The organism is Pseudoxanthomonas sp. LjRoot206 (genome assembly GCF_056175725.1).
Genome location: NZ_JBGFFI010000001.1, coordinates 334,911 through 390,505, shown reverse-complemented (window position 1 = coordinate 390,505; position 55,595 = coordinate 334,911). Strand labels below are relative to the sequence as shown.

Annotated in this window: 58 protein-coding genes (2 of these 58 cut by a window edge); 39 read left to right on the top strand and 19 right to left on the bottom strand. The window is 67.6% G+C overall.

The window, feature by feature from the left end; all coding sequences use genetic code 11:
* From phoR to AC04MD_RS01840, 24 genes are all read left to right on the top strand, one after another.
* A protein-coding gene (gene phoR, locus AC04MD_RS01955; protein WP_475495656.1) for a phosphate regulon sensor histidine kinase PhoR crosses the window boundary here: on the top strand, window positions 1-1,069 show its 3' portion. The gene continues 272 nt to the left of window position 1, outside the view; the window shows 1,069 of its 1,341 coding nt (coding positions 273-1,341); its start codon lies beyond the left edge, outside the window; its stop codon occupies window positions 1,067-1,069.
* On the top strand, window positions 1,066-3,153 hold the full coding sequence (gene ppk1, locus AC04MD_RS01950; RefSeq protein WP_475495655.1) for a polyphosphate kinase 1: 2,088 nt from the start codon (window positions 1,066-1,068) through the stop codon (window positions 3,151-3,153). The genes phoR and ppk1 overlap by 4 nt, the downstream gene beginning before the upstream one ends.
* A gap of 92 nt (window positions 3,154-3,245) precedes the next feature.
* Window positions 3,246-4,766 (top strand): exopolyphosphatase, encoded by a 1,521-nt coding sequence (ppx, locus tag AC04MD_RS01945; RefSeq protein ID WP_475496152.1) that lies wholly within the window; start codon window positions 3,246-3,248, stop codon window positions 4,764-4,766.
* 31 nt (window positions 4,767-4,797) lie between these two features.
* Complete coding sequence (locus tag AC04MD_RS01940; RefSeq protein ID WP_475495654.1) at window positions 4,798-5,979, top strand: erythromycin esterase family protein; 1,182 nt, start codon at window positions 4,798-4,800, stop codon at window positions 5,977-5,979.
* Between the two features lie 142 nt (window positions 5,980-6,121).
* The gene (locus AC04MD_RS01935) at window positions 6,122-7,375 is read left to right on the top strand and encodes a sensor domain-containing phosphodiesterase (RefSeq protein WP_475495653.1); all 1,254 of its coding nucleotides are present in this window, start codon (window positions 6,122-6,124) and stop codon (window positions 7,373-7,375) included.
* A gap of 51 nt (window positions 7,376-7,426) precedes the next feature.
* A complete protein-coding gene (locus tag AC04MD_RS01930; RefSeq protein WP_475495652.1) occupies window positions 7,427-8,395 on the top strand; it encodes an aldo/keto reductase in 969 nt (322 codons plus the stop codon).
* The gene (locus AC04MD_RS01925) at window positions 8,392-8,724 is read left to right on the top strand and encodes a hypothetical protein (RefSeq protein ID WP_475495651.1); all 333 of its coding nucleotides are present in this window, start codon (window positions 8,392-8,394) and stop codon (window positions 8,722-8,724) included. The genes AC04MD_RS01930 and AC04MD_RS01925 overlap by 4 nt, the downstream gene beginning before the upstream one ends.
* A gap of 14 nt (window positions 8,725-8,738) precedes the next feature.
* On the top strand, window positions 8,739-9,416 hold the full coding sequence (locus AC04MD_RS01920) for a hypothetical protein (RefSeq protein ID WP_475495650.1): 678 nt from the start codon (window positions 8,739-8,741) through the stop codon (window positions 9,414-9,416).
* Window positions 9,413-10,006: a hypothetical protein gene (locus tag AC04MD_RS01915; RefSeq protein ID WP_475495649.1), complete on the top strand. Its 594-nt coding sequence runs from the start codon at window positions 9,413-9,415 to the stop codon at window positions 10,004-10,006. The genes AC04MD_RS01920 and AC04MD_RS01915 overlap by 4 nt, the downstream gene beginning before the upstream one ends.
* A gap of 54 nt (window positions 10,007-10,060) precedes the next feature.
* On the top strand, window positions 10,061-10,414 hold the full coding sequence (locus AC04MD_RS01910; RefSeq protein ID WP_475495648.1) for a hypothetical protein: 354 nt from the start codon (window positions 10,061-10,063) through the stop codon (window positions 10,412-10,414).
* Window positions 10,415-10,429: 15 nt separating this feature from the next.
* The gene (locus AC04MD_RS01905) at window positions 10,430-10,513 is read left to right on the top strand and encodes a DUF4259 domain-containing protein (protein ID WP_475496151.1); all 84 of its coding nucleotides are present in this window, start codon (window positions 10,430-10,432) and stop codon (window positions 10,511-10,513) included.
* Window positions 10,510-10,998 carry a YbbD-related protein gene (locus tag AC04MD_RS01900; protein WP_475495647.1) on the top strand — a complete coding sequence of 163 codons (489 nt, stop codon included), beginning with the start codon at window positions 10,510-10,512 and terminating at the stop codon, window positions 10,996-10,998. Before AC04MD_RS01905 ends, AC04MD_RS01900 begins: the two co-directional genes overlap by 4 nt.
* A 30-nt stretch (window positions 10,999-11,028) precedes the next feature.
* Complete coding sequence (locus AC04MD_RS01895) at window positions 11,029-11,448, top strand: DUF4259 domain-containing protein (RefSeq protein WP_475495646.1); 420 nt, start codon at window positions 11,029-11,031, stop codon at window positions 11,446-11,448.
* 100 nt (window positions 11,449-11,548) lie between these two features.
* On the top strand, window positions 11,549-11,914 hold the full coding sequence (locus AC04MD_RS01890; protein WP_475495645.1) for a cupin domain-containing protein: 366 nt from the start codon (window positions 11,549-11,551) through the stop codon (window positions 11,912-11,914).
* Between the two features lie 31 nt (window positions 11,915-11,945).
* Window positions 11,946-12,335 carry a hypothetical protein gene (locus AC04MD_RS01885; protein WP_475495644.1) on the top strand — a complete coding sequence of 130 codons (390 nt, stop codon included), beginning with the start codon at window positions 11,946-11,948 and terminating at the stop codon, window positions 12,333-12,335.
* Window positions 12,336-12,380: 45 nt separating this feature from the next.
* Window positions 12,381-12,788: a YbjQ family protein gene (locus tag AC04MD_RS01880; RefSeq protein WP_475495643.1), complete on the top strand. Its 408-nt coding sequence runs from the start codon at window positions 12,381-12,383 to the stop codon at window positions 12,786-12,788.
* Between the two features lie 48 nt (window positions 12,789-12,836).
* Window positions 12,837-13,217 carry a hypothetical protein gene (locus tag AC04MD_RS01875; protein ID WP_475495642.1) on the top strand — a complete coding sequence of 127 codons (381 nt, stop codon included), beginning with the start codon at window positions 12,837-12,839 and terminating at the stop codon, window positions 13,215-13,217.
* An 11-nt stretch (window positions 13,218-13,228) separates the two neighbouring features.
* A complete protein-coding gene (locus AC04MD_RS01870; protein ID WP_475495641.1) occupies window positions 13,229-13,477 on the top strand; it encodes a hypothetical protein in 249 nt (82 codons plus the stop codon).
* A 641-nt stretch (window positions 13,478-14,118) separates the two neighbouring features.
* Window positions 14,119-14,541 (top strand): hypothetical protein, encoded by a 423-nt coding sequence (locus AC04MD_RS01865; protein WP_475495640.1) that lies wholly within the window; start codon window positions 14,119-14,121, stop codon window positions 14,539-14,541.
* Window positions 14,538-14,825 (top strand): hypothetical protein, encoded by a 288-nt coding sequence (locus tag AC04MD_RS01860; protein ID WP_475495639.1) that lies wholly within the window; start codon window positions 14,538-14,540, stop codon window positions 14,823-14,825. The genes AC04MD_RS01865 and AC04MD_RS01860 overlap by 4 nt, the downstream gene beginning before the upstream one ends.
* A gap of 13 nt (window positions 14,826-14,838) precedes the next feature.
* Entirely contained in the window at window positions 14,839-15,180 is a 342-nt protein-coding gene (locus AC04MD_RS01855; protein ID WP_475495638.1) for an MmcQ/YjbR family DNA-binding protein, read from the top strand.
* Between the two features lie 42 nt (window positions 15,181-15,222).
* Window positions 15,223-15,435 carry a DUF4287 domain-containing protein gene (locus AC04MD_RS01850; RefSeq protein ID WP_475495637.1) on the top strand — a complete coding sequence of 71 codons (213 nt, stop codon included), beginning with the start codon at window positions 15,223-15,225 and terminating at the stop codon, window positions 15,433-15,435.
* A gap of 140 nt (window positions 15,436-15,575) precedes the next feature.
* A complete protein-coding gene (locus AC04MD_RS01845) occupies window positions 15,576-16,721 on the top strand; it encodes a glycosyltransferase family 4 protein (RefSeq protein WP_475495636.1) in 1,146 nt (381 codons plus the stop codon).
* Window positions 16,699-17,250 carry a phosphatase PAP2 family protein gene (locus AC04MD_RS01840; RefSeq protein ID WP_475495635.1) on the top strand — a complete coding sequence of 184 codons (552 nt, stop codon included), beginning with the start codon at window positions 16,699-16,701 and terminating at the stop codon, window positions 17,248-17,250. Before AC04MD_RS01845 ends, AC04MD_RS01840 begins: the two co-directional genes overlap by 23 nt.
* Before the next feature lie 130 nt (window positions 17,251-17,380).
* On the opposite strand, the gene AC04MD_RS01835 is transcribed toward AC04MD_RS01840, so the two are convergent.
* The 6 genes from AC04MD_RS01835 to creB form a co-directional block, all read right to left on the bottom strand.
* On the bottom strand, window positions 17,381-18,262 hold the full coding sequence (locus AC04MD_RS01835) for a carbon-nitrogen hydrolase family protein (RefSeq protein ID WP_475495634.1): 882 nt from the start codon (window positions 18,260-18,262) through the stop codon (window positions 17,381-17,383).
* Window positions 18,259-18,864, bottom strand: coding sequence for a GNAT family N-acetyltransferase (locus tag AC04MD_RS01830; RefSeq protein WP_475495633.1), 606 nt, complete (start codon window positions 18,862-18,864; stop codon window positions 18,259-18,261). Before AC04MD_RS01830 ends, AC04MD_RS01835 begins: the two co-directional genes overlap by 4 nt.
* Before the next feature lie 50 nt (window positions 18,865-18,914).
* Window positions 18,915-19,334, bottom strand: coding sequence for a hypothetical protein (locus AC04MD_RS01825; protein WP_475495632.1), 420 nt, complete (start codon window positions 19,332-19,334; stop codon window positions 18,915-18,917).
* A gap of 8 nt (window positions 19,335-19,342) precedes the next feature.
* Window positions 19,343-20,716: a cell envelope integrity protein CreD gene (creD, locus tag AC04MD_RS01820; RefSeq protein WP_475496150.1), complete on the bottom strand. Its 1,374-nt coding sequence runs from the start codon at window positions 20,714-20,716 to the stop codon at window positions 19,343-19,345.
* A 350-nt stretch (window positions 20,717-21,066) separates the two neighbouring features.
* Window positions 21,067-22,506: a two-component system sensor histidine kinase CreC gene (gene creC, locus AC04MD_RS01815; protein WP_475495631.1), complete on the bottom strand. Its 1,440-nt coding sequence runs from the start codon at window positions 22,504-22,506 to the stop codon at window positions 21,067-21,069.
* 1 nt (window position 22,507) lies between these two features.
* A complete protein-coding gene (gene creB, locus AC04MD_RS01810; protein WP_475495630.1) occupies window positions 22,508-23,194 on the bottom strand; it encodes a two-component system response regulator CreB in 687 nt (228 codons plus the stop codon).
* A gap of 25 nt (window positions 23,195-23,219) precedes the next feature.
* On the opposite strand from creB, the gene AC04MD_RS01805 reads away from it, so the two are divergent.
* The 5 genes from AC04MD_RS01805 (at window position 23,220) to mfd (ending at window position 29,770) form a co-directional block, all read left to right on the top strand.
* On the top strand, window positions 23,220-24,077 hold the full coding sequence (locus AC04MD_RS01805) for a 23S rRNA (adenine(2030)-N(6))-methyltransferase RlmJ (RefSeq protein WP_475496149.1): 858 nt from the start codon (window positions 23,220-23,222) through the stop codon (window positions 24,075-24,077).
* Window positions 24,078-24,155: 78 nt separating this feature from the next.
* Window positions 24,156-25,106 carry a DUF808 domain-containing protein gene (locus tag AC04MD_RS01800; protein ID WP_475495629.1) on the top strand — a complete coding sequence of 317 codons (951 nt, stop codon included), beginning with the start codon at window positions 24,156-24,158 and terminating at the stop codon, window positions 25,104-25,106.
* Window positions 25,107-25,161: 55 nt separating this feature from the next.
* Window positions 25,162-25,710 carry a GNAT family N-acetyltransferase gene (locus AC04MD_RS01795; RefSeq protein ID WP_313927562.1) on the top strand — a complete coding sequence of 183 codons (549 nt, stop codon included), beginning with the start codon at window positions 25,162-25,164 and terminating at the stop codon, window positions 25,708-25,710.
* 90 nt (window positions 25,711-25,800) lie between these two features.
* Window positions 25,801-26,073: a DUF4242 domain-containing protein gene (locus AC04MD_RS01790; RefSeq protein WP_162336333.1), complete on the top strand. Its 273-nt coding sequence runs from the start codon at window positions 25,801-25,803 to the stop codon at window positions 26,071-26,073.
* A 106-nt stretch (window positions 26,074-26,179) separates the two neighbouring features.
* On the top strand, window positions 26,180-29,770 hold the full coding sequence (mfd, locus tag AC04MD_RS01785) for a transcription-repair coupling factor (protein ID WP_475495628.1): 3,591 nt from the start codon (window positions 26,180-26,182) through the stop codon (window positions 29,768-29,770).
* Between the two features lie 24 nt (window positions 29,771-29,794).
* Here mfd and AC04MD_RS01780 read toward each other — a convergent pair whose 3' ends face one another.
* Complete coding sequence (locus tag AC04MD_RS01780; RefSeq protein WP_475495627.1) at window positions 29,795-31,345, bottom strand: phospholipase D family protein; 1,551 nt, start codon at window positions 31,343-31,345, stop codon at window positions 29,795-29,797.
* A gap of 118 nt (window positions 31,346-31,463) precedes the next feature.
* Between AC04MD_RS01780 and AC04MD_RS01775 the strand changes: the two genes are divergently transcribed.
* From AC04MD_RS01775 to AC04MD_RS01755, 5 genes are all read left to right on the top strand, one after another.
* On the top strand, window positions 31,464-32,009 hold the full coding sequence (locus AC04MD_RS01775) for a histidine phosphatase family protein (protein ID WP_475495626.1): 546 nt from the start codon (window positions 31,464-31,466) through the stop codon (window positions 32,007-32,009).
* The gene (nfi, locus tag AC04MD_RS01770; protein WP_475496148.1) at window positions 32,000-32,671 is read left to right on the top strand and encodes a deoxyribonuclease V; all 672 of its coding nucleotides are present in this window, start codon (window positions 32,000-32,002) and stop codon (window positions 32,669-32,671) included. The genes AC04MD_RS01775 and nfi overlap by 10 nt, the downstream gene beginning before the upstream one ends.
* A gap of 85 nt (window positions 32,672-32,756) precedes the next feature.
* Entirely contained in the window at window positions 32,757-33,620 is an 864-nt protein-coding gene (locus AC04MD_RS01765; protein ID WP_475495625.1) for a pirin family protein, read from the top strand.
* A gap of 152 nt (window positions 33,621-33,772) precedes the next feature.
* Window positions 33,773-34,495, top strand: a complete 723-nt coding sequence (aqpZ, locus tag AC04MD_RS01760; RefSeq protein WP_475495624.1) for an aquaporin Z — start codon at window positions 33,773-33,775, stop codon at window positions 34,493-34,495.
* A 240-nt stretch (window positions 34,496-34,735) separates the two neighbouring features.
* Entirely contained in the window at window positions 34,736-35,197 is a 462-nt protein-coding gene (locus tag AC04MD_RS01755) for a hypothetical protein (RefSeq protein ID WP_475495623.1), read from the top strand.
* A 42-nt stretch (window positions 35,198-35,239) separates the two neighbouring features.
* Here the strand turns inward: AC04MD_RS01755 and AC04MD_RS01750 are convergent, their stop codons facing one another.
* From AC04MD_RS01750 to AC04MD_RS01705, 10 genes are all read right to left on the bottom strand, one after another.
* Window positions 35,240-36,100: a pirin family protein gene (locus tag AC04MD_RS01750; RefSeq protein WP_475495622.1), complete on the bottom strand. Its 861-nt coding sequence runs from the start codon at window positions 36,098-36,100 to the stop codon at window positions 35,240-35,242.
* 183 nt (window positions 36,101-36,283) lie between these two features.
* Complete coding sequence (locus AC04MD_RS01745) at window positions 36,284-37,645, bottom strand: NAD-dependent succinate-semialdehyde dehydrogenase (protein ID WP_475495621.1); 1,362 nt, start codon at window positions 37,643-37,645, stop codon at window positions 36,284-36,286.
* Between the two features lie 256 nt (window positions 37,646-37,901).
* The gene (locus AC04MD_RS01740) at window positions 37,902-38,744 is read right to left on the bottom strand and encodes an ABC transporter permease subunit (protein ID WP_475495620.1); all 843 of its coding nucleotides are present in this window, start codon (window positions 38,742-38,744) and stop codon (window positions 37,902-37,904) included.
* The gene (locus AC04MD_RS01735) at window positions 38,741-39,655 is read right to left on the bottom strand and encodes an ABC transporter permease subunit (RefSeq protein ID WP_475495619.1); all 915 of its coding nucleotides are present in this window, start codon (window positions 39,653-39,655) and stop codon (window positions 38,741-38,743) included. Before AC04MD_RS01735 ends, AC04MD_RS01740 begins: the two co-directional genes overlap by 4 nt.
* Entirely contained in the window at window positions 39,652-40,788 is a 1,137-nt protein-coding gene (locus AC04MD_RS01730; RefSeq protein WP_475495618.1) for an ABC transporter ATP-binding protein, read from the bottom strand. The genes AC04MD_RS01735 and AC04MD_RS01730 overlap by 4 nt, the downstream gene beginning before the upstream one ends.
* A gap of 100 nt (window positions 40,789-40,888) precedes the next feature.
* The gene (locus tag AC04MD_RS01725; protein WP_475495617.1) at window positions 40,889-42,010 is read right to left on the bottom strand and encodes a polyamine ABC transporter substrate-binding protein; all 1,122 of its coding nucleotides are present in this window, start codon (window positions 42,008-42,010) and stop codon (window positions 40,889-40,891) included.
* Between the two features lie 198 nt (window positions 42,011-42,208).
* Window positions 42,209-43,324 carry a polyamine ABC transporter substrate-binding protein gene (locus AC04MD_RS01720; protein WP_475495616.1) on the bottom strand — a complete coding sequence of 372 codons (1,116 nt, stop codon included), beginning with the start codon at window positions 43,322-43,324 and terminating at the stop codon, window positions 42,209-42,211.
* A 90-nt stretch (window positions 43,325-43,414) separates the two neighbouring features.
* Window positions 43,415-44,779 (bottom strand): aspartate aminotransferase family protein, encoded by a 1,365-nt coding sequence (locus AC04MD_RS01715; protein ID WP_475495615.1) that lies wholly within the window; start codon window positions 44,777-44,779, stop codon window positions 43,415-43,417.
* Between the two features lie 150 nt (window positions 44,780-44,929).
* Entirely contained in the window at window positions 44,930-46,327 is a 1,398-nt protein-coding gene (locus AC04MD_RS01710) for a glutamine synthetase family protein (protein ID WP_475495614.1), read from the bottom strand.
* A gap of 97 nt (window positions 46,328-46,424) precedes the next feature.
* Window positions 46,425-47,186: a gamma-glutamyl-gamma-aminobutyrate hydrolase family protein gene (locus AC04MD_RS01705; protein ID WP_475495613.1), complete on the bottom strand. Its 762-nt coding sequence runs from the start codon at window positions 47,184-47,186 to the stop codon at window positions 46,425-46,427.
* 209 nt (window positions 47,187-47,395) lie between these two features.
* On the opposite strand from AC04MD_RS01705, the gene AC04MD_RS01700 reads away from it, so the two are divergent.
* From AC04MD_RS01700 to AC04MD_RS01680, 5 genes are all read left to right on the top strand, one after another.
* On the top strand, window positions 47,396-48,775 hold the full coding sequence (locus AC04MD_RS01700; protein ID WP_475495612.1) for a glutamine synthetase family protein: 1,380 nt from the start codon (window positions 47,396-47,398) through the stop codon (window positions 48,773-48,775).
* 103 nt (window positions 48,776-48,878) lie between these two features.
* Window positions 48,879-49,340: a hypothetical protein gene (locus AC04MD_RS01695; RefSeq protein ID WP_475495611.1), complete on the top strand. Its 462-nt coding sequence runs from the start codon at window positions 48,879-48,881 to the stop codon at window positions 49,338-49,340.
* Between the two features lie 225 nt (window positions 49,341-49,565).
* Window positions 49,566-50,855 carry an NAD(P)/FAD-dependent oxidoreductase gene (locus tag AC04MD_RS01690; RefSeq protein WP_475495610.1) on the top strand — a complete coding sequence of 430 codons (1,290 nt, stop codon included), beginning with the start codon at window positions 49,566-49,568 and terminating at the stop codon, window positions 50,853-50,855.
* 97 nt (window positions 50,856-50,952) lie between these two features.
* Window positions 50,953-52,257 (top strand): diguanylate cyclase, encoded by a 1,305-nt coding sequence (locus tag AC04MD_RS01685; protein WP_475495609.1) that lies wholly within the window; start codon window positions 50,953-50,955, stop codon window positions 52,255-52,257.
* A 276-nt stretch (window positions 52,258-52,533) separates the two neighbouring features.
* Window positions 52,534-52,995: a bacteriohemerythrin gene (locus tag AC04MD_RS01680; protein WP_475495608.1), complete on the top strand. Its 462-nt coding sequence runs from the start codon at window positions 52,534-52,536 to the stop codon at window positions 52,993-52,995.
* 52 nt (window positions 52,996-53,047) lie between these two features.
* Here AC04MD_RS01680 and AC04MD_RS01675 read toward each other — a convergent pair whose 3' ends face one another.
* Together AC04MD_RS01675 and AC04MD_RS01670 are read right to left on the bottom strand one after the other, a co-directional pair.
* Window positions 53,048-54,325, bottom strand: coding sequence for an MFS transporter (locus tag AC04MD_RS01675; protein ID WP_475495607.1), 1,278 nt, complete (start codon window positions 54,323-54,325; stop codon window positions 53,048-53,050).
* A gap of 161 nt (window positions 54,326-54,486) precedes the next feature.
* On the bottom strand, window positions 54,487-55,595 hold the 3' portion of the coding sequence (locus tag AC04MD_RS01670; RefSeq protein ID WP_475495606.1) for an aldehyde dehydrogenase. Its footprint extends 394 nt past the window's final position; the window shows 1,109 of its 1,503 coding nt (coding positions 395-1,503); its start codon lies off the right edge, out of view; its stop codon occupies window positions 54,487-54,489.

Below are 55,595 nucleotides of genomic sequence, written 5' to 3'. Positions count from 1 at the left end.
CAAGCGTCGCCTGCTCGACATGCTGCGCGCCTACCGTGCTGCCGCCGCCGCCCTGCCCGATGCCGTGGTGGTGGTGGAACGCAACAGCCAGCGCGTGCAGTGGTTCAACAAGGCCGCCACCAGCCTGCTCGGCCTGCAGTACCCGACCGACATCGGCACGCCCGTCGGCGACCGCCTGCAGCCGCTGCCGATGTCGCACTGGCTGGCCGCCGGCCGCAACGCGGAGCCCATGCTGGACGCCGCCTCGCCGGTGGACCCGAACCTGCGCCTCAACCTGCGGCTGATCCCCTATTCCGACGAATACTGGCTGCTGGTCGCGCGCGACGTCAGCAAGATGCTGCGGCTGGAACAGATGCGCCGCGACTTCGTCGCCAACGTCTCGCACGAACTGCGCACGCCGCTGACTGTCGTGCACGGCTACCTCGACATGCTGGAACCCACCGAGTATCCGGACTGGGCGCCGATGCTCGCCGAAATGCAGAAGCAGTCGCAGCGCATGACCCAGCTGGTCGAAGACCTGCTGACGCTGTCGCGCCTCGAAGCGCAGGACAGCCTGCCCGACGAGAACGTGGCGATGGCGCCGATGCTGGCCACGCTGCGGCGCGAAGCCGAAGCGCTCAGCCAGCGCCGCCACACCATCGTGGTGCAGGACGAAACCACCCTGGACCTGTCCGGCTCCAACAAGGAACTGCACAGCGCGTTCTCCAACCTGGTCAGCAATGCGGTGCGCTACACCCCGGTCGGCGGCACCATCACCGTACGCTTCGCACGCGAGGGCGACGGCGCGGTGCTCAGCGTGCGCGATACCGGCTACGGCATTCCGACCTCGCACCTGCCGCGCATCACCGAGCGCTTCTACCGCGTGTCCACCAGCCGCTCGCGCGAGAGCGGTGGCACCGGCCTGGGCCTGTCGATCGTCAAGCACGTACTGAACCTGCACCAGGCCCGCCTCGAGATCGAGAGCGAGGTCGGCCAGGGCAGCGTGTTCTCCATCCATTTCGGTGCCGAGCGCGTGGAACCGCGCCTCGACGCGACCCTTCCTCTTGCCACGGACAGCCAGACCGCATGAACGCCGCACCGGACACCACGCCCGCTCCTGCCACCGGCGAAGACGCGCTGCGCGACCCGGCGCTCTACCTCAACCGCGAGCTGTCCCAGCTGGACTTCAACTTCCGCGTGCTGGCCCAGGCACAGGACCCGACGGTGCCGCTGCTGGAGCGCCTGCGCTTCCTCTGCATCTCGTGCACCAACCTCGACGAGTTCTTCGAGATCCGCGCGGCGACCGTGCGCCATGCGCTCGACTTCGGCCTGCCGCCGGGCGCGGACGGCATGAGCCCGGCCACCGTGCTCAACAAGATCCACGACCGCGCCGCCGAACTGGTCGACGCGCAGTACAAGTGCTGGAACGACGTGCTGCGCCCCGGCCTGGCCGAGGCCGGCGTGCGCGTGTTCGGCCGCGACAGCTGGAATGCGCGGCAGACGCGCTGGCTGCGCGCCTACTTCCGCAACGAGATCATGCCGGTGCTGTCGCCGCTGGGCCTGGACCCGGCGCATCCGTTCCCCAAGATCCTCAACAAGTCGCTCAACATCGTGGTGGTGCTGAAGGGCAAGGACGCGTTCGGCCGCGCCGGCCACCTGGCCATCGTGCGCGCACCGCGCTCGCTGCCGCGCATCATCCACCTGCCGCAGCGCGTGTCGGGCGGCGAGAACGACTTCGTGCTGCTGTCCTCGGTGCTGTCGGTGTTCGTCGACGAACTGTTCCCCGGCATGGAAGTGAAGGGTTCCTACCAGTTCCGCGTCACCCGCAACTCGGAAGTGGTCGTGGACGAGGAGGAAGTCGAGAACCTGGCGCTGGCCCTGCGCGACGAACTGGTCGGCCGTGGCTACCGTCCGGCGGTGCGGCTCGAGATCGCGCACGACTGCCCCAAGCCGATCGTGCGGCAGCTGCTGCAGAATTTCGCGTTGCCAGACAACGCGGTCTATCCGATCAACGGCCCGGTCAACCTCAACCGCGTGATCCAGGTCTACGACCTGGTGCAGCGCCCGGAACTGAAGTACCCCGCCTTCACCCCGCGCCCGTTGCGCGACAGCGAAGCGATCTTCGAAAAGGTCGCCGACGACGACGTGCTGCTGCACCACCCCTTCGATTCTTTCGCTGCGGTACACGAGCTGATCAAGCAGGCGGCCGTCGATCCCGACGTGCTGGCCATCAAGCAGACGCTGTACCGCACCGGCAAGGACTCGGCCATCGTCGAGGCGCTGGTGCAGGCCGCGCGCAACGGCAAGGACGTCACCGTGGTGGTGGAACTGCGTGCGCGCTTCGACGAGGATGCCAATCTCGGCGTCGCCGACCGCCTGCAGGAAGCCGGCGCGCAGGTCGTGTACGGCGTGGTGGGCTACAAGACCCACGCCAAGATGCTGCTGATCGTGCGCCGCGAGGGCCGCAAGCTGCGTCGCTACGTGCACCTGGGCACCGGCAACTACCACAGCGGCACGGCTCGCGCCTACACCGACATCGGTCTGATCACCGCCGATCCCGACATCGGCAGCGACGTGCACCTGCTGTTCCAGCAGCTGTCGGGCCTGGCACCGACGACCAAGCTCAAGCGCCTGTTGCAGTCGCCGTTCACCCTGCACCCGGGGCTGATCAAGAAGATCGAACGGGAAGCCAAACTCGCCAGGGCCGGCAAGCCCGCTCGTATCATCGTCAAGGTCAATGCGATCAACGAGGCGCGCATCATCCGTGCGCTGTACGCCGCCTCGCAGGCCGGCGTGAAGATCGACCTGATCGTGCGCGGCGCCTGCGCCGTCCGCCCGGGCGTACCGGGCATTTCTGACAACATCCGCGTGCGCTCCATCGTCGGGCGCTTCCTCGAACACAGTCGCCTGTACTGGTTCGGCAACGACGGCGCGCCGGAACTGTACTGCGCCAGCGCCGACTGGCTGGAGCGCAACCTGCTGCACCGCGTGGAGACCTGCTTCCCGATCCTCGACAAGGACCTCGCCGCGCGCGTGTTCAAGGACGGCCTGCAGAACTACCTCGACGACAACTGCAATGCCTGGGAACTGCAGGCCGACGGCAGCTACATCAAGCTGACGCCCGGCGACGGGACGCCGCATTCCGCGCAGGGCACGTTGCTGGCGAAGGTGTGATGCGACCCATGGACGCACGGCGCGATGACGCAGCGTGTCATCGCGGTGAAGCAATGCGCGGCGCCATTGGCTAAACTGCCGGCATGGCGCCCCTGACCTCCCCCACCTCCCCGCCGCTCCAGGACGGGGAACTGTTGGCCGCGATCGACCTGGGCTCCAACAGTTTCCACATGATCGTCGCGCGCTCGCTGCTCGGCCAGCTGCGCGTGGTCGACCGTCTGCGCGAAACCGTGCGCATGGCCGATGGCCTGGACGGCAAGGGCGGCCTGTCCGCCGCGGCGCGGCAACGCGCGCTCGACTGCCTGTCGCGCTTCGGCCAGCGCATCCGCGACATTCCCGCAACACGCGTGCGTGCGCTCGCCACCAACACCGTGCGCCAGCTGCGCGACCCGCAGGATTTCCTGTCGGCCGCGGAAGCCGCGCTCGGCAAGCCGATCGAAGTGGTGTCCGGCCGCGAAGAGGCCCGCCTGATCTACCTGGGCGTGGCGCATGCGCAGCCGCCGAAAACCCACCAGCGCCGCCTGGTCATCGACATCGGCGGCGGCTCCACGGAGTTCATCATCGGCCGCGGCTTCGAGACGCTGGAACGCGAAAGCCTGCAGGCCGGCTGCATCGCCAGCACGCGCCGCTTCTTCCCCGGCGGCAAACTGTCGCGCAAGCGCTGGAAGGAAGCACTGACCGAGATCGGCGCCGAGTTCCAGCAGTTCGCCGGCGTCTACCGCAACCTCGGCTGGCAGGAAGCCATCGGCTCGTCCGGTACCGCCAAGGCGATCGGCGAGATCTGCGCGGCAATGAAGCTGACCAAGGGCGCGGTGACCGCCGAAGCGCTGCCGCAGGTGCGCGACAAGCTGTTGCAGGCCGACCGCATCGAGGCCATCGACCTCCCGGGCCTGTCGAACGACCGCCGCCCGATCATCGCCGGCGGCGTGCTGGTGCTGGAAGCCGCGTTCGAAGCGCTGGGCCTGCAGCGCCTGATGGTCAGCAAGGCGGCGATGCGCGAAGGCATCCTGTTCGACATGCTGGGCCGCGGCAGCGAGAACGATCCGCGCGACCTGTCCACCGCCGCGCTGATGCAGCGCTACGGCATCGACGAATTCCAGGCCGCGCGCGTGGAAGCCACTGCTATGCGCCTGTTCGAACAGGTCGAGGACAGCTGGAACCTGGACGACGACGATGCCCGCATGCTCGGCTGGGCCGCGCGCCTGCACGAGATCGGCCTGGCCATCGCGCACAGCCAGTACCACGTGCACGGCGCCTACCTGCTGGAGCACTCCGACATCGAAGGCTTCTCGCGGCAGGAACAGCAGGTGCTCTCGGCGCTGGTACGCACGCACCGGCGTGGCGTACCGAAGACCGCCTTCGACGCCCTCCCCGACCGCCTGTTGGTGGGCGCCAAGCGCAAGGCCGCGCTGCTGCGCCTGGCCGTGCTGCTGCACCGCTCGCACGATGCCGAAGCGATCCCACGCCTGGACGCCACCGCCAGCGGCGACCGCCTGGATCTGGTGGTCAGCAAGAAGTGGATCGATTCCCGCCCCCTGCTCCGCTCCGATCTGGTCGGCGAGCCGGAGGACATGCAGGGTCTCGGCGTCGCGTTGAAACCGTTCGTGGCTTAGCGACCGGTTCCGCGGGCCAGGGAGGGCCGGCATGCTGAAGAACATCGTCCACGCTGCCATCCTGCTGTCGGCACTTGGCTCCTCGTGCCCTGCCATAGCCGCGGTGCCGACCGTCGACGCCGTTGTCGATGCCGTCGTCGAGGCGCAGTGCTCCAGGCGGGTCGTGATGCTCGGTGAGGATTCCGGCCACGGTGCCGGGGCCACCGTGGCGATGAAGGGACGCATCGTGCAAGCCCTCGTCGAACGTTGCGGTTTCGACACCCTCTACTTCGAGAGTCCCGTTTACGAGTTCCTTGATCTCGAAGAGCGCCTGGCCACGCGCGATGCCCACCCGGCACTGCTCGGCGATGCCGTCGGTGCGATATGGACCGGAACGCGGGAGTTCGAACCGACATTGCGCTGGCTGTGGAACGAGGTCGACGCGGGCCGGGTGCGCGTGCGTGGACTGGACGTGCAGACGGGTGGCCTCACGCAGCACTTCTCGGAAACCACGCTACCGCGGCGCCTCGCCGCGCACGCGGGCGCGCAGCGCGATGCATGCGAAGACCAGCTCGGCCGCCTGACACGATGGGAGTTCGACGCAGCGAATCGGTATGACGATGCCTTCCGCGAACGACTCCGTCGCTGTATGGCGGACATCGAACAGGTGCTGGCCCGCTCGGAGGCCGAGGCCGACCGGGCCTCCCACCGGATGACCGCCAGTCTCCGTCACTCCCTCGACATGGAAGGCGGCCACGCGTTCAACATCCGCGACGATGCAATGGCGCAGAACTTCATGTGGCATCACGCGCGAGCGCCCGGCGAACGCGCCATCATCTGGACGTCGACCCGACATGCGGTGAAGGCTGCCCTGCCCGACCATCCCGACCGGCTTTCGCTGGGCATGCATCTGCAAGCGCACTTCGGCGACCAGCTCGCCAGCATCGGCTTCTCCGCGAAGACCGGGCAGCACGGGCGTCCATCACGGCACCCCGTAAGCATCGCTAACGACGGCAACGCCCTCGAACACCGCGACGACAACGCGGGCTATCTGGATCGTGCCCGTCTCCGCCGGACGGGGGAGATCGCGTCTTCGGTCGTCATGTATGACCACACGTTGCGGGCCGACTGGAGTGCCGTGCTGGATGGCATCGTGGTGCTGCCCGCAGAAGCTCCGCTTCATGCATTGGACGCAACCGAATCGGCATCGTCCGGCACATCCCCACCATTGTGACTTGAGGTTACACTCGACCAGGCCCCGGATCTGCGGCGTGGTCTACCCGACTTGCCCCACGCCATCCTCCCCGACGTCATTGCGGCGGGGGCAGGACCGGAAGCCGACTATTTGTCGCGTACCTGCCTTCAGGAGGAAGTCCGTGATCGACAGGAGTCCAGAACACGCATTGACCGACGCCTGGCTCGATGGCGGACCGGGTGCCGTGGCCATCGCGCGCAACGTCGACCGCCTGCTCGACGCCGTGCGCCGCCACCTCGACATGGACGTGGCCTTCGTCACTGAATTCCATGGCAGCCACCGCGTGTTCCGGCATGTCGTCACCCGTCTGGACCGAGCGCCGATCCGGCCAGGCGACTCCAGTCCGCTCGACGAGGGCTACTGCATGCGGGTGGTCGAAGGCAGTATCCCGCAGTTGATTCCGGACACCGCCGCCATACCCTCGGTGGTGCAGATTCCCGAGACGGCGGCCGTGCCCATCGGCTCCCACCTCAGCGTGCCCATCCAGTTGCGCGACGGTCGCGTCTACGGCACGTTCTGCTGCTTCAGCCTGGCCGCCAACCTCTCGCTAAGCCAGCGCGACCTGCACATGATGCGCGCCTTCGCCGACCTGCTGGCCTACCAGATCGACGGCGACCTGGATGCGGTGCAGGAACACGAGGAAAAGGTCGCCCGCATCACCGCGGTGCTGGAACTGGGCCAGCCGCACATGGTGTACCAGCCCATCTACCGCAGCAGCGAACGCCGCATCGTCGGCGTGGAATGCCTGTCGCGCTTCGAGTTGGAACCGCGGCGCACGCCGGACGTCTGGTTCGCCGAAGCGCGCGAGATCGGCCTGGGCGTGCGACTGGAACTCAACGCCATCTTGTCTGCGCTGGACGGCCTGCGCGGCATCGAGGGTGACTTCTACGTGGCACTGAACGTGTCACCGCAGACCATCATCAGCGGCGGCATCGACGGCTACATCGACGACCTGGATCCGCGCCGCGTGGTGCTGGAGATCACCGAGCATTCGCTGGTCGACGACTACAAGCTGCTCAACGAACGGCTGGTGCCGTTGCGCGAAGCGGGCGTACGGATCGCAGTGGACGACGCCGGTGCCGGCTACGCCAGCATGCGCCACGTGCTGGCAATCCACCCCGACATCATCAAGCTCGACCTCAGCCTGACCCGCGGCATCGACAGCGATTCGCCGCGTCGCGCGCTCGCCGCGGCGCTGATCGAATTCGCCCGCCAGACGCAGTCGCACGTGGTCGCCGAGGGCGTGGAAACGGCGACGGAACTGGCGGCGCTGCAGGCGCTCGGCGTCGACGACGTGCAGGGCTACCACCTGGCGCATCCGCTCGAAGTGGACGCCCTCGCCCGCCGATTGGCCGCGGAGCGGCGACACTACTGATCCACGTCGCGGCCCTATCATGATGCCCTCTCAGGAATCCGCGACTCCACGATGAAGACCTACCTCATGGCCGCCGGCCTGCCCGCCTCGCGCATCGCGTACGGCTGCATGCAGCTCAGCCGCGCCTGGGACGCCACGCCGGTCAACGCGGAGGAGCGGCGCCAGGCGCAACGGCTGGTGGAGACCGCACTCGCCGGCGGCATCACCCTCTTCGACCACGCCGACATCTATGCGCGCGGCAAGTCCGAGCAGATCTTCGGCGATGTGCTGCGCGCCTCGCCGGGCCTGCGCGACCGCATGGTATTGCAGTCCAAGTGCGGCATCCGCTTCGCCGACGATCCGCCCGGCACATCGGGCCGTTACGACTTCAGCCATGCGCATATCGTGGCCTCGGTCGACGGCAGCCTGTCGCGGCTCGGCGTCGACCACCTGGACGTGCTGTTGCTGCACCGTCCCGATGCGCTGGTGGAACCGGACGAGGTCGCGCGTGCCTTCGACGATCTGCACGCGGCCGGCAAGGTGCGGCATTTCGGCATCAGCAACCACACGGCCGGGCAGATCGAACTGCTGCGTCGACACCTACGGCAGCCGCTGGTGGCGAACCAGGTGGAAGCCAGCCTGCTGCACCATCATCTGATCGACGACGGCGTGGTCGCCAACACCACCGGGCATGCCTACGCCTCGGCCTCCGGCACGCTGGACTACTGCCGCCTGCACGACATCCGCGTGCAGGCCTGGTCGCCGCTGGCCGGCGGCAAGCTGGCCACCACCTCGGAGTTCGCCGATCCCGTCGTTCGCGGCACCTCGTTGCTGCTCCGCCAGCTGGCGGAAGCGAAGAACGTCACGCCGGAAGCGATCCAGCTCGCCTGGCTGCTGCGCCACCCCGCCGGCATCCAGCCCATCGTCGGCACCACCGATCCGGCCAGGCTCGCCGCCTGCTGCGCGGCGGATGGCGTCACGCTGAGCCGCGAGGAGTGGTACGCGCTGTTCACGGCGGCGCGCGGGGGCCGGGTGCCGTGACCCTCCTGCTGATCCTCGGCGTGCTGGTGGCCTGGCTTCTGGTGGCCTTCATGTTCGGTGTGTCGAGGGCGGAGAAGGAAGCGGGCGAACTCGTCCTGCGCAAAGGCCGGCTGGCCGACGCGGAAATCCTGTACTACGAGCGGGACGAGTACCTGCTGGTGTACTTCCGGTTCACGCCGCAGGGCGAAGCGGAACCGATCACCTGCAACAACGCCATCTCGCCGTGGGCCAAGCGGTTCGCCCCGGGCACGATCGTCCCCGTGCGCTACATGGCGAAGTATCCGACGATGTGCACGCTGGTCCCGTACGCCCCGCGCGCCTCCTTCTGACCTGGATGTCTTCCATGTCCGACGCCCTTGCACCGACACATGCGCGAGCCATGAAGGCCATCACGCTGCTGGTGATCGTGCTGCTGACCGGATGCGCGAGCGCGCCTCCGGAGGTGTCCCTCGCCCACTGGTCGACAATGGAGAATGGATGCCGGTCGAACGGCTTGTCTGAAGTCGTCCTGTTTCCGGATGACCTCGACACGGAGCTGCGGCCGACGGATATCCGGATCGGGCGCTTGCCCGACTCGAGCAAAGGCCCGGGATTGCTGGTCCACTTCAGGCAGGGTCGGACCGGCGTCTTCGCTCAAGCGGTGGAACCACCCAGGATTCTCATGGCCGTCGGCAGCTGGAACAACAGTTGCTCCATCCTCATCGACCATGACGCTTGCCCCGCCGCGGCCGCCATCTACAAGGATCTGGCGACCCGGAGCATCCCCATCGGCCACGCGTTCGACGACCCCATTATGCCCACGGTGCTGCATGGCACGACGTACTTCCTGAGTGCGCGCGATGGCCACGGCAACCAGACGGACTGGTCGTACGTCGGGATCGGGCATCCGCTGCAGGATGCGCTCACCGACGCCCTCGACCGCCTGGCGCAGTGCGCCGCGCCGGCCGCGCGCGCCTTCCAGCTGCGGTACCCGACACAACGTCCGGAACAGGACGCCGTCCGACAGCAGGGAACGCGATGACGGACCAGCCTTGCAGAATCGATAATCCGCCCACCGAAGACGCCACGCCGATGGCCTCGTCGCGATCACGCGCTGCTTGCGTACTCCTGGGCCTGCTCGCCGCCATCACCGCATGGCCGGCCCTGTCGACGTCTCCACTGATCAGCCTACCCGCCGAACAATGGGTCCGCACGGTCGACGGACACGTCGTCTACGCGGCCGCACACGACAATCGCCTGTCCGCGCTATGCATCCAGGTCGGGCAGACGGCCAGCTGGCTCCCGGCGGACCTCCTCAGCGATATTCCGCTGCCTAAGATCGAGGACGTGGAGATCGTGTCGGGCATGGGCTTCTCGCATATCGACGACCACGTGCCCGACTGGGGATCCTGGGGCATCAGCGTCGGCATTCCCTCGCTGCACGAAGAAGGGGACGGCTTCGTGGACGGGCCCACCTACTACTTCGTACTGCACCAGGATCGACCGGTGTCCCGCGTCGAGCGTCGTTGGCGTCGCACGCCCGATGGTCCTGCGATCGCCACGCTCGAAGAGACCTGGACACCCGTGGTGGCCGGAAGTCTTCGCACCGCCCCGTGCATGCCGGTCGAATGACGATGGCCACAGGCTGATTGATCATGTCCCGTCTCGCCAACCAAGGAGCACGCCATGGCGTTTTTCGACGTACTTGAACGTGTCAGGAGGCACCCGGACATGCACCTGACGCCGGCGGGTTTCGTCACGCTGTGCGCCTTCATCGAGGGCTACGAGTCGGCCCTGATCGAGCACGGGACCAGCGATGCCCATGACACGCTCTTCCTGATGCACTTCTCGGATTTCGTGCGGACGTCGACCGGACACGAGGACGAGCGGGATTCGCTGACGACCCCGGCAGGCATCCTGGATATCGGACAACTCCATTGGCAAGCCGCCATCACCCGCACCGAGCAGGACGACGGCAAGGCCATGGTCCTTTTCTTCAACCTGCTGGACCGCTTCAAGGCCTCCCACGGCCTGCGGTGAGAACGGAGGAAGCGGATGGGCGCCTGGGGTACCGGATCCTTCGAGAACGACCACGCGGCGGATTTCATGACCGACGTCCACGCCGAGCGGACGCCATGAACGACGACACCCCGCAGGAACCCGGCGGTCTGTGTCGTGTCCGGATCCGCGCGTCGGCGGCGGCGTTCGCGCTTGTCGCCGTCAGCATGCTGCTGTCGGGCTGCCTGGACACCCTGTTCGATGTTCATTTCGCAACGGCCAAGGAGGCCAGGGACGCCGGCTACGTCGACGGTGGCTGGATCCCGACCTGGTTTCCGGACGATGCGACGGACATCGACGAGTCGCACGATGTCGACACCAACATCAGCATGCTCGCCTTCTCCTTGCCGGACCCCGGCGCCCTGGTCCTTCCGGACACCTGTCGTCCCGTCGAACACACGCAGACCTTCCCTCCACCGCTCGAACGCGCGTGGTGGCCGGACGAAGCCAGCCTGCGGACATCGTATGTGTTCTTCCGCTGCCCGGCGGAACACACCACGTACCGCTTCGTCGGCATGAGCGTGCAACAGGCGCGCGTGCTGCACTGGCGAACCTACGGCAAATAGCCACATCTTCATCGCGAGCAGGAGAACGGCATGGGCACCTGGGGTACCGGATCCTTCGAGAACGACCACGCGGCGGACTTCATGATCGACGTGCTGGACAGCGGCGATCTGTCGCTGCTCCGCGAGGTGCTGGACAACGTGCTGACGTCGACCGAGTACGTGGAGGCGCCGGATGCGGAGCTCGCCATCGTGGCGGCGGAAATCGTGGCGGCCGCGCGCGGGCGCGCCAGCCCGGCGGCGCAGCAGGAAGAAGGACTGGCCGACTGGCTGGCGCGCATCCGACCCAGCATCGACGACGACCTGCTGCGCCAGTGCCGCGACGCCCTGGCGCGGATCCTGGGCGACCACTCCGAGCTGCGGGAGCTGTGGGAAGAGACCGACAGCGCGCACGCATGGCGGGCCACGCTGGTCGAGCTGATCGACAACGGCGTGGCGGACGGGCCACGCTGAGCCGGGACGCGGCACGCGCTGTCCACGGCAGCGCGCGTGCCCGTTTCCCGCCTATCATCGTCGTCAGGGCGGATCGCCGGCCCCGCGACCGAGGGATGCCATGCCAGACAGCGCCATCAACCTGAAAGACAAGCTGGCCCGCTTCTCGGAGCACTGGTCGCCGCGTGTCATCGCCGAGATGAACGACTACCAGTTCAAGCTGGCCAAGGTGCAAGGCGAGTTCGTCTGGCACGCGCATGCGGAGACCGACGAGGTCTTCATCGTGATCGAGGGCGATCTGACACTCGAGTTCCGCGACAAGGTGGTGCCGCTGTCGGCCGGCGAGATGTACGTGGTGCCCAAGGGCGTCGAGCACCGGCCTGTCGCGATCGACGAGTGCAGCATCATGCTGGTGGAACCGCGCGGCGTGGTGAATACCGGCGAGACCGGCGGTGACTACACCGCGAAGAACGATGTGTGGGTGTAGCGGCGATCAATCAGTGAGGGGGCGGAACGGAATGAAGCGATGGTGTGCAGTTGCCTTCGTCTTGGCCGGCATTCCCTTGACCGGCATAGCCGCCGAATCCTTCGAGTTCAAGCAGATCGCCGCCTGTGACTCGGAACATGATCCCTACAGCCCCGACCGACTGCTGGTCGAGCGCGACGGAGAGCGTCTGGTGGCGACCGTCTGGGCGGGCATCAGCTGTGGCCTGAGTCCGGTCGAGCCCGATGTGATTCCGGACTGGGGCACCGTGACGCTGAAACTAGCCTTCAAGGCCGACGGACCGGTCGCGACGTGCCGTTGCACGGCGAAAGTCCAGTTCCTGCTCGACCAGGATGTCCCAACCGGCCGGACGATCTACTTCGTCAAGGATGGCAACGGTGCCGCCCATGCCATCGCGCCCTGAGACGATGCCGTCCTGATATCCCCTTCCCGCCACCGACGAGACTCCATGGCCGATCCCTACAACTCCTCCTCCGCCTATACCCCGGGCCAGGCCACCACACGTAGCGCCGCCTTGTCCCTGAACGATGCACTGGTGACCACCGCGATGGAACTGCCCGGTTACCGGATCGTCCGCAGCGTGGGCATGGTGCGCGGCATCACCGTGCGCTCGCGCTCGATCGTTGGCAACTTCCTGGGTGGTCTGCAATCGCTGTTCGGCGGCAACATCACCATCTACACCGAACTGTGCGAACAGGCCCGCGATGAGACTTACCGCGACATGTGCCAGCATGCGCGGCAGCTGGGCGCCAACGCCATCGTCGCCGTGCGCTACGACGCCACCGACGTGATGGCCGGACTGACGGAAGTGCTGTGCTACGGCACCGCGGTGATCGTGGAGCCGTCGGGCGACTGACGCTCGCAGCTGCCTGACCTTCATTCCGCCACCGGGGACCACGCCACCATGCGTATCGCCATCGCCCTGATCGTCATGATGGCCCTGGTCTTCGGCCTGGGCTTCGCCTTCGACCTGCATCCGACAGCCGCCGCGTCCGCCGAGCATGCAGTGCCGCCCTTCGCCACGGCGTTGCTCGGCCTGGTCGCCGCCGCCTGTGGCGGCTTCGTCGCGCGATGGATCGGGTTCGCACCGATCGCCATGGCGGTGTACGCCCTGCTGTTCGCGAAGGCGATCTACCAGCTGCATCGCCTGCCCTTCGGCTTCACCTATCCCGACCTGATCGCCAGCAACGCGCTGCCGATCGGGATCTCGCTGGTCGCGGTAGGCCTCGGCGCCCTGTTCGGCGTCAGCCTGAGCCGCCATCGCCCGTCCGCGCCGGCGGCCTAGGACCTACCCGCATGCGACTGCTGAAGATCCTCGCCCTGGCCATCGCCGCCCTGCTCGGCTTCGTCGGTGGCTGGGCACTGATGCTGTTCGTCCTCATGCACGCGATGACGCCATCGTCCGGCTGCGAGTCGCCGTGCGACGCGCCGGCCTATGTGGCGATGGGGTTGTCGATCTTCGCCGGACCGGTGATCGGCGTACTCATGGGCGGCGTCAGCGCGATGCTGGTCGCACGACTGCTCCGGCGCCGCGTCGGACCCTGACACGCATCGGCGGCCATGCTGCGCGCCGTCGCCCGTCATTCCATCGAGCCGGCACGGCGTACGCGGCGACATCGGCAATCGATGCCCGCGACGCGGCGATGACAGACCGCTGTCTGCCCTTGATGCAGCGAGGCATCACCCGCGACGCATCGTGGATCACGACGCTCCCGTCGGCACCGCGTTGCGACAGGCGACGGTGGGGTGTGGCACGCCGCAGGTCCCGTCGAACAGCGCGGCGATATCGCCAAGTATAGCGCGCGCTATGGCGCGTCATAGGACTGGTCATGGACGGTGCTACCCATTGGTCTCATCGGCGATACCGGATGGCATCGCGCGCCAGACGTTTCGTATCGCGGGCGACATCTCCCGACATGGCGGAACCGTGCCGGACCATCCGCCATCGATACCTGGAGATTGGACCTCGATACCACCGTCCATCGGCATGGATACCAACCGGTATCAGCCTGCATAGGCCCGCGTATGCCGCGCCATACCGAGCCCCATGGCACGCCACATTCCGTGGTATCGACGCCGGCTTTCCGGTATCGCCCGCCATGGCCGCTAGTCCGGCTATAGTCGCCTCCAGTCACGGCCGGCCCCACGCCGACGGGCAGTCCCTCGCATCCTTGCCGGAGGTTGTCATGAAGCGCGTGTTCCGTTTGATCCTGGCCGTCATCGCCGGCGTGGTCGTCGGCAGCTTCGCCAACATGGCGCTGATCACGCTCAGCGGCCACGTCATCCCGCCGCCGGCGGGCATCGACACCACCACCGCCGAAGGCCTGAAGGCGGCGATGCCGCTGTTCGAACCCAAGCATTTCCTGTTTCCCTTCCTCGCCCATGCGGTCGGCACGCTGGTTGGCGCCCTCATCGCCACCCTCGCCACGCCGGGACGCACGTCCGGACCGGCCTGGGTGGTCGGCGCCTGCTTCCTGATCGGCGGCATCGCCGCCGTCGCCATGCTGCCCTCGCCGGTGTGGTTCGCCGTGGTGGACCTGGTGTTCGCCTACCTGCCGATGGCCTGGCTGGGGCACCGGTGGGCGGCGCGGGGAGGACGGCCGGCATGACCCGCGACGACATCCGCCTGCTGGTGCTCGGGTCGGGTCCGGTACCGATCTGGGCCCGTATCGGCGGGGCCGCCTGCGCCGTCCTGTGCGTCGTGATCGGAGCGCCGTGGCGCGCCTGGCATCCGCTGGAACTGGCGATGGACGTGCTCGCGCCGCTGATGATGCTGTCGCTGGCGTTCGCCCGTCGCTGGGACGGCACGCTGGTGCGGGTATCGCTGACGCTGGGCGTGGCGTCGTGGGTGGCCATGCTCGCTGCGTGGCGCTGGCTGACGCTCAACGCCTGACGGGATGCCGGCGGTGAAGCTGTCCGTCATCCGCACCCACGCGCTCTCGCTCGAGGCCGTCACCGAGGAGCCGCACCACACCTACTCGTCGTTCCGCGTGCGCGGCAAGATCTTCGTGACCATTCCGCCGGAAGCGACGCACCTGCACGTCTTCGTCGGGGAGGAAGACCGCGAGCGGGCGCTGGCGATGTATCCGGCCTTCGTCGAAAAACTGTTCTGGGGCAGCAAGGTGCTGGGCCTGCGGATCGACCTGGCCCACGCCACGCCCGCCGCGGTCAAGGCGCTCGTCGACATGGCCCATGGAACCCGCGTGCGCAAGGACGCGGGGCCGAAGCGCGCGCACATGCCGCGCTGACCCGTCATGCGACACTCCGCGTCGCCCCATCAGGAATTCCGCATGAGCACCGACACGAAGATCAAGGGACCCGCGTCCTACTTTCCCTCTATCGAAAAGACCTACGGCCAGCCGGTCTCGCACTGGTTCGCCGTGCTGGACACGGTGGAGGAGCTGAAGCACATGGAACAGGTGGCCTTTCTCAAGCACGAACACAAGCTGGGCCACGGACATGCGAACGCGCTGGTCGCCTACCTGCGAGCGAAGAACGGCTGATGTCTCGCGCCTGATGACCGCCCTCGGCTGGTGGCGATGAACGGACCCATGGCGCAGTAAACATCGTCATCCGGCGGTCACCCAATCGACACACGCGCGACACCTCGCACGCCCAGCATGCGCAAAACGTGGAGCTGCGCATGCGCTTTGCCATCGTCACCGAGACCTATCCGCCGGAAGTCAACGGCGTGGCCCTCACCGTGCAGGGACTGGAAACCGGTCTGCGCCAGCGCGGGCATGACGTCTCGGTCGTGCGCCCGCGCCAGCCGAACGACGGCGAAGGCGTCGACGACACGATGCTGGTGCGCGGCGCCAGCCTGCCGCGCTACCCGGGGTTGAAGTTCGGCCTGCCGGCGACGCGTCGCCTGCTGGCGCAATGGAAGGATTCACCGCCGGATGCCATTTACGTGGCCACGGAAGGCCCTCTGGGGTGGTCGGCGCTGCGTGCGGCGCGGCGGCTGGGCATTCCCGCGGCCACCGGTTTCCACACCCGCTTCGACGAGTACATGCGCGACTACGGCGTGCGCTTCCTGCAGCACACCGCGCTGCGCTGGATGCGCCGCTTCCACAACGGCGCCGATGCCACGCTGGTACCGACGCGCGAACTGGCGGAGTTCCTGCAATCACAGGGCTTCCACCGCGTGGTGCGGCTGGCGCGCGCGGTCGATGCGCGCCATTTCAGTCCGGCGCAGCGCGACGACGCCCTGCGCGCCACCTGGGGCCTGGGCCCGGACGACCTGGCGGTGATCTACGTCGGACGCATCGCGGCGGAGAAGAACCTGGAGCTGTCGATCCGCGCCTTCCGCGCGATCCAGCGGGAACAGCCGAACGCGAAGTTCGTCTGGGTCGGCGATGGCCCGGTGCGCGAGCGGCTGGCGCAGGAACATCCCGACTTCCTGTTCTGCGGCGTCCAGCGCGGCGAAGCGCTGGCGCGGCACTTTGCCAGCGGCGACCTGTTCCTGTTCTCCAGCCACAGCGAAACCTTCGGCAACGTCACCCTGGAAGCGATGGCCAGCGGCGTGCCGACGGTGGCGTTCAACTACGGCGCGGCGCGCGAGCACTTGGTCGACGGAGAACACGGCGCTGCGGTGGAGAACGATGACGATTTCGTCGCCGCCGCGTTACGGCTGGCCGCCGACGCCGCGCTGCGACGGACCCAGGGCGCTGCCGCCAGCCTGGCGATGCGCGACCTGCATCCGGACCAGGTGGCCGCCGACTTCGATGCCCTGCTCACCGACCTCGCCCTTACACGGAGAAGCCACCATGCGTCCGTTGCTGCCGCGTAATGCCTTGATGGGCCGGGACACCGGCTGGTGCCTGCGCGCCAACCGCTGGGGCGAATGGAGCGGCGTGCGCCGCTTCTTCGCCATCGTCAGCCGGTTGGGCGACGGCGTGTTCTGGTACGTGCTGATGGCGGCGCTGATCGTGGCCGACGGAATGGACGGGCTGGCGGCCTCGGCGCACCTGGCCGGCACCGGCGTGATCGCACTGACCCTCTACAAGGCGCTGAAGCGCTGGACGCGCCGGCCGCGGCCGTTCGCCTCGGACGTGCGCATCCGCGCCTGGATCGCACCGCTGGACGAGTTCAGCTTCCCTTCCGGACATACGCTGCACGCGGTGGCCTTCACGGTGGTGGCGCTGGCGCACTACCCGGTGCTGGCACCGTTACTGATTCCGTTTGCGGCCTGCGTGGCGGTCTCGCGCGTGGTGCTGGGGCTGCACTACCCGAGCGACGTACTGGCGGCGACGGCGATCGGGTCAGCGCTGGCAGGCCTGTCGATCTGGCTGGTGCCGGGCGTCAGCCTGGTGGGTTAGCGTGAGCGACGCTGCAAGGTGGCTGGTAAACCGCGCATGCATTACGCAAGAAAACACGCTCTGTAGGAGCGCCCTCGGGCGCGATGCTTTTCCAGGACTGCAACGAACAGCATCGCGCCCGAGGGCGCTCCTACAGGGCTTGAAGCCTGGCGCGTGAGAGGGCGGGCTTCAGCTGCCCGATCCAATCGTGGTCGTTCGCCACCTGTGCCTCGTTGCGGCTGCGGTCAAGCGCGTCGAACTCCAGGTCGGCGATGGCCCACCCCGGATCGCCCGTGGTTTGCGCCACTACGCCATCGTCGGGCAGGCCACGGTCCATCGGCGCGAAGATCGCCGCTTCACCGGTGTTTATATCGAGCGCCGGACTCCAGGGCGCTTCGCCCGCGGTCACCGACTGCGCGACGAAGATGCGATTCTCCAGCGCGCGCGCCAGGCAACCGACACGCACGCGGGTCGCACCGGCGTCGGTATCGGTGCAGCTCGGCACCAGCAACAGGCGCGCACCCGCTTCGGCCTGCGCGCGGACGGGCAACGGGAACTCGCTGTCGTAGCAGACCGCCACGCCGGCGCGCACGCCGTCGATGTCGAAGACGTTCAGCGCCTCGCCGCCGTCGATCACGCCGAGTCGCTTCTCGAACCCGGTCAGCTGCAGCTTGTCCTGCCACGCATGCGCGCCCTGCGGCGTGAACACATCGCAGCGGTTGCGGTAGCGGCCCTCGCCGTACGCCAGCAGGAAGCTGCCGGCGACGATGTGCAAGTCGAGTTCCTTCGCCAGCCGCGCGTACAACGCCAGCCAGTCGTCGCGGTAGCGCTGGATCGCGAGGAGTGACGCGTGCAGGTCGGCCTGGATGGATGCGTCGAACGTGGCCGCCAACTCCAGCGCCAGGTATTCCGGCAATACGGCGATGCGCGCGCCCTGCGCAGCGGCGACGCCCAGCACCTGCGCCTGCCGCGCGGCGAACGCGGCGAAATCCGCCGGCTCCTGGATGGCGTATTTGGCGACGGCGACCTTCACCGCATCGGTTCCAGGCCGCGCAGCCAGAACGTCAGCGCATGGTCGATCTCGCCGCGGCCGATCTCGTTCCAGGCCAGCCGCATCGTCATGCCGGGCTGGCGCGTATAGCCACGCTTGTCCCAGAACACGTCGTTGCCGCGATGCCCGTCGGGCCGGCGCGGATCGTCCGATTCGCGGTCCACCGCACAGAACGCCGTCCAGCCGAACCGTCCCAGCGCACGCGCATGCGCCTCGCGCATGTCGAAGAACGAGTGGCCGATGCCGTGGCCGCGATAAGCCGGCAGCAATACGGATTCGCCGAAATAGAAGATGTCTTCCGGGTCCATGCCGCTGTCGACGAAAGGCTGGCGGAACGCCTCGGTGTCGTCGGCGAGCGGCAGGCCGGTGGATGCACCGACCACCTGTCCCGCATCCATCGCCAACACGAACACGCTCTCGGCCGAGCGCGCATAGGCATCGAGGTAATCGCGCTCGTAGTCGGCATCGCCTTCGTAGAGATACGGCCAGTCGCGGAACACGGCCACACGCAGTCGCGCGACATCGTCCAGCCAGGGCGTGATTTCCGGCCCACGGAAAAGGCCGATGGTGTACGCAGAGGTCATCCGTGAACTCTAGCGCACGCCATCGGCCGGGGCGAGGCAGTTGCGTGCGGTCAGGGCGCTTGCGGACCGGCCTTGGGCAGGCCGCGATCATTCCATGCGTACAGCGCCGCCCCTGCGGCGGGTAGCAGGCAAAGCGAGGCGCGTCCGTCCTCGCTGCAGGTCGCGAACCGTTGTGATGGTCCCGCGCCGTGTCCCGACCAAGGCCGATAGACCATCGGCCGCATCAGGCGCCCGAGGCCTTCCCTGGCCCGGCGCGCATCCTGCAGATAGGGCATCGCACGCGATGCCAGCGAGGCGATGGTGGGTGCCGCCAGACGGAATACCAGACAGCCCTGGTGCCGATGCGACAACGGCAGCAGCCATGCTGCCAGGCAAGACGCGTCCATCGCGTCCACCACCACGGCCTCGGTCTGGATCTGGACGGGCAGCACGCGACGCGCACGCCGATGGAGCGTATCCGGATCGATCATGACGGGCCTCAGCGCAGTTCCGTGCCCAGCGCGTACCAGTCCACCTTGCGGGTGACCCACATGATCGCGGCCAGGATGCCGAACAGCAGCAGCGAACCCATCAGCAGTGCGTTGTTCTCCGACTTCAGCAGGATGTACAGCACGCCGTACAGCGCGGTGAGCATGGTCGCGAAGCCCGCGGCGCGCAGCCAGCTCTGCAGTACGCCGGACAGGTAGAAGAACTGCAGCCCGATGCAGGCTGCCGCCGAGACCAGGTACGCCTGCCAGAAGGCGATGTGCTCGGACAGGCTGAGCAGCAGCAGGAAGAAGATCGCCAGCGCCAGGCCGACCAGCAGGTACTGCAGCGGATGGATCGGCAGCCGCTTGATCAGTTCGAACAGCGCGAAGCCGACGAAGGTCAGCACGACGAACAGGATGCCGTACTTGCTGGCGCGATCGACCTGCGTGTAGACGTCGACCGTGTCGACCAGGCTGACCAGGGCACTGTCGATGGCGCTGGATCCGCTGTCGTCGGCCACGTACTCGCCGGGCGAGGCGCCGAGCGAAGGCGGCTGGGTCAGATTGCGCGAGGCCGATTCCAGCTGGCTCTGCGCGGCACTGGCCAGCGACGACACCTGCCAGCGCGCGGTGAAGCCTGCGTCGTCGATGGTCTTGCTGTTGGGCAGGAAGCGGCCGCCGAACAGCGGCTGGCGCCAGGTCGACCGCATGGTGATGTCGTTGCTGTCCGCGATCGGCGCGATGCCGATCGATTGCGTGCCCGCCAGCGTCATCTGGAGATCCGCGTTGCTGGCCGGCAGCGCTCCGCCCTGCACGTCGAGCAATGCGTGGATGCCGTCCATGCGCGAGGACATCGCGCCGGTGCCGGCAGACAGGGTGCGCGGCACGCCATCCACTGTCAGGGACGGCGTGCCGACGAGGCCACGCACATCGGCCATGCCGGCGACCACGTAAGGCTGCCCATAGATCCGGCCGTCGGCGGCGGGCACCTGCAGGGGCGCGAAGCCGGCCTTCAGCGACGCCTTCCACTCGTACACGTTGACGGTGTACAGCCCTATGCGACGTTCACCCGGCTGCAGGCGGCCATCGACCACCAGGGTGGCCGGCATCTGCACGATATAGCCTTCCTTCACGTCGCGGCGCGCCTCGGGCTTGCCGTCCTCGTCGACCACGTTGACCATGCGCTCCTCGCGCCACGGCACAACGCGCAACGGACCGACCACCTGCTGCGGCCCGGCCATGCTCTGCGATACGCGCGCCTCGGCCTGCGTGCGGTACAGCTCGCGGTCCTGGATGACCCCGCGGATCATCATCAGCGGAATGAGCAGCAGCAGGACCAGCCCGCCGACGGTGAGGAAACGCAACAGCAACTTCAATGACTTCATGTCGATGCCCCGGTTGGATACGGGACGCATCGTCGGGGGCCTCCGTGCAACCGGAAGGGAGCGTGTTTGAAGGCTGTGTGAAGTGCTCCGGCATTCTCTCCACGCAAGAGCGGAGAAGGCATGTAGAGGTGGCGGAGCTTGAGGTGCTCTTCCCTCTCCCTGCGCAGCGGGGAGAGGGTGCCAAAGGCGGGTGAGGGGCGAGCGGAGGCAGCCAAGACGGGCAAATGACAACGCGGACAGCAGGCGCAGTGCTATCGACGAGAGATGCGGTGCCTGAAAGGAAAGCGCCCCTCATCCGCCCTCCGGGCACCTTCTCCCCGCAGGCGGGGAGAAGGAAACGCGGAGGTGGATCAGATCATCGGCAGCGACAGGACCGCTTCGGCGCCGCCATACTGACGGTTCATCAGCGTCGCTTCGCCACCGTGCAGGCGCATCACCTCGCGCACGAACGGCAATCCGAGGCCCGAGCTGCGCTGCCCGCCATCGGGACGCGGCAGCGAATAGAAGCGCTCGAACACGCGCTCCTGCGCATAGTCCGGCACGCCCGGGCCGCGATCGCGCACGACGAAGCGCACCTGCCCGTCCCGTTCGACGACCTCCAATTCCACCTTTCCGCCGTGCGGCGAGAACGCGATGGCGTTGTCGAGCAAGTTGGTCAGCGCACGGCGCAACAGGAAGGCGTCGCCCTCCACCGCCCAGGCGCCGGCCTGCGGCAGGCGTACGACCTCCACCTCCTGCGGCGTCAGCTTCGCATCGAGCCCCTGCACCACCTCGTCGGCGAGCGACGCGACGTCGATGCGCTCGCGCCGCTGCAACCAGCCGTGCTGCTCCACCTCGGCCAGCGCCAGCAGCTTGTCGATGGTCTCGGTGAGCCGGTGCTCTTGGGTCTGGATGTTGCGTGCGAAGCGCTGGCGCTCGGCTTCCGGCAGCGGTTCCTGCAGCAGTTCCGCCGCGCCGCGGATGGCGGCGAGCGGGCTCTTCATCTCGTGCGTCAGCGACTGCACGTACTGCTCGACGTAGGCCTTGCCTTCCAGCTTGCGCCGCATCGTCTCCAGCGCGCGGCCGAGGTCGCCGATCTCGTCGGTGCGCGGACGCGGCGGCGGCACCGGCTCGCCGGCGCTGACCGCCTGCGCATAGCGGTTCAGGCCGCCGATGCCGCGCATCAGCCACCACGTCATCAGCACGCCGATCAATGCGGAGATGCCGATCAGCCAGGCGCCGCGCAGCAGGATGCTGCGCTGGCTGGCGACGATGAAGGGTTCGATGCTGCGGTTCGGCTGCGACAGCGTCAGCACGCCGATCAGCCGGCCGCGGTCGGCAGGATCGTAGATCGGCGCCGCCACGTGCATGACGGTGTTGGCCTTGTCGCCGGGCACCTCGGCACTGGAGCGCGCGCCATATTCGCCGCGCAGCGTGCGGTACACGTCGTTCCAGCGCGAGTTGTCGCGGCCGACATCGCGGCCCTGCGAATCGAACACCACCGTGCCCTTCGCATCGGTCACGGTGACGCGGTAGTCGACGCTGCGCTTCTGGAAGCGCCAGACCCAGGCCTTGGGGTCGCGCTGCTGCGCCTCGGCGACGTTGCCGGCGAAGGCGCCGTCGGCGATGCGGCCGGTCTTGAGGTCGTCGGCCGCCATCTCGGCCAGCATGTTGGCGGCGTCGACCAGCGTCGACTCCATCGCCTGGCGCACGCCCGGCTTCACTTCGTTGACGAACACGCGCATCACGAAGAACGCGGCGATGCCGACGATCAGGAAGAAGCCGAGGACGAGCTTCAGCCCGAGCCGCATCTCAGGCCTCGATGGCGTAACCCAGCCCGCGGTGGGTGCGGATCGGGTCGGGGTCGGCGCCGGCCGCGCGCAGCTTGGCACGCAAGGTCTTCACGTGGGTGTCGACGGTACGGTCGGCGCTGTCGGCATCGCTGTCCCAGCCGCGGTCCATCAGCTGGGCCCTGCTGAGGATGGCGCCGGGCCGCTGCAGCAGCGCGTCCAGCAGTGCGTACTCGTAGCGGGTCAGGTCCAGCAGTTGCTGGCGGTAGCGGATGCGGTGGCCGTCGCGGTCGACGGCGAATTCGCCGCGCGCGACCCATTCGCCTGCGCTCGCCTGTGCCGCCGTAGCACCGGCACGGCGCAGGCGGGCGCGTACGCGCGCCACCAGTTCGCGCGGCGAGAACGGCTTGGTGACGTAGTCGTCGGCGCCGAGCTCCAGGCCGAGCACGCGGTCGATCTCATCGTTGCGCGCGGTGAGGAAGATCACCGGCACGTCGCTGAAACCGCGCAGTTCGCGGCACACATCGAAGCCGCTGGCATCGGGCAGGCCGACGTCCAGCACCACCACGTCGACGCCGCCGGCACGCACGCGCGGCACCACCTCGCGCGCCAGCAGGCAGTGGTCGGCCTCGATGCCCTCGCTGCGCAGCGCGTACAGCACGGCGTCGGCGATGGCGGTTTCGTCTTCGGCAATCAGTACGCGGGGCATGGCGCAAGCATATATGCTGCGCGGCATGAATTACCGCCACGCCTTCCATGCCGGCAACCATGCCGACGTCCTCAAACACATCGTCGTCCTGGCCAGCATCGATGCGCTCAAGCGCAAGGACACGCCGGTTTTCGTGCTGGACACGCATGCCGGACGCGGCCGCTACATGCTGGGCGGGGCGGAAAGCCGCAAGACCTCCGAAGCCGCCGGCGGCGTGTTCAAGCTGATGGGGGCCGCGCGCATGCCCGATGCGGCCGAGCGCTACCTGCGCGCGGTGGTCGCCAACAATCCCGTCGGCGCCCTGATCACCTACCCCGGCTCGCCGCTGCTGGTCGCGCAGGCCCTGCGCGAGCAGGACCGGCTGGCCGCCTGCGAACTGCAGCCGGACGAGGCCAAGGCGCTGCGCGAGGTGTTCGCCGACGACGAGCGCGTCGCGGTGCATGGCCGCGATGGCTACGCCGCCATGAAGGCGCTGCTGCCCCCGCGCGTGGGCGAGCAGCGCATCGCCCGCGGGCTGGTGCTGATCGACCCCCCCTACGAAGTGCAGGATGCGGAGTATCCGCAGATCATCGCTTCGCTGCGCGACGCGATGGAGCGCTGGCCCGCGGCGACGTACGCGGTCTGGTATCCGATCAAACAGCGCCGCAGCCTGCTGCCGTTCTTCCGCAAGGCCGCGGCGCTGCCCTCGAAGGGCGCCTTCGTCGCCGAGCTGCAGGTGCGCCCGGACGATTCCCCGCTGCGCCTCAACGGCAGTGGCATGCTGATGATCAATCCGCCCTGGCGGCTCGACCAGGCGCTGGCGCCGGTATTGCCGCTGCTCGCGTCCACGCTGGGCGAAACCGGCGCCAGCCACCGGCTGGAGTGGCTGCGCGAACCGGCCTGAGCCCCACCGACCACGACACGGCACGGTCGGAAGGCTGTGCGAGAATCGCCCCTTCCCTCCCAGCACGACACCTCTTCCATGGCCGGATCCAGCCTGTTCGCCCTGATCGACGACATCGCCACCCTGCTCGACGACGTGTCGGTGATGACCAAGGTGGCGGCGAAGAAGACGGCCGGCGTGCTGGGCGACGACCTGGCGCTCAATGCGCAACAGGTCACCGGGGTGAAGGCCGACCGCGAACTGCCGGTGGTGTGGGCGGTGGCGAAGGGCTCGGTGGTCAACAAGGCCATCCTGGTGCCGGCCGCGCTGGCGATCAGCGCGCTGGAGACCTGGCTGCACGGCAAGGGCTACAACGTCCCGCTGGTGACGCCGCTGATGATGCTGGGCGGCGCGTTCCTCTGCTTCGAGGGCGTGGAGAAGCTGGCGCACAAGTTCCTGCACAAGGGCGAGGACGAACAGCGCCATGCCGAGCGCGTGGCCGCGATCCAGGACGGCAACGTCGACATGGTGGCGTTCGAGAAGGACAAGGTGCGCGGCGCGATCCGTACCGACTTCATCCTGTCCGCGGAGATCATCGTCATTTCGCTGGGCACGCTGGCCGGCCGCACCTTCCTCGAGCAGGTGCTCACGCTGGTGGCGATCTCGGCCATCATGACCGTGGGCGTGTACGGGCTGGTCGGCGGCATCGTGAAGCTGGACGACGCCGGCCTGGCGCTGGCGGCGGACAAGCGCGAGAGCGGCTGGGCACGGTTCAAGCGCGCGTCCGGCCGCGGCATCCTGTACAGCGCGCCGTATCTGATGAAGTTCCTGTCCATCGCCGGCACCGCCGCGATGTTCCTGGTCGGCGGCGGCATCCTCGTCCACAGCATCCCGGCGCTGCATCATTTCATCCAGCCGTACGCCGAGGGCGAACTCGGCTGGCTGTGGGGCAGCCTGTTCAACGCGGCCGTCGGCGTGCTCACCGGTGCCGTGGTGGTGGCCGTCGTCACCGCAGTCTCGCGCCTGCGCGGCAAACGCCACGGGGCCTGAACCGGCGGCGGCCCGGCCCTCGCCGCCCTTCCGGATTTCATGCGAGCATCACGCCATGACTGCGCCAAAACGCCTTCCGCCCTGGCATGAACACTTCCGCCTGCCCAGTGGGCGCGAACTGCTGATCCGGCCGATCCGGCCCGAGGACGCCGGCCCCATCCAGGGTGCGTTCGGGCTGCTGGGGCCGGAGGAGATCCGCCACCGCTTCATGTACGCGCTGAAGGAACTGACGCCGGAAATGGCGCAGCGCCTGACCCATCCGGACCCCAACACCGAGTTCGCGCTGGTCGCCGCCGAAGCGCTGCCGCCGGGCGAGGCGCTGGTGGGCGCGGTGGCGCGCGCGGCCCTGGTCTCGCGTACGCGCGATGCCGAGTTCGCGATCCTCGTCAGCCACTTCATCGCCGGCCAGGGCCTGGGGCGCCACCTGATGCGCAAGCTGGCCAAGTGGGCGCGCTCGAAGAAGCTCGACCGCCTGTACGGCGACGTGCTCGACACCAACCAGCCGATGCTGGCGCTGGCCGAATCGCTGGGCTTCAAGCGCGTGCGCGAGAACGACGGCTCCGGCCTGGTCCGCGTGGTGCTGGATCTGAACGACGGCCCCTGAGCCGCGCCGACCGGCGGTCGGCCCAAACCGGCTGTTTCGCGCGTATTTTCCGGTGAGGACGCTGTTCGCGACGCGCCACCGGGAGGCCGCATGCCCCGTTACCTGATCGAACGCGACGTCGAAGGCGCAGGCCTGATGACGCCGGCCGAGCTGAAGGCCGTCTCGCAGGCGTCATGCCGCGCTCTGGACGAGCTGGGCCCGCGGGTGCAGTGGGAGCACAGCTACGTCACCGACGACAGGATCTATTGCGTGTACCGCGCGCCGAACGAGGACCTCGTCCTGGAGCATTCGCGTCGTGGCGGCTTTCCCGTCGACCGTATTTCCGTCGTCGCCGAGGTGATCGACCCGTTGACGGCGGAATGATCCGTTGCGGCGTGTGAGCGGCCTGCACAGGCCTGCTTGGTAGACTGACCGTCCCTTCGCGCTGGGCACTCCACGGTGTCCGGCGCTGCCGTTGTTTTGTGTGCCCATGACCGACGCCCAGACTATCTCCCTGCCCGTTCCCCCGCTGCCCCGTGGCGGCCAGTCCCGCGCCTGGTGGCGCGCCCCTGCGTCGCCGACGGCGCTGGCGTGGTCGATCGCCGCTGCCGCGCGTGCGCACGAAGGCCCGCTGCTGGTGGTTGCCCGCGACAACCACGAAGCGCATCAGCTGGAGGCCGACCTGCACACGCTGCTCGGCGCGGGCGCCGACCTGCCGGTGGTGCCGTTCCCCGACTGGGAAACCCTGCCGTACGACCAGTTCAGTCCGCATCCGGACATCGTCTCGCAGCGCCTGGCCGCGTTGCACCGCTTGCCGACGCTGGCACGCGGCATCGTGATCGTGCCGGTGCAGACGCTGATGCAGCGGCTGTCGCCGCTGCGCCACATCGTCGGCGGCAGCTTCGACTACCGGGTCGGCCAGCGGCTGGACTTCGATGCCGAGAAGCGCCGACTGGAAGCGGCCAGCTACCGTCACGTGCCACAGGTGCTGGACCCGGGCGACTTCGCCGTGCGCGGTGGCCTGCTCGACGTGTACCCCATGGGCGCCGACGCGCCGCTGCGCATCGAGCTGCTGGACGACACCATCGACTCGATCCGCCACTTCGACCCGGAAAGCCAGCGCTCGCTCGACAAGACCGATAGCGTGCAAATGCTGCCCGGCCGCGAAGTACCGCTGGACGAACGTTCCGTCGACCGCGCGATGACGCTGCTGCGCGACCGCTTCGACGTCGACACGCGTCGCAGCGCGCTGTACCAGGACCTGAAGTCCGGCCTCGCGCCCGCCGGCGTGGAGTACTACCTGCCGCTGTTCTTCGACCAGACCTCGACGCTGTTCGACTACCTGCAGCAGAGCGCGCTGCCCGTGCTGACCGAGGGCTTCGGCGAAGCGGCCGAAGCATTCTGGGCGCAGACGCGCAACCGCTACGAGCAGCGCCGCCACGACATCGAACGTCCGCTGCTGCCACCGGACGAGCTGTACCTGTCGCCGGACGGCCTGCGCGAGCAGCTCAACCAGCGCGCGCGCGTGGAGGTCTGCGGCGCGCAGCACAGCCGCCACGCCGATGCGTTGCCGCTGGGCGAACAGCCGTTGCCGCCGCTGCCGGTGGCGGCGAAGGATGCACCGGCAGGCGATGCGCTGAAGTCCTTCCTCGGCCACTACCCCGGCCGCGTGCTGATCGCCGCCGACTCGCCCGGTCGCCGCGAGGCCCTGCTGGAAGTGCTGCAGGCGGCGGAACTGAAACCGGTGGTGGTCGCCGACTTCAGCGCATTCCTCCCTTCTCCCGCCGGGAGAAGGTGGCGCGCAGCGCCGGATGAGGGTGAGGCGAAGACCTCGGCAGCCGAACCATCGCGCACGTCCCGCACCCTCACCCCAACCCCTCTCCCGGAGGGAGAGGGGCTTCCACGCTTCGCCATCGCCGTCGCGCCGCTGGCCGATGGCTTCGCGCTGGACGATCCGCGCATCGCGGTGCTGACCGAACGCCAGCTGTTCCCCGAACGCGCCACCCAGGCGCACCGGCGCAAGCGCAGCGGCCGCGAGCCGGAAGCGATCATCCGCGACCTCGGCGAACTGACCGAAGGCGCGCCCATCGTCCACGAGGATCACGGTGTCGGCCGCTACCGCGGCCTGATCGCGATGGACGTGTGCGGCATGCCCGGCGAATTCCTCGAGATCGAATACGCCAAGGGCGACCGCCTGTACGTGCCGGTCGCGCAGTTGCACCTGATCAGCCGCTACTCGGGCGCGTCGGTCGAAACCGCGCCGCTGCATTCGCTCGGCGGCGAAGCCTGGGCCAAGGCGAAGAAGAAGGCCGCCGAGAAGGTCCGCGACGTCGCCGCCGAACTGCTCGAGATCCAGGCGCGCCGGCAGGCCCGCGCCGGCCTCGCGCTGCACCTGGACCGCGCGATGTACGAACCGTTCGCGGCCGGCTTCCCGTTCGAGGAGACGCCCGACCAGCACCATGCGATCGAGTCGGTGATCCGCGACTTGGCCAGCAGCCAGCCGATGGACCGCGTGGTGTGCGGCGACGTCGGCTTCGGCAAGACCGAAGTCGCCGTGCGCGCGGCGTTCGCCGCCGCCAGTGCCGGCAAGCAGGTCGCCGTGCTGGTGCCGACCACGCTGCTGGCCGAGCAGCACTACCGCAATTTCCGCGACCGCTTCGCCGACTGGCCGTTGCGGGTGGAAGTGCTGTCGCGCTTCAAGACGGCGAAGGAGATCAAGGCCGAACTGGAAAAGCTGGCCGAAGGCACGCTGGACGTCATCGTCGGCACGCACCGGCTGCTGCAGCCGGACGTGAAGTTCAAGGACCTGGGCCTGGTGATCGTCGACGAGGAGCAGCGCTTCGGCGTGCGCCAGAAGGAAGCGCTGAAGGCGCTGCGCGCCAACGTGCACCTGCTGACGCTGACCGCCACGCCGATCCCGCGCACGCTCAACATGGCGATGGCCGGCCTGCGCGACCTGTCCATCATCGCCACGCCGCCGGCCAACCGCATGGCGGTGCAGACCTTCGTCACCCCCTGGGACGAAGCGCTGCTGAAGGAAGCGTTCCAGCGCGAACTGTCGCGCGGCGGACAGGTGTACTTCCTGCACAACGACGTCGAGAGCATCGGCCGCATGCAGCGCGATCTGCAGGAGCTGATGCCGGAAGCGCGCATCGGCGTGGCGCACGGGCAGATGCCCGAGCGCGAACTGGAACAGGTGATGCTGGATTTCCAGAAGCAGCGCTTCAACGTGCTGCTGTGCACGACCATCATCGAGTCGGGCATCGACATCCCCAACGCCAACACCATCATCATGAACCGTGCCGACAAGTTCGGCCTGGCCCAGCTGCACCAGTTGCGCGGCCGCGTCGGCCGTTCGCACCACCGCAGCTACGCCTACCTGGTGGTGCCGGACAAGCGCAGCATCACCGCCGACGCGCAGCGCCGGCTGGAAGCGATCGCGTCGATGGACGAACTGGGCGCCGGCTTCACCCTCGCCACCCACGATCTGGAGATCCGCGGCGCCGGCGAGCTGCTGGGCGAAGACCAGAGCGGCCAGATGGCCGAGGTCGGCTTCAGCCTGTACACCGAGCTGCTGGAACGCGCGGTGCGCTCGATCAAGGCTGGCCACCTGCCCGACGTCGACCTGGGCCAGGAGCGCCGTGGCGCCGAGGTCGAGCTCAACGTGCCCTCGCTGATCCCCGACGACTACCTGCCCGACGTGCACACGCGCCTGACGCTGTACAAGCGCATCAGCAGCGCGCGCGACAGGGACGAGCTGCGCGACCTTCAGGTGGAGATGATCGACCGCTTCGGCCTGCTGCCGGATCCGGCCAAGTACCTGTTCGCCACGGCGGAACTGAAGCTGGCGGCGAACGACCTGGGCATCCGCAAGCTGGAACTCGGCGAGCATGGCGGCCGCATCGTGTTCGAGGCCAAGCCGAAGATCGACCCGATGGCGGTGATCCAGCTGATCCAGAAGCAGCCCAAGCTCTACACCATGGACGGCCCGGACAAGCTGCGCATCAAGGTGCCGCTGCCGGACGCACCCGACCGCTTCAATGCGGCCAAGGCGCTGCTGATGACGCTGGCGCCGGGCTGATCCCGGCGTCGGCACCGCCGGCCGCTACAGCTGCGACTCGACCGGCAGCCAGCCGATGGCGTGCGCGGTCCAGCGGCGCCAGACGCTGGCTTCTGGCTCGCGGTCCCAGACGCGCGGCGGCTGCAACGAGGCGTCTTCCCAGCGCAGGGCGCCGTCCTGCAGTCGCACGCGGTAGCTGGTGTCCGGCGCGATCTTCGCTTCATAGCTGCGCAGCAGGGCAGCGGCCGCACTGCGGTCGCGGAACAGCACGCCCATTTCGGTATTGAGGTTGACCGAGCGCGGGTCTAGGTTGAACGAGCCGATGAAGCCGCCCTCGCCGTCGACCGCGAACGCTTTGGTATGCAGGCTGGCCCCGCTGGACCCGAACAGGCTGCTGTCCTGCTTGCCGTGCGGCATCAGTTCGAACAGGGTCACGCCGCCCTGCAGCAGCGGCACACGGTACGGCGCATAGCCGCCGTGCACGGCCATCACATCGTTGGCCGCCAGCGAGTTGGTCAGCACGCTGACGTCGACGCCCTGCGCACGCTTGCCCACCAGCCAGCGGGCGCCCTCTTCGCCGGGAACGAAGTACGGCGAGATCACCCGCAGTTCGCGCTTCGCCTCGCCCATCGCCTTGCCCAGCCGGTGGACCAGCCACGTGCCCTGTCCCTCGCCCTGTCCCTTGGATGCCGGGTCCGAGTAGACCCCCACCTCATCCAACCAGTGCAAGGCGTTGCCGCCGACCAGCGCGCGCACACCTGGCGTGCTGCGCAGCCGCGCGACGTAGTCCGCCGCCTGCGTCGACCGGTAGCCTGCATCGCCGTGCTCGCGCAGCCGTTCCAGCGCGCCATCCTCGGCGGTCGTCAGCGCCGACAACGGGATTACCGAGGCGCCGTTCCAGAAGTCGTCGAAGATCGCTTCGGTCTGCGCGACCGCCGGTCCGAGCAGCACGGCGTCGAGGTCGAGGAAGTTGGTCTGCGCGGCGGCGTCGAAGTACTCGTCGCCGACATTGCGGCCGCCGACCACCGCCACCCGGCCGTCGGCGATCCACGCCTTGTTGTGCATGCGGCGGTTCATCGCCATCGGCCGCAGCAGCATTTCCGTGGCGCGACCGAGCACGCCGGCGCGGCTGCGCGAGGGATTGAACAGGCGGACTTCGATGTTGGCATGCGCGTCCAGCGCGGCCAGGTGCGAATCCTTGCCGTGCGCGGTCATGTCATCCAGCAGCAGACGCACGCGCACGCCGCGATCGGCGGCACGCAGCACCTCGTAGCTCAGCAGGTTGCCGGTGAAGTCATGGTTCCAGATGTAGTACTGCAGGTCCAGGCTGCGGCCGGCGGCCCGCGCCGTGCCCGCGCGCACGGTGAAGGCGTCCAGGTTGTCCGACAGCAGCGCCATGCCGCTCTGCCCGCCGTGTTCGCGCAGCAGCGGCGCGATGGCGCGGTCGAGCGCGGTGGCGTCGGCCGCGATGGGCAGCGAGTGCGCTGCCGGCCCGCGTGCGCCTTCGGCAAACCGGCCATAGCTGTACAGCGCCGCGCCGGAGGCGACCACCAGCACGACCAGCGCGATGCCCACCCGTCGCAACCACTTGCGCATGGTCTCCCCTTCTTCACCGATCGGCCCCTATCGTAGCGGCCGGCCCGTGAGGACGCCGCTTGCGCCACGCACCCGGCCGTTGCACGCTCGACCATCGCCCTCCCCACCAGGATCGCCCATGCGCCTGCCGCACCGCTTCCGCCTTCTCCCCGCGCTGCTGCTGGCCTCGCTGGTCGCCGCCTGCGGCAGCGTACCGTCGCGCGACGCGCAGGCGCCGCTGACCTTCGTCGTGGTCCGCCACGCCGAGAAGGCGACCGACGACCCCGAGAATCCCAGCCTGTCCGCCGCCGGACAGGCTCGCGCCGCCGCGCTGGCGGAACGCCTGCGCGATGCACCGCTGGTCGCCGCGTACGCCACCGAGTTCCGCCGCACCCAGCAGACCGCACAACCGGCGGCCGACGCCCATTCGCTGCCCGTGACGGCGTACTACGCACGCGGTCCGGCCGGTGAAGTGGCGGCGCAATGGAAGCAGGCACGTCGCGCGGGCACGGTGCTGGTCGTCGGCCACAGCAACACCGTGCCGGACCTGGTCGCGGCGCTGTGCGGCTGCGCGACCGCACCGATGGACGACACCGAGTACGACCGCTTCTCCATCGTCCGCATCGACGGCGATGGCCGCGCGACGCTGGAGGTCGGCCGCTACGGCGCCTCCCCATCCCCGTGACTGCGGTGTTCGGCAACTGGGACGGCAGCGTCGTGGAAGCGCGACGGCTGCAAGAACGGCTGGCGGCCGAGGTCTCGCTGCGCGACGAGGTGCCGGAGACACCGCGCTGGCTGGCGGGCTTCGATGTCGGCTTCGAGGACGACGGCGCCACCACTCGTGCCGCCGCCGTGCTGCTGGCGGCGGATACGCTGCAGCCGGTCGCGTCGGAGGTCGTGCGCATGCCGACCTCCATGCCCTACGTGCCCGGCCTGCTGAGTTTCCGTGAACTGCCGGCCCTGGTCGCCGCACTCGCGCGCCTGCCACACACACCCGACCTCGCCTTCATCGACGGCCAGGGCATCGCCCATCCGCGCCGGCTCGGCATCGCCGCGCACTTCGGCGTGGTCACCGGCCTGCCCAGCATCGGCGTGGCGAAGAAGGTGCTGTGCGGGAAGCACGAGATACCGGGTCCGCTCGCCGGCGACCGCACGCCGCTGGTCCATCGCGGCGACCCTATCGGCTGGGCCCTGCGCAGCAAGCCGCGCTGCAATCCACTGATCGTATCGCCCGGCCATCGCGTCTCCATGCAGGGCGCGCTCGAGTGGGTACTGCGTACGCTGCGCGGTTACCGCCTGCCGGAACCGACGCGGCTGGCCGACCGGCTGGCGTCGCGACGCGTCTGACCGAGCGCAACGGACCGTTTCCCTGCGTGGCCCGATCGGCGCGCGACGACGTGCGATGCTGCGTGCTTCTCCAGGAGGACCTGCCATGACCACGATCATCACGCCCCGCGTGCACGACCTCGGTGGCGGCTTCAACGTACGCCGCGCCGTGCCCAGCCTGCAGGCACGCAGCGTCGGGCCCTTCGTATTCGTCGACCACATGGGTCCGGCGGTGTTCGAACCCGGCGTCGGCATCGACGTGCGTCCGCACCCGCACATCGGCCTGGCCACGGTGACCTTCCTCTGGGCCGGCGCGATCCACCACAAGGACACGCTGGGTTCGGAACAGGTGATCACGCCGGGCGACGTCAACTGGATGACCGCCGGCCGCGGCATCGCGCATTACGAGCGCACGCCCGGCGACGTGCGCGCCGGCCGACACGACGTGCACGGCATGCAGACCTGGGTGGCGTTGCCCAAGTCGGCCGAGGAAGTCACCCCCGAGTTCCACCACCACACCGCGGCGACGCTGCCCGTGATCGAGCGCAGCGGCGCGCGCCTGCGCGTCATCGCCGGCCGTGCCTACGGCGAAGAGTCGCCGGTGAACGTCTTCAGCGGCACCTTCAATGTCGCGGTCGACCTGCAGCCGGACGCCGAACTGGAGATCGACAACGGCCACGTCGAGCGTGCGCTGTACATCCTCGAAGGCGAAGCGCAGGTGGATGGCGCCGACATCCCGGAGAAGCACCTGGTGGTGTTCGATCGCGGCAGCCGTGCCGTGCTGCGCGCGAAGACGCCGGTCAAGGGCATGCTGCTGGGCGGCGAACCGCTCGATGCACCGCGCCATCTCTGGTGGAACTTCGTGTCCAGCTCGAAGGAGCGCATCGAGCAGGCCAAGCAGGACTGGCAGGAAGGCCGCTTCGGCCACGTGCCCGGCGAAACCGAATTCATCCCGCTGCCGGAGCGCTAAGCCCGCCGCCTGTCGGCGGCAAATGTGAGATCTGCTTCATTACTGCCCGTATGCGTCCTCCGTAACGCAAACCGAACACTTGCCGCGCGTGGCGTCCGCTATCGTGCGCGCACCGTCATGTGACGGGGTGCACACGGGCAATGGGGGCTGGCATGAGTATGGTGAAGAGGCTCGCGGCAGAGTTCCTGGGGACGTTCTGGCTGGTGTTGGGAGGCTGCGGCAGCGCGGTGCTGGCGGCCAATTTCGGTGGCGACGGCAACCCGCTGGGCATCGGCCTGCTGGGCGTCTCGCTGGCGTTCGGCCTGACGGTACTCACCGGCGCCTATGCGTTCGGCCACATCTCGGGCGGTCATTTCAATCCGGCCGTCAGTGTCGGCCTGTGGGCAGGCGGTCGGTTCCCGGCCAAGGATCTGCTGCCCTACATCGTGGCGCAGGTGGTGGGCGGCCTCGCGGCCGGCTTCATCCTGTGGCAGATCGCCAGCGGCCATCCCGGTTTCGCGGTCGATCCCAACGCGGCCGGTGCCTTCGCCAGCAACGGCTACGGCGCGATGTCGCCGGGCGGCTATACGGTGGCGGCCGCGTTCCTGACCGAGGTGGTGCTGACCGCGTTCTTCCTGATCGTCATCATGGGATCGACCCATGGCCGCGCGCCGACCGGCTTCGCGCCGCTCGCCATCGGCCTGGCGCTGACCCTGATCCACCTGATCAGCATTCCCGTCACCAATACGTCGGTGAATCCGGCGCGCTCCACGGCGGTGGCGATGTTCGCCGGACCGGCCGCGGTCGGGCAGCTGTGGCTGTTCTGGCTGGCGCCGATCCTGGGTGGCCTGATCGGCGGCATGCTCTACGGCTGGCTGGGTCGCGACCGCGACTGAGCCCAACGCCCTTGCCCGGCGATGCCGGGCAAGGTGCGACAGACGGTGTGACTGCAGTCGCCGTTCACGCGCGCGGCGCGTTGTCTTGCGCCGCAGCATGGGCTAAGGTCGGGACGACTGCCGGGGGAAAACGGCAGCCGCCACCGTGGAATGCAAGGGGATGCTGGGCCCGCGCGGCCCTCTGCGGTGTGCGGACGATGCGGTACCGCCCACGCCCGGGCGTTCGATCCAGGGGATGACATGAAGACCGTGATTGCCGTTGGCCTCAGCCTTTTCTCCGCTGCCGCGTGGGCGCAGACCGCGCCGGCGTGCCCGACCCTGCCGGCCAATGCCGGCCTGACATGGGAACAGCGCGTCGATGCCAGCTTCATCACCTGCAAGGCGGTCACCGCCGATGGCCGGCAGGTGCTGAACGTGATGCTCACCGCGCGCGATCCCAGGATCAGCCTGGAACGGCGCCTGAGACTGGAAGAAAGCACCTTCTCCGGCGAAGACATGTACTGGTACCGGCCCAACCTGGGCGGCCAGGAAACCTCGCCCGCAATGGCCTCGCGGCGCATCGCCGTGGTCGAGTACGACGACGATCGCTACGCGCAGGTCTGGATCAACGCCGCGTCGCCGGAGGAACTGGGCACGCTGATCTCACTCGCCGGACAACTCGACATGCGCACGGCCGGCGCGCAGCTGTCCGCCGGCAACTGACGCCGGCGCGAAGCGGCGGGATCGCGTCCCGCCGCCCGGGTTTCAGAACCGGCCTTCCTGGAAATCGACGAAGGCCTGCATCAGTTCCTGCCGCGTGTTCATGACGAACGGGCCGTGCCGCATCACCGGCTCGCGCAGCGGGCGCCCCGCCACCAGGATCAACCGCGCGGGCTGGCTGCCGGCACGCAGCTGCAAGGTATCGCCACCGCCGAGCACGCCCATCTCGTGCGTATCCAGCGGACGCGCCTCATCGCCCTCGCCCACCGTCACCGCGCCCTCGAACACATAGGCGAACACGTTGTGGCCCGCCGGCAGCGCGTAATCCCATGCGTGCCCGGGCTGCAGCGCGATGTCGAGGTAGACCGGATCGGTGGCCGGCTGCGAGATCGGGCCCTGGGTGTCGCCGACACGGCCGGCGATGACCTTCACCTCGACACCCTTAGCCGGATGCGCGATCGGAATCTTCTCCGGGTCGAACTCCTGGTACTTCGGTTCGGTCATCTTGTCGCTCGCCGGCAGGTTCACCCACAGCTGGAAGCCGCGCATGCGGCCCGACTCCTGCTCGGGCATTTCCGAATGCACCAAGCCGCGGCCGGCGGTCATCCACTGCACCGCGCCCGGCGTCAGCAGGCCTTCGTTGCCGTGGTTGTCGCGATGGCGCATGCGGCCGTCGAGCATGTAGGTCACCGTCTCGAAGCCCCGGTGCGGATGCTCGGGGAAACCGGCGAGGTAGTCCTCGGCCTTGTCGGTGCCGAACTCGTCCAGCAGCAGGAATGGATCCAGGTCCGGCAGGTCGGGACCGCCGATGACGCGCGTCAGCTTGACGCCGGCGCCATCGGACGTGGGTCGGCCGCGGATCGTGCGGATCACGCGGGCGGGCGTGGTATCGGTCAGCGTGCTCATGGTGCCTCCTGGTCAACTGCCGACAAGATGGCACCGGCATGACCGCTTAGGAACGGCGGCCACCGTAACCATCCGTTCCACCCAAGCGGGCAATCGTTGTAGGAGCGCCCTTGGGCGCGATGCTATTGCGTTGGCAGCGATTCAAGGCAGGAGCATCGCGCCCAAGGGCGCTCCTACAGACAGTCAGGCGATATAGACCGACTTGATGTTCATGAACTCGTGGATGCCGTGCTCGGCCAGCTCGCGGCCGAACCCGGACCGCTTGGTGCCACCGAACGGGAGGCGCACGTCGCTGCGCACGATCGCGTTGACGAAGGCGGCGCCGACCTGCAGCTGCCGCGCGATGCGGTTGCCGCGCTCCACGTCCTTCGTCCACACGCTGCCGCCCAGGCCGAACGTGGTGTCGTTGGCCACGCGCACGGCCTCCGCATCGTCCTTCACCCGCAGGATGCTGGCGACCGGGCCGAACAGTTCCTCTTCGTACGCCGGCATACCGGGCGTCACGGCATCGAGGATCGAGGCGGGATAGCCAGCGTGCGAGGCATCGGGTTCGCCACCCAGCAGCACCTTGGCGCCTTTCGAGATGCTGGCCTGCACCTGCTTGTGCAGCTCATCGCGCAGATCCTGGCGCGCCATCGGCGCCAACGTGGTCGCATCGTCCTGCGGATCGCCCAGTTGCAGCTTGCCCGCCGCTTCGACGAACCGCTTCACGAAGGCGTCGGCGATGCCGTCCTGCACGATGAAGCGCTTGGCCGCGATGCAGGTCTGCCCGGCATTGCCGAAGCGCGACGCGACGGCGCCGGCGATGGTCTTCTCCAGATCGGCGTCGTCCAGCACGATGAAGGCATCACTGCCGCCGAGTTCCATCACGCTCTTCTTCAGCTGGCTGCCGGCGTTGGACGCGACGGAACGGCCCGCGCGCTCGCTGCCGGTCAGCGTCACCGCCGCGACGCGCGCATCGCGGATCACCTCGGCGGCCTGGTCGTTGTCGATATGCAGCACGCCGAACACGCCGTCCGGCACGCCCGCCGCCGCCAGCACCTCGGCGATGAGGTCGGCGCAGCGCGGCACGTTGCTGGCGTGCTTGAGCACGGCGACGTTGCCGGCCATGAAGGCCGGCGCAAGGAAGCGGAACACCTGCCAGATCGGGAAGTTCCACGGCATCACCGCCAGCACGCAGCCGATCGGTTCGTAGCGCACGTAGCTGCGCTGTCCATCGGTCGCGACCGGCTGGTCCTGCAGGTAGTCGGCGGCGTGGTCGGCGTAGTAGTCGCAGGCGCCGGCGCATTTGTCGACTTCGGCCAGGGCTTCCTTGCGCAGCTTGCCCATCTCCGCCGTCATGGTGCGCTGGATGTCCTCACGGCGGCGGCGCAGTTCGGCGCCGATCGCGCGCATCACCGTGCCACGCTCGGCGAGCGACCGCGCGGACCACGTGGGGAATGCCTGCGCCGAAGCGGCCAGCACCGCATCGACTTGCGCGGCGGTCATCAGTTCATGGCGGTACTCGACCTGTCCGGTCGCGGGATTGACGGTTTCGACGGTCATGGCTGCTTCTGGGTCATGGTCTGCCGGAAGAGGAAAACGATTCTGGATGCGGCGACGTTATGGCGCTGTGGCGGGATATCTCCTCCGCCACCAAAGGTTCCACCGTCATCCCAGCGAAAGCTGGGATCCATCCTGCTTCTGCCCCTGATTTACGGGACGTGCACACGACAATCAAAGTGGATCCCAGCTTTCGCTGGGATGACGGAACAAGGATCCCGGCGTTCGCCGGGATGACGGGCACGGGCAACGACGTCGACTACCCGTTGTCCTGCAACGCCAGCTGCATGTCGCGCTGTCGGCGCTTCTCCTCGCGCGCCATGAACCACCAGCCAATGAAGGCCGCCACGCTGACCACCAGGATCATCAGCGTCGCCAAGGCATTGATCTTCGGGCTCAGGCCCAGGCGCACGGACGAAAACACCTTCATCGGCAGCGTGGTCGAACTGGGGCCGGCGACGAAGCTGGCGATCACCACGTCGTCCAGCGACAGCGTGAACGCCAGCAACCAGCCCGACACCAGCGCCGGCGCGATGATCGGCAGCGTGATCAGGAAGAACACCTTGATCCGGTTCGCGCCCAGGTCCATCGCCGCCTCTTCCAGCGACTTGTCCAGCTCGGACAGGCGCGAGGACACCACCACGGTGACGAACGCCAGGGTGAAGGTCACGTGCGCGATCCAGATCGACAGGATGCCGCGCGGCTGCAGGCCGACCACCTGCCCCAGCGACACGAACATCAGCAGGATCGACAGGCCGATGATCACCTCGGGCATCACCAGCGGCGCGGTGATCAGCGCGCCGAACAGCGTCTTGCCCGGGAACCGCCGCATGCGCGTCATCACCAGGGCGGCCATCGTGCCCAACACCACCGCTGCGGTCGCGGTCCAGAACGCCACCTTGATGCTGATCCACGCGGCCTGCAGCATCTGCTTGTCGCGGAACAGTTCGCCGTACCACTTGAACGAGAAGCCCGACCACACCGTGGCCAGGCGCGACTCGTTGAAGGAGTACACCATCAGGATGAACACCGGGATGTAGAGGAAGGCGAATCCCAGCCCCAGCACCGTCCAGTTGACGGCGCGCTGTCCGGCGCGGCTCATGTCAGCCTCCCTTCCATCTCGCGCTGCTGCACCCGGTTGAAGATCAGGATCGGGATCAGCAGCAGCATCAGCATGACGATGGCCACCGCCGACGCGGCCGGCCAGTCGCGGTTGTTGAAGAACTCGCCCCACAGCACGCGGCCGATCATCAGCGTGTCCGGTCCGCCCAGCAACTCGGGGATGACGAACTCGCCGACCGCCGGGATCATCACCAGCATGCAGCCGGCGATGATGCCGGCCTTGGACAGCGGCAGCGTGATGGTGAAGAACGCCTTCCACGGTTTGGCGCCGAGGTCGTAGGCGGCTTCCAGCAGGCGCTGGTCGTGCTTCACCAGGTTGGTGTACAGCGGCAGCACCATGAACGGCAGGTAGCAGTAGACGATGCCGATGTAGGCGGCCAGCGGCGTGTACAGGATCTGCAGCGGCTCGTCGATGATGCCGATCTTCATCAGCAGGTTGTTGAGCAGGCCGTTGTTCTTGAGGATGCCGATCCAGGCGTAGACGCGGATCAGGAACGAGGTCCACGACGGCAGCACCACCAGCATCATCGCGATGTTGCGCGTGGATGGCGGCAGCCGGGCGATGACGTAGGCGATGGGATACGCCACCAGCAGCGCGAGGAAGGTGGAGATGGCGGCGATCTTGATCGAGCTGAGATAAGCCGCGACGTACTGCGAGTCGGTGAACAACGCCGCGTAGTTGCCCAGGTTGAGCTTGAGCGTCAGCGCCTCGTCGATGTACTCGAGGATGGGCGTGTACGGCGGCATCGCGATCGCCAGCTTGGCGAACGAGATCTTCAGCACGATCAGGAAGGGGATGGCGAAGAACAGCAGCAGCCAGACGTAGGGAACCGAGATCACGCCCCAGCGCGGCCCCGGCAGGCGCTTGCCTAGTGAGCGTAGGAGGTTCATGAGGTCAGCACCACGCCGTCGTTGTCGCCCCACCACACCCAGACCTCGTCGTTCCAGGTGAGCCCTTCGCTGGCCCAGCGCTGCACGTTGGCGAAGTTGGCCATGAACTTGTACCCGCTCGGCAGGCGCACGTGGTAGACCGAATGGCTGCCGAAATAGGCGATGTCCTCGATCACGCCCTTGGCCTTGTTGTGCGGCTGCGACGGCTCGTTCTTGCCGATGCCGAGTTTCTCCGGCCGCACCGCGAAGCCGACTTCCTGCCCTTCGAAGCCCGAGATGCCGTGGCCGATGTAGATGGGATCCGGCAGCTGCGGCGAGCGGATGGTGACGTAGTTCGCCTCGTCCTCCTCCACCGCGCCCTCGATCAGGTTCACCGAACCGATGAACTCGGCGGCGAAGCGGCTGGTCGGCTGTTCGTAGATCTCGTCGGGCGTGCCGACCTGGCGGATCCAGCCCTGGTCCATCAGCGCGATGCGGGTGGCCATGGTCATGGCCTCTTCCTGGTCGTGGGTAACCATCACGCAGGTCACGCCGGACTTCTCGATGATGCTGACCAGTTCCAGCTGCATCTGCGAGCGCAGCTTCTTGTCCAGCGCGCCCATCGGCTCGTCGAGCAGCAGCAGCTTCGGTCCCTTGGCCAGCGACCGCGCCAGCGCCACGCGCTGCTGCTGGCCGCCGGAGAGCTGGTGCGGCTTGCGCTTGGCCAGCTTGCCCAGCTGCACCAGCGCCAGCATTTCTTCCACGCGCTTCTTGATCGCGTCTTTCGACAGCCCGTCCTGCTTCAGGCCGAAGGCGATGTTCTGTTCCACCGTCATGTGCGGGAACAGCGCGTACGACTGGAACATCATGTTGAGCGGCCGCTCGTACGGCGGCAGGTCGTTGAGCAGCTGCCCGTCCAGGTAAATCTTGCCCGACGAGGGCTTCTCGAACCCCGCCAGGCAGCGCAGCAGCGTGGACTTGCCGCTGCCCGAGCCGCCCAGCAGCGCGAAGATCTCGCCCTTGCGGATGGTCAGGTTGGTGTCGTCCACCGCGACGAAGCCGTCGAACTCCTTGCGCACTTCGACGATGCGCAGATACTCCTGCGCGTTCGCCTTGCCGCTCTGTGCCGCGCCATTGCCCTGTTCTGCCGCCATGGAGATCCCCTGGTCGCCGGGCTGCGTGGGCGCCGGCGTGGATATGGGTGGATGCGATGACCGGTACCGGGATGGACGGCGTCCATCCCGGCGGCGGTGCTTACTTGCCGGTCTTCAGTTCCGTCCAGATACGGGTGTACTGGCGGTCCACTTCCGGCGGGATGATGGCGAAGGTGAACAGCTTGGCTTCCACCTCGGGGGTCGGATAGATCGTCGGATCGTCGGTGATCGCCTTGTCCATCAGTGCCTTGGCCTTGGGAATGGCATTCGGGTAGCTGATGAAGTTGGAGTTGTTGGCCATCACCTGCGGATCGAGCAGGTTGTTGATGAAGGCGTAGGCCTCGTCCAGATGCTTGGCGTCCTTCGGGATGGCCAGCATGTCGAACCACTGCGGCGCGCCTTCCTTCGGGATGGCATAGGCGATGTTGACGCCGTTCTTGGCGTCGACCGCGCGGTCGCGCGCCTGGATGATGTCGCCCGACCAGCCGACCACCAGGCAGGTATCGCCGTTGGCCATCGCGTCGATGTACTGCGAGGAATGGAAGTTGGTGATGTAGGGACGGATCGTCTTGAGCAGCGCCGCCGCCTTGTCGATCACTGCCGGGTCCTGGCTGTTCGGATCCTCGCCCAGGTAGTTCAGCGCGATCGGGATGATCTCGGACGGCGTGTCGAGAAAGGTCACGCCGCAATCCTTCAGCTTGCTGATGTTCTCCGGCTTGAACACGATGTCCAGGCTGTTGGCGATGTCGGTGTTGCCGAAGGCGGCCTTGATCTTGTCGACGTTGTAGCCGATGCCGGTGGTGCCCCACATGTAGGGGATGGCGTACTGGTTGCCCGGGTCCTGGTTCTCCAGCCGCTTCATGATGGCGGGGTCCAGGTTGGCGTAGTTGGGGATCTTGCTCTTGTCCAGCGGCAGGAACACGCCGGCCTGGATCTGGCGACCGAGGAAGTTCATCGTCGGCACGACCACGTCATAGCCGCTGCTGCCGGCCAGCAGCTTGGTCTCCAGCACCTCGTTGCTGTCGAACACGTCGTAGGTCACCTTGATGCCGGTGGCCTTCTCGAAGCTCGGGATGGTGTCCTCGGCGATGTAGTCCGACCAATTGTAGACGTTGACCTGTTTGGCGCCGCCGGTGTCGGTGCCGCCGTCACTGCCGGATTTGCCGCCGCAGGCGGCGAGGGTACACAGGGCCAGGGTGGTTGCCAGTACGCGCAGTTTCATCAATCTCTCTCCATTCGGCCCGCGAGGGCGCCTTGATGTGATCCCGGACCGGCCTGGGCCGCCGCGGGCGTGCTGTCATTGCTGTGGCCGGTTCCGTGCCGTCGTGCTCCCCTACCCCTCCCCGGTGGCATCGCCCGCTCCCACGGACGCCGCCACGATGACGAAGGGCGCGTCCGTCATGGCACGCGCCCTTTTGTTTCAGCGTCCGGTCTTCAGTTCCGTCCAGATGCGGGTGTACTGGCGGTCCACGTCCGGCGGCAGTACCGCGAAGGTGAACAGTTTCGCGTCCACGTCCGCCGGCGGATAGATCGTCGGATCGTCCGCGAGGCTCTTGTCGACCAGCGGCTTCGACTCGGGCACCGGATTCGGATACGTCACGTAGTTGGTGTTGGCCGCCGCCACCTTCGGATCCAGCAGGTAGTTGATGAAGGCGTAGGCGTTGTCGACGTTCTTGGCATCCTTCGGGATGGCCAGCATGTCGAACCACTGCGGCGCACCTTCCTTCGGGATGGAATAGGCCACGTTGACGCCGTTCTTCGCATCGGCGGCGCGGTCGCGCGCCTGGATGATGTCGCCGGACCAGCCGACCACCAGGCAGACGTCGCCGTTGGCCAGGTCGTTGATGTAGGACGACGAATGGAAGTTGCGGATGTAGGGACGGATCGTCTTCAGCAGCGCCGCCGCCTTGTCGATCACGGCCGGGTCGAAGCTGTGCGGATCCTCGCCCAGGTAGTTCAGCGCGATCGGGATCAGCTCCGACGGCGTGTCCAGCACGGTGATGCCGCAGTCCTTTAGCTTGGCCGCGTTCTCGGGCTTGAACACCACGTCCCAACTGCCGGTCACGGTGGTGTCGCCGAAGATGGCCTTGATCTTGTCGACGTTGTAGCCGATGCCGCTGGTGCCCCACAGGTAGGGCACGGCGAACTGGTTGCCCGGATCCTGCAGCGCGATGCGCTCCAGCATCTTCGGGTCGACGTTCTTCAGGTTGGGGATCTTGCTCTTGTCCAGCGGCAGGAACACGCCGGCCTGGATCTGCCGGCCCAGGAAACTCAGCGACGGCACCACCACGTCGTAGCCGCTGCTGCCGGCCAGCAGCTTGGTCTCGACCATCTCGTCGCTGTCGAACACGTCGTAGGTGACCTTGACGCCCGACTGCTGCTCGAAGTTCGGGATCGTGTCCTCGGCGATGTAGTCGGACCAGTTGTAGACGTTGAGCGTCTTCGACGGCGCGCCATCGGCGGCCTTGTCGTCCTTGCCGCCACAGGCGGCCAGCACGGCGGCAGCCAGCATGACGGTGAGGGTCTTGAGCTTCATCGGGGTCTCCATGGAACAGGATCGGGGGATGGAACCATCATACGCCCGGGCCGCGACGCTGTGACGCAGCGCACGGTCGGTTCGATGCGGCTACATCCCGAGGTCCGCCGCGGTGTCGTTGAGTGCCTTCCATGTCTTGTCGAACAGTTCGTCCACCTGCGCGCGCGTGATGATCAGCGGTGGCGACAGCAGCATGGCGTCCCAGGTCGCACGCAGGATCAGTCCGTGCTTCAGCGCGTGGTCGCGGCAGCGCGGGCCGACCGTGCCGCGCTCCGGGAAGAAGGCACGCTTGCCCTTGTCCGGCACCAGCTCCAGCGCGCCAACCATGCCGGCGATGCGCGCCTGGCCGACCAGCCGATGCTCGCCCAGTTCGGCCCAGCGCTGCGCCAGATAGGGCGCGACGTCGTTCTTCGCCGTCTCGACGATCTTCTCGTCCTGCAGGATGCGGATGTTCTCCAGCGCCACCGCCGCGCACACCGGATGGCCGGAATACGTGGCGCCATGCGCCAGTTCGCCGCCCTGCTCCTTCAGTACCTTCGCCACGCGGTCGTTGAACATGGCCGCGCCCAATGGGATGTAGCCCGAGGTGATGCCCTTGGCCACCGGCATGATGTCCGGCTGGAAGCCGAAGTACTGCGAGCCGAACCACTCGCCGGTACGACCGAAGCCGCAGATGACTTCGTCGGCCACCAGCAGCACGTCGTACTGGCGGCAGATGCGCTCGATCTCCGGCCAGTAGGTCTTCGGCGGGATGTAGACGCCGATGGCACCCATGATGGGCTCGCCGATGAAGGCGGCCACGCGGTCCGGGCCGAGTTCGAGGATCTTCTGTTCCAGCCGGCGCGCCGCGACCAGGCCGTACTCGTCCTCGGACAGGTCGCCGCCGTCGGCGAACCAGAACGGCGGATCGATGTGGTGGATGTCCGGGATCGGCAGGCCACCCTGCTTGTGCATGCCCTTCATGCCACCGAGGCTGGCGCCCGCCATGGTGGTGCCGTGGTAGCCATCATGGCGACCGATGAAGATGTTCTTCTGCGGCTGGTCCTGCACCGCCCAGAAGTGGCGGACCATGCGCAGGATGGTGTCGTTGGCTTCCGAACCGGAATTGACGAAAAAGGAATGGTTGAGGTCGCCGGGTGCGAGTTCCGCCAGCTTGGCGGCCAGCGCGATGGTCGGCTCGGTCGTGCACTGGAAGAAGCTGTTGTAGTAGGCCAGCTGCGTCATCTGCTTCGACGCCACCTCGCCCAGTTCCTTGCGCCCGTAGCCGATGTTGACGCACCACAGGCCGGCGAAGGCATCGAGCAGCTGGTTGCCGTCGGCATCCCAGACGTAGCAGCCCTCGCCCTTGGTCAGGATGCGCGTGCCCCGCTTCGCCAGCGCGGCGTTGTCGTTGAACGGATGCAGGTGGTGCTCGGCGTCGAGCTTCTGCAGGGTGCGGGTGTCGAGTTGGGTCATAACGGCTCCGTGGATTCGAGCCCCTCTCCCACCGGGAGAGGGGTTGGGGTGAGGGGCGATGGAGTCCAGACCATTCAAGCGTCATGACTCCGCTCGCCCCTCATCCGGCGCTGCGCGCCACCTTCTCCCGGCGGGAGAAGGGCACAGCATTCAGACGTTCAACAACAGGAATTCCCGCTCCCACGAACTGATCACGCGAAAGAAGGTCTCGTACTCCTTGCGCTTGACCGAGACGTAGGCGCGCACGAAACGCGCACCCATCAGCTCCTGCAGCGGCTTGCTGCCTTCCAGTTCGTCCAGCGCCTCGCCGAGCGAACGCGGCAGCTCGAAGCCGATGTCCTGCGCGCTGCTGGCCAGCGGCTCGGTCGGCTTGAGCTGTTCGCGGATGCCCAGCAGGCCGCAGGCCAGCGTGCCGGCCATCGCGAGATACGGGTTGGCGTCGGATCCGGCGAAGCGGCTTTCCACGCGCATGTTCTCCGGCGTGTCCATCGGCACGCGCAGGCCGCACGTGCGGTTGTCGTAGCCCCACTGCACGTTGATCGGCGCCACCTGGCCCAACGCGAGCCGGCGGTAGGAATTGACGTTGGGGCCGAAGAACGCCATCGCCATCGGCACGTACTTCTGCAGGCCCGCCAGGTAGTGCCCGAACAGCTTGCTGCCCTTGCCTTCCGACTTGCCGGTGAACACGTTGCGGCCGGTCCTGATGTCCAGCAGGCTCTGGTGGATGTGCATGGCGCTGCCGGGCTCGTTCTCCATCGGCTTGGCCAGGAAGGTGGCGTACACGCCATGGCGCAACGCCGCCTCGCGCATCGTGCGCTTGAACAGGAACACCTGGTCGGCGCGCGACAGCGCATCGTCGTGGGTGAAGTTGACCTCCAGCTGCGCCGCGCCGGATTCGTGGATCAGCGTGTCCACGTCCAGCTCCATCGCCTCGCAGTAGTCGTACATCAGATCAAGGATGGGATCGAACTCGTTGACCGCATCGATCGAATACGACTGCCGCGCAGTCTCGGGCCGCCCGGACCGGCCGGCCGGCGGCAGCAGCGGGAAGTCCGGGTCGGTGTTCTTCTGCACCAGGAAGAATTCCAGCTCCGGCGCGACCACCGGGCGCAGGCCTTCCTTCTCGTATGCGGCCAGCACGCGGCGCAACACGTTGCGCGGTGCCAGCTCGTGCGGCTTGCCGTCCTTGGTGTAGCAGTCGTGGATCACCTGCGCGGTCGCATCGGCCGCCCACGGCACCATCCGCACCGTGTCCGGGTCGGGACGCAGGAACATGTCCGAATCCGACGGCGAGGTCAGTTCGTAGTAGTCGTCCGGATAGTCGCCGGTGACCGTCGTGGCGAAGATGCCTTCCGGCAGGCGCGTGCCGTAGTCGTGGCTGAACTTGTCCGCGGGAATGATCTTGCCGCGCGCGTTGCCGGTGATGTCCGGCACCAGGCACTCGACCTCGGTGATGCTGCGTTCCTTCAGCCAGCGCCGCAGCGAGCTTTCGGACAGCTCGGCGGTGTCGGCCTGTTTCTTTTTTCGTTGCGCTTGTTTCTGGCTCATGGGGAATACGGTCCTGGGAAGGGAAAGGCCGGCGAGAGGCAGCCGGTGGCACGGGCGCGTCAGCGCCTGCCTTCCCATGGCGGAGGATGCCGCCGCTTCACGCATGGCCTCCACGCCGTGCCGCACGGGCACGACAGGCATTCCCGAACGCCTGGAAGATGGCCAGGTAGAACGGGTTTTCCCTGACCTTCCATTCCGGATGCCATTGCACGGCCAGCGTGAACGCGGGGCCGTCGTGACGGAACGCCTCGATCAGGCCATCCGGCGCCTGCGCCTCGACGACCAGGCCTTCACCCAGCCGGCGTACACCCTGGCCATGCAGGGAATTGACGGTAACCTGCGTATCGCCGACCAGCGTGGCGAGCAGCCCGCCGGGCACCAGCGCGACGTCATGCGCCGGCCCGTACTGCACGTCGAGCGGATCGTCCTTGTTCTCGCGGTGGTCCATGAAACCCGGCTGCTCGTGCACCTTCTGGTAAAGGCTGCCGCCGAAGGCGACGTTGACTTCCTGGAAGCCGCGGCAGATCGCCAGCATCGGCACTCCCATCTCGATGGCGAGCGGGATCAGCGGCAGGTTGGTGGCGTCGCGGCGCGGGTCCAGCAGGTTGCCCTCGTAGCTGGACTCGTCGCTGTAGTGGTGCGGTTCGATGTTGCTCACCGCCCCGGTCAGCAGCAGGCCGTCGAGGCCGTCGAGCACCTGCCGCAGCGGCAGGACGGGGTCGAGCGTGGGCACCAGCAGGGGCAGGCAACCAGCCCCGTCGACCACCGCGCGCACGTATTTCTCGCCGACGGCGAGGAAGGGATGCGCACCGATTTGCTTGTGGTCGGTCGGCAGACCGACCCGCGGCAGCGGGGTCATGCAGGAAGCCCGAAGTGGCTTGTCGGCAAGTTAACCCGGCCGTTTTATTTTTACAACACGAAGCCGCCAGATGACGTTTTCGGCGCTGATATGGTGCGCCGCGGCACCGATTTCGGGCATTTCCACCGGTTACGGAAATTCTTCCGTTGAGTATTCTTGACGCACCGACGACTCTGCTAAGCTGCCCCGCAGCCTCCTGGATGACCACCATGCGCCACGATTCCGCTGCGCCTTCCCTGCCCGATGACGACGCCGCCACGCTGGCCTCGATCCCCGATTGCGAGCAGGTCGACCTGCTGCTGCCGGACATGAACGGCCTGCTGCGCGGCAAGCGCGTCACCCGCGAGGCACTGGAAAAGGTCTACCGCGACGGCGTCTGCCTGCCGATGTCGCTGATCGCCACCGACATCACCGGCAACACGGTGGAGGAAACCGGGCTGGGCTACGACATCGGCGACGAGGACCGCATCTGCCGTCCGGTGCCGGGCTCGCTGCGGCCGGTGCCGTGGTCGCCCCGCCCCGCCGCGCAGTTGCTGCTCAGCATGGAAGACGCGCAGGGCGGCATGTTCGAAGCGAACCCGCGCGAAGTGCTCAAGCGCGTGCTGGCGCGCTACGCCGCGCGCGGACTGAAGCCGGTGGTCGCGGTGGAACTGGAGTTCTACCTGTTCGACCAGCGCCTGGACGATGCGGGGCGCCCGCGCACCTCGATCAACCCGGCGACGGGCCAGCGCAACACCAGCACGCAGGTCTACTACATGGAAGACCTCAACGATTACCGCGGCTTCACCGACGCGGTCGCCGCCGCCTGCCGCGCGCAACGCATCCCGGCCGACACCGCCGTGGCGGAGTACGCGCCCGGCCAGTTCGAGATCAACCTCAAGCACCGCGACGATGCGCTGCTCGCCTGCGACGATGCCATCTACCTGAAGCGCGCGATCAAGGCCTCGGCGCAGCAGCAAGGCCTGATGGCCAGCTTCATGGCCAAGCCGTTCGCCGAGCAGGCCGGCAGCGGCATGCACATCCATGCCAGCGTGCTGGATGCCGACGGTCGCAACATCTTCGCCTCGCCGCAGACAGCGCCGGCCGACGCACTGAAGCACGCCATCGGCGGCCTGCAGCGCAGCGACCAGGACTGCCTGCTGCTGTTCGCACCGCACGCCAACAGCTACCGCCGCTTCGTGCTGAACGCCTTCGTACCGCTCAACGATGTCTGGGGCTACAACAACCGCACGGTCGCCATGCGCATCCCGCACAGCGACGAAGCCAACACGCGCATCGAGCACCGCATCGCCGGCGCCGACGCCAATATCTATCTGGTCACCGCCGCGGTACTGGCCGGCATGCTGCACGGCATCGAACAGGGCTTCGATCCCGGCCCGCCGATCACCGGCAACGCCTACGACCAGACCGAGATCCGCACGCCGTTCTGGCGCGAGGCGATCGGCGCCTTCATGGGCAGCGAGTTCATCCGCGAGCAGTTCGGCACCGCCTTCCAGCACATCTACGGCCAGCAGAAGCTCAAGGAGATGCACAGCTTCTACACCGAGGTGACCGATCTGGAGTACGCGTGGTATCTGCGGTCGGTGTGAGCAGAAACATGTCGCTCCGGATACCGTCATTCCCGCGAAGGCGGGAACCCAGCGACTTCGACTCGCTGCGGGCAACCATAAGCCTGCAACCTGACACGTCCGCATGTTCTCCTTGCTAAGAAAGCTCTTTTCTCGTGAGCCACCTCTCCGAATCCATGATCCGGACTTCGGCCAGATTCGCTTCCATAACGACTTTGGTGGTTACTGGACCATGGAGAACGACTGGACTGTTCCATTTCAGGCCGAGGGAGTCTCTTGTGTGGATATTCCTGGAGGCAGGGAAGGCCCTGCGCAGGACGCCCGCGAGTTTCTGCTCGCCAAGAAGTCACAGCCCGATCAACTCTGGGACCTGTGCGAGCCGTTCGTCCGAGAATGCATGTCAGGATGGGACGCCTTTGATGGGATGGAGCCCAGAGAAACTTTCTTCATTACGTGCATCAACAAGGACAGCGACGTCCTCGATGGTTGGGAGGTTTGCTTCGAGTCGCGAGCACCTGCCAAGTGGCTGTACTTCTGTTTGCAGATCAAGGGTGAAGAGGTCGTAACCAATACCGTCAGCACATAGCGCCGGAAAGATCGTCCGAACCGAGGTCACATCTCCTATCCACTAAATGAATTCTTGTTTCTGCGCTACCGATGACCAATGAATTTCATACAAAAGGCACGTGACGAGGATGGAGTCCATGAGCACACCTTCATCACCGTACAGGCGAGAACCCAGCGCCATCGGCATCGCAAAGACAAAGGCACGGGATTCCCGTTCTCGCGGGGATGACGCCGGAGAGAGTCCTTGAATCCCCTCGCCACTTCCGCCTACCCCGACAGCTGGTACGCCGCCAGCGCTACCACGCTGCCTGCGCAACCCGTACTGCAGGGACGCATCGACGCCGATGTCTGCATCCTCGGCGCCGGCTACACCGGCCTGGCCGCGGCGCTGGAACTGGCCGAAGCCGGCTACAACGTCGTGGTGTTGGAGGCCGAGCGCATCGGCTGGGGTGCGTCGGGCCGCAACGGCGGCCAGGCCATCGCCGGCTTCGGCTGCGGCGAGGCCAAGCTGGAGGCGCTGGTCGGCTTCGACGACGCGAAGAAGATGTTCGATCTGTCGGTGGATGGCCTGCGCTGGCTGCGCGGGCGCATCGACCGGCACGGCATCGACTGCGACTGGCGCGACGGGCATGCCACGGTGCCGATCAACCCACGCCAGCAACGCGACGTGGAAGAGGCCGTCGAGGACTTCAACACCCGCTACCACCACCCCGTGCAATGGTGGGACCGCGAGCGCCTGCGCAGCGAACTCGCCAGCGACCGTTACCTGGGCGCGATGTACGACCCGGTCAGCGGCCACCTGCACCCGCTGGCGTACGCGCTTGGGCTGGGACGCGCGGCACTGGAGGCCGGCGTACGCATCTTCGAGGGCTCACGCGTGACCGAACTGGTGCGTGGGCCGCGCCCGCTGCTGAAGACCGCGCAGGGCGAGGTCGCCTGCGATACCGCGATCCTCGCCGGCAACGCGCTGCTGCGGGGGATCGCGCCGGAACTGGAATCGCGGATGATGCCGGTGGGCACCTACATCGCCGCCACCCCGCCGCTGGGCGAGGCGCGCACGCGCGACCTGATCCGCAACGACATGGCGGTGGCCGACACCAACTGGGCGCTGGACTACTTCCGCCTCGGCCGCGATCACCGCCTGCTGTTCGGCGGCCGCGCCAGCTATTCGACGATGACCCCGCCCAACCTGCGCGGCGTGATGACGCGGCGCATGCACCGCGTCTTCCCGCAACTTCGCGACGTCGGCATCGAGTACCTGTGGGGCGGGATGATCGACATCTCGCTCAACCGTGCGCCGCACTGGGGGCGGCTGTCGCCGAACCTGTACTTCGCCCAGGGCTTCTCCGGCCACGGTCTGATCGCGGCGGGACTGGCGGGCACCGTGATGGCCGAGGCCATCCGCGGCCAGTCCGAGCGGCTGGACCTGTTCGCGAAGATCCGCCACCACCCGTTCCCCGGCGGCCGCGCCCTGCGCACGCCGCTGCTGGTGGCCGCCATGGCCTGGTACAAGCTGCGCGACGCGCTCTGGTAGGCGTCGCGCCGCCTGTGTCTTTTCCGTGACACAGCTCTCAAGTCCGGACCGGGGCGGCCGATAAACGTGACAGGAACCTTCCTCGGCCTCCCCGAGCATGTCCAGCCCGCAACGCGTCGCTCCCACCATCGCCAACGCCCCGCCCCTCCCCCAGCGCATCCTGGTGGTGGAGAACTCGCGCACGCATGCGCGGCTGATCGGCGAAGCCATCGAGCAGAAGCTCGCCCTGCCCGTGGTCTATGCCTCCACGCTGGCGGAAGCACGCGCGACGCTCGAGCAGCATCCCGACTGGTTCATGGTGGTCACCAGCCTGGTGCTGGCCGACGGCAGCCATGACGAGGTGGTGGAATTCTTCCTGTCGCGCCAGCTGCCGACGGTCGTGGTCAGCGGCGTCTACGACGACGCCCTGCGCGAGCAAGTGCTGCGCCGGCAGGTCGTGGACTACGTGCTCAAGAACACCCCCGGCAGCATCGACTACCTGGTCTGGCTGGTGCAGCGCCTCGAGCGCAACCGCCGCATCGCGGCGCTGATCGTCGACGACTCCCGTTCCGCCCGCCAGCATGCGGCCGCGCTGCTGTCGATGTACGGCTTCCGCGTGGTGGAGGCGGCCGACGGCGAAGCCGGCCTGGCCATGCTGGACGCCAATCCCGACATCCGCCTGGCCATCGTCGACCAGGAAATGCCGGGCATGAAGGGCCACGAATTCACCCGCCGCCTGCGCGCACGCCACGCGCGCGACCACCTGGCGATCATCGGCATCTCCGGCACCAGCGACGGCAGCCTGGTGCCGCGTTTCCTGAAGAGCGGCGCCAACGACTTCCTGCACAAGCCGTTCTCGCGCGAGGAGTTCTTCTGCCGCGTGTCGCAGAACATCGACCAGCTGGAACTGATCGGCACGCTGCAGGACCTCGCGACCCGCGACTTCCTGACCGGCCTGCCCAACCGCCGCCACTTCCTGGCCGAGTGCCACGCGCTGCTGCCGAACACGCTGGGCCGCCAGCAGGCCGTCACCGCCGCCATCATCGACATCGACCACTTCAAGCACATCAACGACAGCTATGGCCACGAGGCCGGCGACGTCGCGCTGAAGGCGGTCGCCCAGGCCATCGCGCGCCATGCCGGCTCGCAGGACCTGATCGCCCGCTTCGGCGGCGAAGAGTTCTGCGCGCTGGTGCCCTACCTGGGCGAGAGCGAGTCGGTCGACTACTTCGAGTCGCTGCGCGCCGCGATCGAGGCGCTCGAAGTCGACGTCGGCAGCCACAAGCTGCGCATGACGGTCAGCATCGGCGTGTTCCGCACCCGCTTCCCGGGCCAGACCCTCAACCACCTGATCAGCGAGGCCGATCGCCGGCTCTACCTCGCCAAGGCCGGCGGCCGCAACCGGGTGATCTCCAGCGGCTAAGCGCCTTCTGTAGGAGCGACGTCAGTCGCGACCGGAAGATTGAGGCGTCCAAGCCGCATCAATGCAACCGAAAGACCCAGCGGCACCTTAGTGGCTGAAACTCGACCAGACCCGGCCGACGCTGTCGGGTCGGCGGTCGCGACTCACGTCGCTCCTACGTAAGTCCACAGCTCGCCTCGTCCATCGGTCGCGGCATTGATCGGAATCAATGCCGCGACCTTGGCGCGCACCTAGATTCCCCTGCATTCCGGCAACCGCCGGCAGGGGGAATCCGCGATGACACTGCTGATCTGGCAGGACGACATGGACACGGGCATCGACATCATCGATGGCCAGCACCGCCGCATCGTGGAGATGATCAACCACCTCCACGTGAGCCAGAAATCGATGGAGCGCTTCGCGGTCGGCGAGGTGATCGACGAACTGGTCGACTACACGCTGTCCCACTTCGCGTTCGAGGAAGAGCTGATGGAGGAAGCCGGTTACCCGTTCAGCGCCGCCCACAAGCGCGTGCACGAGGTGTTCACCAAGCGCGTGTCCGAGTACCGCCTGCGCTTCGAGGCCGGCGAGGACATCGTGGACGAGCTGCGCAGCATGCTGTCGCGCTGGCTGTTCAACCACATCCGCAACGACGACAAGGCCTATGCCGATTCGGTGAAGCGGCACCTCAACCAGTTCGTCCGCGACCACCAGCAGGGCGGCTGGCTCAGCCGCACCGTGAAGCGCCTGTTCGCGTAGCGTGCGCTATGCGCACGTCGAACCGCTGCGGGGGTCGTGCGCGTGGCGCACGCTACCGGCGGCGCGGCATGACCAGCAACGCCAGCAGCGTCATCGCCGCCATGGCCGCCAGGTACCAGCCGACCGAGGCCAGCCCGTAGCGCTCGCCCAGGCGCGTGGCGATGTACGGCGCCGGCGAGGCGCCGAGGATGCCCGCCATATTGAATGCCAGCGATGCGCCCGTGTAGCGCACGGCCGTGGGGAACATCTCCGCCAGGATCGTGCCGCACGGCCCGTAGGTCAGGCCCATCGCGCCCAGTCCCAGCGCCAGAAACGCCAGCACGCCCAGGTCGCTGCCCGATTCCAGCAGCGGCGCGAACAGGAAGCCGAAGCCGATGATCAGCAGCGTGGCCACGATCATCGCGTTGCGCCGCCCGTAGCGATCCGCGTACAGCGCCGACACCGGGATGGTCAGCGCGAAGAACAGCACGCCTGCCATCTGCAGCAACAGGAAATGCTCACGCGAGTAGCCCAGCTTCGACGTGCCCCAGCTCAGCGCGAACACCGTCATCAGGTAGAACAGCACGAAGGTGGCGACCAGCGCGAAGGTGCCGGTCACCAATGCGAACGGATGCTCGCGCACGGCGGTCAGCATCGGCACCTTGACGCGCTCGTCCTTGTCCAGCGCCTTTTGGAAATCCGGGGTTTCGGCGATGCTCAGCCGCACCCACAGGCCGACGAACACCAGCACCGCACTGGCGACGAACGGAATGCGCCAGCCCCAGGCAAGGAACTGCGCATCCGTCATCACCTCGGTCAGCAGCAGGAAGATGCCGGTCGAGCACAGGAAGCCGATCGGCGCACCGAGTTGCGGGAACATGCCGTACCACGCGCGCTTGCCGGGTGGCGCGTTCTCGGTCGCCAGCAGCACCGCGCCGCCCCACTCGCCGCCCAGGCCGATGCCCTGCCCCAGCCGGCACAGCGCCAGCAGCAGCGGCGCCACGATGCCGACCTGCGCGTAGGTCGGCAGCAGGCCGATCAGCACGGTGGAGATGCCCATCGTGAGCAGCGCCGCCACCAGCGTGGCCTTGCGGCCGATACGGTCTCCGAAATGTCCGAACAGCGCCGAACCCACCGGTCGTGCGATGAAGGCCAGCGCGAACGTGGCGAAAGACTGCAGCGTCGCGGTAGTCGGGTCGCCCTGCGGGAAGAACAGGTGCGGGAACACCAGCACCGCCGCCGTGGCGTAGATGTAGAAATCGAAGAACTCGATGGTGGTGCCGATCAGGCTGGCGAACAGCACACGCCCCGGCGAGTTGGTGGGCGTGGAGGCAACGGCGGTGGCGGTCATGGACAGGCCGGTCGGTGGGTCGGGGCGATTCTGGCAGAACGATGACGCCTGCGCGGCTTCCTGTAGGAGGGGCTTCAGCCCCGACGCTCTTGGACGGAATCCCGGCGATCATCGGAAAGCATCGGGGCTGAAGCCCCTCCTACACGTGCTTCGAGCTGCGATCAGCTGCCCAGATTGATCCAGGTCGCCTTGAGTTCGGTGTATTTGTCGAAAGCGTGCAGCGACTTGTCGCGGCCGTTGCCGGATTGCTTGTAGCCGCCGAACGGCGCGGTCATGTCGCCGCCGTCCCAGTAGTTGACCCAGACGCTGCCTGCGCGCAGCTTGCGCGCCACGCGGTGCGCGCGGCTGATGTCGCGCGTCCACACGCCGGCGGCCAGGCCGTATTCGCTGTCGTTGGCCATGCGCAGGGCCTCTTCCTCGCTGTCGAAACCGATCACCGACAGCACCGGGCCGAAGATCTCCTCGCGGCTGATGGTGTGGTCGTGCGCCACGTCGTCGAACACGGTCGGCTCGATGTAGCAGCCACCGGCTTCCACCTCGGCGCGCGTGCCGCCCAGCGCCAGGCGCGCGCCTTCGGCCTTGCCCTTCTCGATGTAGTCGAGCACGCGCTGCGTCTGCCCTTCGTCGACCATGGCGCCCATCGGCGCACCGGGATCGAGCGGATGGCGCGGACGCATCGCCTTGCCGGCCTCGACCACGCGCGCCACGAACTCGTCCTTGATCGAGCGCTCGACCAGCAGGCGCGAGGCCGCGGTGCAGACCTCGCCCTGGTTGTAGAAGATGCCGCCGGCCGCGGCCTTCGCGGCGACGTCGAGATCGTGCGCATCGGCGAACACGATGTTCGGGCTCTTGCCGCCGCACTCCATGTACGCGCGCTTCATGTTCGACAAGCCGGCGCACTGCAGCAGGCGCTTGCCGACGGCGGTGGATCCGGTGAACACCAGCCCGTCCACGTCCATGTGCAGCGCGAGCGGCTCGCCGGCAGTCTTGCCGAAGCCCGGCACCACGTTGAGCACGCCGGCCGGAATGCCGGCGTCGATGGCGATCTCGGCCAGGCGGATCGCGGTGAGCGGCGATTTCTCGGACGGCTTCAGCACGATGGAGTTGCCGGTCGCCAGCGCCGGCGCCAGCTTCCACGATGCCATCAGCAGCGGGAAGTTCCACGGCACGATCGCGCCGACCACGCCCAGCGGTTCGCGGGTGATCAGGCCCAGCTCGTCCTGCCCGGTGGCAGCGACTTCGCCGTAGACCTTGTCCAGCGCTTCGGCGG

What these genes read in the sequence shown, in the direction of transcription:
- ppk1 (WP_475495655.1), top strand. Translation starts at nt 1,066, where the DNA reads ATGAACGCCGCACCGGACACCACGCCCGCTCCTGCCACCGGCGAAGAC.
- AC04MD_RS01940 (WP_475495654.1), top strand. Translation starts at nt 4,798, where the DNA reads ATGCTGAAGAACATCGTCCACGCTGCCATCCTGCTGTCGGCACTTGGC.
- AC04MD_RS01930 (WP_475495652.1), top strand. Translation starts at nt 7,427, where the DNA reads ATGAAGACCTACCTCATGGCCGCCGGCCTGCCCGCCTCGCGCATCGCG.
- AC04MD_RS01920 (WP_475495650.1), top strand. Translation starts at nt 8,739, where the DNA reads ATGTCCGACGCCCTTGCACCGACACATGCGCGAGCCATGAAGGCCATC.
- AC04MD_RS01915 (WP_475495649.1), top strand. Translation starts at nt 9,413, where the DNA reads ATGACGGACCAGCCTTGCAGAATCGATAATCCGCCCACCGAAGACGCC.
- AC04MD_RS01910 (WP_475495648.1), top strand. Translation starts at nt 10,061, where the DNA reads ATGGCGTTTTTCGACGTACTTGAACGTGTCAGGAGGCACCCGGACATG.
- AC04MD_RS01905 (WP_475496151.1), top strand. Translation starts at nt 10,430, where the DNA reads ATGGGCGCCTGGGGTACCGGATCCTTCGAGAACGACCACGCGGCGGAT.
- AC04MD_RS01900 (WP_475495647.1), top strand. Translation starts at nt 10,510, where the DNA reads ATGAACGACGACACCCCGCAGGAACCCGGCGGTCTGTGTCGTGTCCGG.
- AC04MD_RS01895 (WP_475495646.1), top strand. Translation starts at nt 11,029, where the DNA reads ATGGGCACCTGGGGTACCGGATCCTTCGAGAACGACCACGCGGCGGAC.
- AC04MD_RS01890 (WP_475495645.1), top strand. Translation starts at nt 11,549, where the DNA reads ATGCCAGACAGCGCCATCAACCTGAAAGACAAGCTGGCCCGCTTCTCG.
- AC04MD_RS01885 (WP_475495644.1), top strand. Translation starts at nt 11,946, where the DNA reads ATGAAGCGATGGTGTGCAGTTGCCTTCGTCTTGGCCGGCATTCCCTTG.
- AC04MD_RS01880 (WP_475495643.1), top strand. Translation starts at nt 12,381, where the DNA reads ATGGCCGATCCCTACAACTCCTCCTCCGCCTATACCCCGGGCCAGGCC.
- AC04MD_RS01875 (WP_475495642.1), top strand. Translation starts at nt 12,837, where the DNA reads ATGCGTATCGCCATCGCCCTGATCGTCATGATGGCCCTGGTCTTCGGC.
- AC04MD_RS01870 (WP_475495641.1), top strand. Translation starts at nt 13,229, where the DNA reads ATGCGACTGCTGAAGATCCTCGCCCTGGCCATCGCCGCCCTGCTCGGC.
- AC04MD_RS01865 (WP_475495640.1), top strand. Translation starts at nt 14,119, where the DNA reads ATGAAGCGCGTGTTCCGTTTGATCCTGGCCGTCATCGCCGGCGTGGTC.
- AC04MD_RS01860 (WP_475495639.1), top strand. Translation starts at nt 14,538, where the DNA reads ATGACCCGCGACGACATCCGCCTGCTGGTGCTCGGGTCGGGTCCGGTA.
- AC04MD_RS01850 (WP_475495637.1), top strand. Translation starts at nt 15,223, where the DNA reads ATGAGCACCGACACGAAGATCAAGGGACCCGCGTCCTACTTTCCCTCT.
- AC04MD_RS01845 (WP_475495636.1), top strand. Translation starts at nt 15,576, where the DNA reads ATGCGCTTTGCCATCGTCACCGAGACCTATCCGCCGGAAGTCAACGGC.
- AC04MD_RS01840 (WP_475495635.1), top strand. Translation starts at nt 16,699, where the DNA reads ATGCGTCCGTTGCTGCCGCGTAATGCCTTGATGGGCCGGGACACCGGC.
- AC04MD_RS01830 (WP_475495633.1), bottom strand. Translation starts at nt 18,864, where the DNA reads ATGACCTCTGCGTACACCATCGGCCTTTTCCGTGGGCCGGAAATCACG.
- AC04MD_RS01825 (WP_475495632.1), bottom strand. Translation starts at nt 19,334, where the DNA reads ATGATCGATCCGGATACGCTCCATCGGCGTGCGCGTCGCGTGCTGCCC.
- creD (WP_475496150.1), bottom strand. Translation starts at nt 20,716, where the DNA reads ATGAAGTCATTGAAGTTGCTGTTGCGTTTCCTCACCGTCGGCGGGCTG.
- creC (WP_475495631.1), bottom strand. Translation starts at nt 22,506, where the DNA reads ATGCGGCTCGGGCTGAAGCTCGTCCTCGGCTTCTTCCTGATCGTCGGC.
- creB (WP_475495630.1), bottom strand. Translation starts at nt 23,194, where the DNA reads ATGCCCCGCGTACTGATTGCCGAAGACGAAACCGCCATCGCCGACGCC.
- AC04MD_RS01805 (WP_475496149.1), top strand. Translation starts at nt 23,220, where the DNA reads ATGAATTACCGCCACGCCTTCCATGCCGGCAACCATGCCGACGTCCTC.
- AC04MD_RS01800 (WP_475495629.1), top strand. Translation starts at nt 24,156, where the DNA reads ATGGCCGGATCCAGCCTGTTCGCCCTGATCGACGACATCGCCACCCTG.
- AC04MD_RS01795 (WP_313927562.1), top strand. Translation starts at nt 25,162, where the DNA reads ATGACTGCGCCAAAACGCCTTCCGCCCTGGCATGAACACTTCCGCCTG.
- AC04MD_RS01790 (WP_162336333.1), top strand. Translation starts at nt 25,801, where the DNA reads ATGCCCCGTTACCTGATCGAACGCGACGTCGAAGGCGCAGGCCTGATG.
- mfd (WP_475495628.1), top strand. Translation starts at nt 26,180, where the DNA reads ATGACCGACGCCCAGACTATCTCCCTGCCCGTTCCCCCGCTGCCCCGT.
- AC04MD_RS01780 (WP_475495627.1), bottom strand. Translation starts at nt 31,345, where the DNA reads ATGCGCAAGTGGTTGCGACGGGTGGGCATCGCGCTGGTCGTGCTGGTG.
- AC04MD_RS01775 (WP_475495626.1), top strand. Translation starts at nt 31,464, where the DNA reads ATGCGCCTGCCGCACCGCTTCCGCCTTCTCCCCGCGCTGCTGCTGGCC.
- AC04MD_RS01765 (WP_475495625.1), top strand. Translation starts at nt 32,757, where the DNA reads ATGACCACGATCATCACGCCCCGCGTGCACGACCTCGGTGGCGGCTTC.
- aqpZ (WP_475495624.1), top strand. Translation starts at nt 33,773, where the DNA reads ATGAGTATGGTGAAGAGGCTCGCGGCAGAGTTCCTGGGGACGTTCTGG.
- AC04MD_RS01755 (WP_475495623.1), top strand. Translation starts at nt 34,736, where the DNA reads ATGAAGACCGTGATTGCCGTTGGCCTCAGCCTTTTCTCCGCTGCCGCG.
- AC04MD_RS01750 (WP_475495622.1), bottom strand. Translation starts at nt 36,100, where the DNA reads ATGAGCACGCTGACCGATACCACGCCCGCCCGCGTGATCCGCACGATC.
- AC04MD_RS01745 (WP_475495621.1), bottom strand. Translation starts at nt 37,645, where the DNA reads ATGACCGTCGAAACCGTCAATCCCGCGACCGGACAGGTCGAGTACCGC.
- AC04MD_RS01740 (WP_475495620.1), bottom strand. Translation starts at nt 38,744, where the DNA reads ATGAGCCGCGCCGGACAGCGCGCCGTCAACTGGACGGTGCTGGGGCTG.
- AC04MD_RS01735 (WP_475495619.1), bottom strand. Translation starts at nt 39,655, where the DNA reads ATGAACCTCCTACGCTCACTAGGCAAGCGCCTGCCGGGGCCGCGCTGG.
- AC04MD_RS01730 (WP_475495618.1), bottom strand. Translation starts at nt 40,788, where the DNA reads ATGGCGGCAGAACAGGGCAATGGCGCGGCACAGAGCGGCAAGGCGAAC.
- AC04MD_RS01725 (WP_475495617.1), bottom strand. Translation starts at nt 42,010, where the DNA reads ATGAAACTGCGCGTACTGGCAACCACCCTGGCCCTGTGTACCCTCGCC.
- AC04MD_RS01720 (WP_475495616.1), bottom strand. Translation starts at nt 43,324, where the DNA reads ATGAAGCTCAAGACCCTCACCGTCATGCTGGCTGCCGCCGTGCTGGCC.
- AC04MD_RS01715 (WP_475495615.1), bottom strand. Translation starts at nt 44,779, where the DNA reads ATGACCCAACTCGACACCCGCACCCTGCAGAAGCTCGACGCCGAGCAC.
- AC04MD_RS01710 (WP_475495614.1), bottom strand. Translation starts at nt 46,327, where the DNA reads ATGAGCCAGAAACAAGCGCAACGAAAAAAGAAACAGGCCGACACCGCC.
- AC04MD_RS01705 (WP_475495613.1), bottom strand. Translation starts at nt 47,186, where the DNA reads ATGACCCCGCTGCCGCGGGTCGGTCTGCCGACCGACCACAAGCAAATC.
- AC04MD_RS01700 (WP_475495612.1), top strand. Translation starts at nt 47,396, where the DNA reads ATGCGCCACGATTCCGCTGCGCCTTCCCTGCCCGATGACGACGCCGCC.
- AC04MD_RS01695 (WP_475495611.1), top strand. Translation starts at nt 48,879, where the DNA reads ATGTTCTCCTTGCTAAGAAAGCTCTTTTCTCGTGAGCCACCTCTCCGA.
- AC04MD_RS01685 (WP_475495609.1), top strand. Translation starts at nt 50,953, where the DNA reads ATGTCCAGCCCGCAACGCGTCGCTCCCACCATCGCCAACGCCCCGCCC.
- AC04MD_RS01680 (WP_475495608.1), top strand. Translation starts at nt 52,534, where the DNA reads ATGACACTGCTGATCTGGCAGGACGACATGGACACGGGCATCGACATC.
- AC04MD_RS01675 (WP_475495607.1), bottom strand. Translation starts at nt 54,325, where the DNA reads ATGACCGCCACCGCCGTTGCCTCCACGCCCACCAACTCGCCGGGGCGT.